Origin of the sequence: Foliimonas ilicis, from assembly GCF_039939195.1 — a bacterium.
Classification (GTDB): Bacteria; Pseudomonadota; Alphaproteobacteria; order Rhizobiales; family Rhizobiaceae; genus Foliimonas; species Foliimonas ilicis.
The window spans coordinates 113,389-170,528 of record NZ_JBDUUH010000010.1; the positions used below are offsets into that span (position 1 = coordinate 113,389).

General features: G+C 58.4%; 57 protein-coding genes (2 of these 57 only partly in view). 20 read left to right on the forward strand and 37 right to left on the reverse strand.

Annotated features, from left to right (window positions below; translation table 11 throughout):
* From phnD to ABFT80_RS20170, 4 genes are all read left to right on the forward strand, one after another.
* A protein-coding gene (gene phnD / locus ABFT80_RS20155; protein ID WP_347973739.1) for a phosphonate ABC transporter substrate-binding protein crosses the window boundary here: on the forward strand, positions 1-841 show its 3' portion. Its footprint begins 149 nt before the window's first position; the window shows 841 of its 990 coding nt (coding positions 150-990); its start codon lies off the left edge, out of view; the stop codon is at positions 839-841.
* 83 nt (positions 842-924) lie between these two features.
* Entirely contained in the window at positions 925-1,791 is an 867-nt protein-coding gene (gene phnE / locus ABFT80_RS20160; protein ID WP_347973740.1) for a phosphonate ABC transporter, permease protein PhnE, read from the forward strand.
* 1 nt (position 1,792) lies between these two features.
* Complete coding sequence (locus tag ABFT80_RS20165; protein WP_347973741.1) at positions 1,793-2,473, forward strand: DUF1045 domain-containing protein; 681 nt, start codon at positions 1,793-1,795, stop codon at positions 2,471-2,473.
* A gap of 4 nt (positions 2,474-2,477) precedes the next feature.
* Complete coding sequence (locus ABFT80_RS20170) at positions 2,478-3,617, forward strand: alpha-D-ribose 1-methylphosphonate 5-triphosphate diphosphatase (protein ID WP_347973742.1); 1,140 nt, start codon at positions 2,478-2,480, stop codon at positions 3,615-3,617.
* 128 nt (positions 3,618-3,745) lie between these two features.
* Here the strand turns inward: ABFT80_RS20170 and ABFT80_RS20175 are convergent, their stop codons facing one another.
* Positions 3,746-5,158 (reverse strand): DUF7256 domain-containing protein, encoded by a 1,413-nt coding sequence (locus ABFT80_RS20175; RefSeq protein WP_455189973.1) that lies wholly within the window; start codon positions 5,156-5,158, stop codon positions 3,746-3,748.
* 153 nt (positions 5,159-5,311) lie between these two features.
* Complete coding sequence (locus ABFT80_RS20180) at positions 5,312-6,637, reverse strand: NAD(P)/FAD-dependent oxidoreductase (RefSeq protein WP_347973744.1); 1,326 nt, start codon at positions 6,635-6,637, stop codon at positions 5,312-5,314.
* A gap of 228 nt (positions 6,638-6,865) precedes the next feature.
* Here ABFT80_RS20180 and ABFT80_RS20185 point away from each other — a divergent pair, with 228 nt between their 5' ends.
* Positions 6,866-7,342, forward strand: coding sequence for an Lrp/AsnC family transcriptional regulator (locus ABFT80_RS20185; protein ID WP_347973745.1), 477 nt, complete (start codon positions 6,866-6,868; stop codon positions 7,340-7,342).
* 13 nt (positions 7,343-7,355) lie between these two features.
* Here the strand turns inward: ABFT80_RS20185 and ABFT80_RS20190 are convergent, their stop codons facing one another.
* From ABFT80_RS20190 to ABFT80_RS20220, 7 genes are all read right to left on the reverse strand, one after another.
* Positions 7,356-9,020 carry an ABC transporter ATP-binding protein gene (locus ABFT80_RS20190; protein ID WP_347973746.1) on the reverse strand — a complete coding sequence of 555 codons (1,665 nt, stop codon included), beginning with the start codon at positions 9,018-9,020 and terminating at the stop codon, positions 7,356-7,358.
* The gene (locus ABFT80_RS20195) at positions 9,021-9,884 is read right to left on the reverse strand and encodes an ABC transporter permease (protein ID WP_455189976.1); all 864 of its coding nucleotides are present in this window, start codon (positions 9,882-9,884) and stop codon (positions 9,021-9,023) included.
* Entirely contained in the window at positions 9,881-10,831 is a 951-nt protein-coding gene (locus ABFT80_RS20200; protein WP_347973748.1) for an ABC transporter permease, read from the reverse strand. The genes ABFT80_RS20195 and ABFT80_RS20200 overlap by 4 nt, the downstream gene beginning before the upstream one ends.
* Positions 10,832-10,918: 87 nt before the next feature.
* Entirely contained in the window at positions 10,919-12,529 is a 1,611-nt protein-coding gene (locus ABFT80_RS20205; protein WP_347973749.1) for an ABC transporter substrate-binding protein, read from the reverse strand.
* Positions 12,530-12,605: 76 nt separating this feature from the next.
* The gene (locus tag ABFT80_RS20210; RefSeq protein ID WP_347973750.1) at positions 12,606-13,322 is read right to left on the reverse strand and encodes an HAD-IA family hydrolase; all 717 of its coding nucleotides are present in this window, start codon (positions 13,320-13,322) and stop codon (positions 12,606-12,608) included.
* A 179-nt stretch (positions 13,323-13,501) separates the two neighbouring features.
* Positions 13,502-14,878 (reverse strand): aspartate aminotransferase family protein, encoded by a 1,377-nt coding sequence (locus ABFT80_RS20215; protein WP_347973751.1) that lies wholly within the window; start codon positions 14,876-14,878, stop codon positions 13,502-13,504.
* A 13-nt stretch (positions 14,879-14,891) separates the two neighbouring features.
* The gene (locus tag ABFT80_RS20220) at positions 14,892-15,734 is read right to left on the reverse strand and encodes a GNAT family N-acetyltransferase (RefSeq protein WP_347973752.1); all 843 of its coding nucleotides are present in this window, start codon (positions 15,732-15,734) and stop codon (positions 14,892-14,894) included.
* Between the two features lie 319 nt (positions 15,735-16,053).
* Between ABFT80_RS20220 and ABFT80_RS20225 the strand changes: the two genes are divergently transcribed.
* Together ABFT80_RS20225 and ABFT80_RS20230 are read left to right on the forward strand one after the other, a co-directional pair.
* Complete coding sequence (locus ABFT80_RS20225; RefSeq protein ID WP_347973753.1) at positions 16,054-16,722, forward strand: haloacid dehalogenase type II; 669 nt, start codon at positions 16,054-16,056, stop codon at positions 16,720-16,722.
* Between the two features lie 15 nt (positions 16,723-16,737).
* Positions 16,738-18,015, forward strand: coding sequence for an NAD(P)/FAD-dependent oxidoreductase (locus tag ABFT80_RS20230; RefSeq protein ID WP_347973754.1), 1,278 nt, complete (start codon positions 16,738-16,740; stop codon positions 18,013-18,015).
* A gap of 38 nt (positions 18,016-18,053) precedes the next feature.
* On the opposite strand, the gene ABFT80_RS20235 is transcribed toward ABFT80_RS20230, so the two are convergent.
* The 6 genes from ABFT80_RS20235 to argE are packed head-to-tail and all read right to left on the reverse strand — an operon-like array spanning position 18,054 to position 24,515.
* On the reverse strand, positions 18,054-19,511 hold the full coding sequence (locus tag ABFT80_RS20235) for an NAD-dependent succinate-semialdehyde dehydrogenase (protein WP_347973755.1): 1,458 nt from the start codon (positions 19,509-19,511) through the stop codon (positions 18,054-18,056).
* A gap of 20 nt (positions 19,512-19,531) precedes the next feature.
* Positions 19,532-20,575 carry a tartrate dehydrogenase gene (locus ABFT80_RS20240; RefSeq protein WP_347973756.1) on the reverse strand — a complete coding sequence of 348 codons (1,044 nt, stop codon included), beginning with the start codon at positions 20,573-20,575 and terminating at the stop codon, positions 19,532-19,534.
* 12 nt (positions 20,576-20,587) lie between these two features.
* Positions 20,588-22,051 (reverse strand): aldehyde dehydrogenase family protein, encoded by a 1,464-nt coding sequence (locus tag ABFT80_RS20245; RefSeq protein ID WP_347973757.1) that lies wholly within the window; start codon positions 22,049-22,051, stop codon positions 20,588-20,590.
* An 18-nt stretch (positions 22,052-22,069) separates the two neighbouring features.
* Positions 22,070-22,426, reverse strand: coding sequence for a cupin domain-containing protein (locus ABFT80_RS20250; RefSeq protein WP_347973758.1), 357 nt, complete (start codon positions 22,424-22,426; stop codon positions 22,070-22,072).
* A gap of 17 nt (positions 22,427-22,443) precedes the next feature.
* Complete coding sequence (locus ABFT80_RS20255) at positions 22,444-23,364, reverse strand: 2-hydroxyacid dehydrogenase (protein ID WP_347973759.1); 921 nt, start codon at positions 23,362-23,364, stop codon at positions 22,444-22,446.
* Between the two features lie 26 nt (positions 23,365-23,390).
* On the reverse strand, positions 23,391-24,515 hold the full coding sequence (gene argE / locus ABFT80_RS20260; protein WP_347973860.1) for an acetylornithine deacetylase: 1,125 nt from the start codon (positions 24,513-24,515) through the stop codon (positions 23,391-23,393).
* 244 nt (positions 24,516-24,759) lie between these two features.
* Between argE and ABFT80_RS20265 the strand changes: the two genes are divergently transcribed.
* Positions 24,760-25,638, forward strand: coding sequence for a GNAT family N-acetyltransferase (locus tag ABFT80_RS20265; RefSeq protein WP_347973760.1), 879 nt, complete (start codon positions 24,760-24,762; stop codon positions 25,636-25,638).
* Between the two features lie 131 nt (positions 25,639-25,769).
* Here the strand turns inward: ABFT80_RS20265 and ABFT80_RS20270 are convergent, their stop codons facing one another.
* Together ABFT80_RS20270 and rsgA are read right to left on the reverse strand one after the other, a co-directional pair.
* Entirely contained in the window at positions 25,770-25,979 is a 210-nt protein-coding gene (locus tag ABFT80_RS20270) for a cold-shock protein (RefSeq protein WP_347973761.1), read from the reverse strand.
* 228 nt (positions 25,980-26,207) lie between these two features.
* Entirely contained in the window at positions 26,208-27,236 is a 1,029-nt protein-coding gene (rsgA, locus tag ABFT80_RS20275; RefSeq protein WP_347973762.1) for a ribosome small subunit-dependent GTPase A, read from the reverse strand.
* 226 nt (positions 27,237-27,462) lie between these two features.
* On the opposite strand from rsgA, the gene ABFT80_RS20280 reads away from it, so the two are divergent.
* The 8 genes from ABFT80_RS20280 to ABFT80_RS20315 all read left to right on the forward strand — a co-directional run bounded on the left by ABFT80_RS20280 (position 27,463) and on the right by ABFT80_RS20315 (position 35,476).
* The gene (locus ABFT80_RS20280) at positions 27,463-28,929 is read left to right on the forward strand and encodes a protein adenylyltransferase SelO (RefSeq protein WP_347973763.1); all 1,467 of its coding nucleotides are present in this window, start codon (positions 27,463-27,465) and stop codon (positions 28,927-28,929) included.
* Positions 28,930-29,178: 249 nt separating this feature from the next.
* Entirely contained in the window at positions 29,179-30,378 is a 1,200-nt protein-coding gene (locus tag ABFT80_RS20285; RefSeq protein ID WP_347973764.1) for an ABC transporter substrate-binding protein, read from the forward strand.
* Positions 30,379-30,453: 75 nt separating this feature from the next.
* Complete coding sequence (locus tag ABFT80_RS20290) at positions 30,454-31,320, forward strand: branched-chain amino acid ABC transporter permease (protein ID WP_347973765.1); 867 nt, start codon at positions 30,454-30,456, stop codon at positions 31,318-31,320.
* 4 nt (positions 31,321-31,324) lie between these two features.
* Positions 31,325-32,296: a branched-chain amino acid ABC transporter permease gene (locus ABFT80_RS20295; protein ID WP_347973766.1), complete on the forward strand. Its 972-nt coding sequence runs from the start codon at positions 31,325-31,327 to the stop codon at positions 32,294-32,296.
* 4 nt (positions 32,297-32,300) lie between these two features.
* Complete coding sequence (locus ABFT80_RS20300; RefSeq protein ID WP_347973767.1) at positions 32,301-33,080, forward strand: ABC transporter ATP-binding protein; 780 nt, start codon at positions 32,301-32,303, stop codon at positions 33,078-33,080.
* A gap of 2 nt (positions 33,081-33,082) precedes the next feature.
* Positions 33,083-33,805: an ABC transporter ATP-binding protein gene (locus tag ABFT80_RS20305; RefSeq protein WP_347973768.1), complete on the forward strand. Its 723-nt coding sequence runs from the start codon at positions 33,083-33,085 to the stop codon at positions 33,803-33,805.
* A gap of 71 nt (positions 33,806-33,876) precedes the next feature.
* Positions 33,877-34,635 carry an aspartate/glutamate racemase family protein gene (locus tag ABFT80_RS20310; protein WP_347973861.1) on the forward strand — a complete coding sequence of 253 codons (759 nt, stop codon included), beginning with the start codon at positions 33,877-33,879 and terminating at the stop codon, positions 34,633-34,635.
* A gap of 136 nt (positions 34,636-34,771) precedes the next feature.
* On the forward strand, positions 34,772-35,476 hold the full coding sequence (locus ABFT80_RS20315) for a GntR family transcriptional regulator (RefSeq protein ID WP_347973769.1): 705 nt from the start codon (positions 34,772-34,774) through the stop codon (positions 35,474-35,476).
* 12 nt (positions 35,477-35,488) lie between these two features.
* Here ABFT80_RS20315 and ABFT80_RS20320 read toward each other — a convergent pair whose 3' ends face one another.
* From ABFT80_RS20320 to ABFT80_RS20340, 5 genes are all read right to left on the reverse strand, one after another.
* On the reverse strand, positions 35,489-37,021 hold the full coding sequence (locus ABFT80_RS20320; RefSeq protein WP_347973770.1) for a tripartite tricarboxylate transporter permease: 1,533 nt from the start codon (positions 37,019-37,021) through the stop codon (positions 35,489-35,491).
* A complete protein-coding gene (locus ABFT80_RS20325) occupies positions 37,021-37,470 on the reverse strand; it encodes a tripartite tricarboxylate transporter TctB family protein (protein WP_347973771.1) in 450 nt (149 codons plus the stop codon). The genes ABFT80_RS20320 and ABFT80_RS20325 overlap by 1 nt, the downstream gene beginning before the upstream one ends.
* A gap of 77 nt (positions 37,471-37,547) precedes the next feature.
* Positions 37,548-38,516, reverse strand: a complete 969-nt coding sequence (locus tag ABFT80_RS20330; protein WP_347973772.1) for a tripartite tricarboxylate transporter substrate-binding protein — start codon at positions 38,514-38,516, stop codon at positions 37,548-37,550.
* A gap of 275 nt (positions 38,517-38,791) precedes the next feature.
* Complete coding sequence (locus ABFT80_RS20335; RefSeq protein ID WP_347973773.1) at positions 38,792-40,144, reverse strand: sigma-54-dependent transcriptional regulator; 1,353 nt, start codon at positions 40,142-40,144, stop codon at positions 38,792-38,794.
* Positions 40,141-41,988, reverse strand: a complete 1,848-nt coding sequence (locus ABFT80_RS20340; RefSeq protein WP_347973774.1) for a sensor histidine kinase — start codon at positions 41,986-41,988, stop codon at positions 40,141-40,143. The genes ABFT80_RS20335 and ABFT80_RS20340 overlap by 4 nt, the downstream gene beginning before the upstream one ends.
* A gap of 207 nt (positions 41,989-42,195) precedes the next feature.
* Here ABFT80_RS20340 and ABFT80_RS20345 point away from each other — a divergent pair, with 207 nt between their 5' ends.
* Genes ABFT80_RS20345 through ABFT80_RS20355 form a run of 3 tightly spaced genes read left to right on the forward strand, consistent with a single transcriptional unit; the run spans position 42,196 to position 43,918 of the window.
* The gene (locus tag ABFT80_RS20345) at positions 42,196-42,792 is read left to right on the forward strand and encodes a hypothetical protein (protein WP_347973775.1); all 597 of its coding nucleotides are present in this window, start codon (positions 42,196-42,198) and stop codon (positions 42,790-42,792) included.
* On the forward strand, positions 42,789-43,379 hold the full coding sequence (locus ABFT80_RS20350) for a hypothetical protein (protein ID WP_347973776.1): 591 nt from the start codon (positions 42,789-42,791) through the stop codon (positions 43,377-43,379). Before ABFT80_RS20345 ends, ABFT80_RS20350 begins: the two co-directional genes overlap by 4 nt.
* Positions 43,376-43,918 carry a hypothetical protein gene (locus ABFT80_RS20355; RefSeq protein ID WP_347973777.1) on the forward strand — a complete coding sequence of 181 codons (543 nt, stop codon included), beginning with the start codon at positions 43,376-43,378 and terminating at the stop codon, positions 43,916-43,918. The genes ABFT80_RS20350 and ABFT80_RS20355 overlap by 4 nt, the downstream gene beginning before the upstream one ends.
* On the opposite strand, the gene ABFT80_RS20360 is transcribed toward ABFT80_RS20355, so the two are convergent.
* From ABFT80_RS20360 to ABFT80_RS20405, 10 genes are all read right to left on the reverse strand, one after another.
* Entirely contained in the window at positions 43,911-45,185 is a 1,275-nt protein-coding gene (locus tag ABFT80_RS20360; protein WP_347973778.1) for a hypothetical protein, read from the reverse strand. The genes ABFT80_RS20355 and ABFT80_RS20360 overlap by 8 nt on opposite strands.
* A 48-nt stretch (positions 45,186-45,233) precedes the next feature.
* Positions 45,234-46,346, reverse strand: a complete 1,113-nt coding sequence (locus ABFT80_RS20365; RefSeq protein ID WP_347973779.1) for a mandelate racemase/muconate lactonizing enzyme family protein — start codon at positions 46,344-46,346, stop codon at positions 45,234-45,236.
* Between the two features lie 27 nt (positions 46,347-46,373).
* Positions 46,374-47,057: a GntR family transcriptional regulator gene (locus ABFT80_RS20370; protein ID WP_347973780.1), complete on the reverse strand. Its 684-nt coding sequence runs from the start codon at positions 47,055-47,057 to the stop codon at positions 46,374-46,376.
* 13 nt (positions 47,058-47,070) lie between these two features.
* Complete coding sequence (locus ABFT80_RS20375; protein ID WP_347973781.1) at positions 47,071-48,585, reverse strand: tripartite tricarboxylate transporter permease; 1,515 nt, start codon at positions 48,583-48,585, stop codon at positions 47,071-47,073.
* Between the two features lie 14 nt (positions 48,586-48,599).
* Complete coding sequence (locus ABFT80_RS20380; protein ID WP_347973782.1) at positions 48,600-49,061, reverse strand: tripartite tricarboxylate transporter TctB family protein; 462 nt, start codon at positions 49,059-49,061, stop codon at positions 48,600-48,602.
* A gap of 50 nt (positions 49,062-49,111) precedes the next feature.
* Complete coding sequence (locus ABFT80_RS20385) at positions 49,112-50,077, reverse strand: Bug family tripartite tricarboxylate transporter substrate binding protein (protein WP_347973783.1); 966 nt, start codon at positions 50,075-50,077, stop codon at positions 49,112-49,114.
* A gap of 243 nt (positions 50,078-50,320) precedes the next feature.
* Positions 50,321-51,247, reverse strand: a complete 927-nt coding sequence (locus ABFT80_RS20390) for a dihydrodipicolinate synthase family protein (protein ID WP_347973784.1) — start codon at positions 51,245-51,247, stop codon at positions 50,321-50,323.
* Complete coding sequence (locus ABFT80_RS20395; RefSeq protein WP_347973785.1) at positions 51,244-51,948, reverse strand: ribonuclease activity regulator RraA; 705 nt, start codon at positions 51,946-51,948, stop codon at positions 51,244-51,246. Before ABFT80_RS20395 ends, ABFT80_RS20390 begins: the two co-directional genes overlap by 4 nt.
* A gap of 17 nt (positions 51,949-51,965) precedes the next feature.
* Positions 51,966-52,751 (reverse strand): SDR family oxidoreductase, encoded by a 786-nt coding sequence (locus tag ABFT80_RS20400; RefSeq protein ID WP_347973786.1) that lies wholly within the window; start codon positions 52,749-52,751, stop codon positions 51,966-51,968.
* 134 nt (positions 52,752-52,885) lie between these two features.
* Positions 52,886-53,074 (reverse strand): hypothetical protein, encoded by a 189-nt coding sequence (locus ABFT80_RS20405; RefSeq protein WP_347973787.1) that lies wholly within the window; start codon positions 53,072-53,074, stop codon positions 52,886-52,888.
* Positions 53,075-53,116: 42 nt separating this feature from the next.
* Between ABFT80_RS20405 and ABFT80_RS20410 the strand changes: the two genes are divergently transcribed.
* Positions 53,117-53,335: a hypothetical protein gene (locus tag ABFT80_RS20410; protein WP_347973788.1), complete on the forward strand. Its 219-nt coding sequence runs from the start codon at positions 53,117-53,119 to the stop codon at positions 53,333-53,335.
* Between the two features lie 15 nt (positions 53,336-53,350).
* Here ABFT80_RS20410 and otnC read toward each other — a convergent pair whose 3' ends face one another.
* The 5 genes in view from otnC to ABFT80_RS20435 are tightly spaced (at most 18 nt apart) and all read right to left on the reverse strand, a layout consistent with a single transcriptional unit that may run on beyond the window.
* Entirely contained in the window at positions 53,351-53,992 is a 642-nt protein-coding gene (gene otnC, locus ABFT80_RS20415) for a 3-oxo-tetronate 4-phosphate decarboxylase (RefSeq protein WP_347973789.1), read from the reverse strand.
* Entirely contained in the window at positions 53,989-55,245 is a 1,257-nt protein-coding gene (gene otnK / locus ABFT80_RS20420) for a 3-oxo-tetronate kinase (RefSeq protein WP_347973790.1), read from the reverse strand. The genes otnC and otnK overlap by 4 nt, the downstream gene beginning before the upstream one ends.
* Positions 55,246-55,263: 18 nt before the next feature.
* Complete coding sequence (locus ABFT80_RS20425) at positions 55,264-56,541, reverse strand: TRAP transporter large permease (protein WP_347973862.1); 1,278 nt, start codon at positions 56,539-56,541, stop codon at positions 55,264-55,266.
* Positions 56,541-57,059, reverse strand: coding sequence for a TRAP transporter small permease (locus tag ABFT80_RS20430; protein ID WP_347973791.1), 519 nt, complete (start codon positions 57,057-57,059; stop codon positions 56,541-56,543). The genes ABFT80_RS20425 and ABFT80_RS20430 overlap by 1 nt, the downstream gene beginning before the upstream one ends.
* Positions 57,056-57,140, reverse strand: partial view of a cyclase family protein gene (locus ABFT80_RS20435; protein ID WP_347973792.1) — the 3' portion only. It continues 587 nt past the right edge of the window; the window shows 85 of its 672 coding nt (coding positions 588-672); its start codon lies off the right edge, out of view; its stop codon occupies positions 57,056-57,058. Before ABFT80_RS20435 ends, ABFT80_RS20430 begins: the two co-directional genes overlap by 4 nt.

Consider the following 57,140-nt stretch of genomic DNA (forward strand, 5'->3'; position numbering starts at 1 on the left):
CATGGCTGAGAAAACCGGCCTTGAAGTGAAGCCTTTCTTCGCCTCCGACTATGCAGGCATTGTCGAGGGCATGCGCTTTGGCAAGGTGCAGATGGCTTGGTACGGAAACAAATCGGCCATGGAAGCCGTTGACCGCGCCGATGGCGAGGTCTTCATCCAGAGCGTGCCGGTTGGCGGCGAGCCCGGTTATTGGTCGGTGATCATCGTACCTAAGGATTCACCGATCCAGTCGGTCGATGAAGTCCTGAAATGCGACAAGTCCCTGAATTTCGGCCTCGGCGATCCGAACTCCACTTCCGGTTACCTCGTGCCGATGACCTTCGTGTTCAGCGCCCGGAATATTGACCCGAAAAACTGCTTCAAGAACATCACCAACGCCAATCACGAAACAAACGCGATGGCGGTTGCCAACAAGCAGGTCGATGCGGCGGCGAACAACACCGAAAACATGGCGCTGATCAAGCAGAACCAGCCGAAAGCCTTCGAGAAAATCCGTGAAGTCTGGCGCTCCCCGCTCATCCCGTCGGACCCGATCGTCTGGCGCAAGGATTTGCCGGAAGAAACAAAGACAAAGATCCGCGACTTCTTCCTGACCTACGGCACCGACAAATCGACGGGTGATGTGCCGGAAGAAAAGAAGATCCTCGCCGCACTCAAATGGGCGCCGTTCCGCACCTCATCGGACAAGCAACTCCTGCCTATCCGCGTCATGGAACTCACGAAGTCGATCTCGCAGACCGAGGCGGATGCTTCGCTTGCTGACGATGCCAAGGCTGCAAAACTGAGAGAACTGAACGAGCAGAAAGCCAAATACGAGGCCGAACTCGCTACTTCGGGCTGATCACGCCCGCGCGGAGGAGCGGCCGGCAGAGCCGCTCCTTTCTCTTTCCAAGTTTTAGCCTGCCACGACGCGAGTGCACGGAAATGGACCACACGGCATCGACCAACGGCCGCTCACAAGACGGAGTGCCGCATTCGAATTCCCTCAATGCCCCGTCTCAGGCACCGGCACCGGCACCCGAAAGCGCACGCGCCAAAGGGGGACTGCGCAATCTGTTCATGCTGGCCGCGCTCTTCATCGTTTTGGGAGTGAGTTGGGGACCGGCTGAAATGAGCCGCTGGACCTATCTGTTCACCGATTCCGGCAATATGGCCGAATATGCCAGCGGGTTCCTGCGTCCCGACTTCACGGACTGGCGTTTCTATCTCGAAGAGATAGTGGTGACGATCCAGATCGCCGTCTGGGGAACGTTTCTAGCGGTCATTCTGTCAATTCCCTTTGGCATCCTGTCGGCTCACAACATGGTGCCATGGTGGGTTCTGCAGCCGGTCCGAAGGCTGATGGATTTGTTTCGCGCCATCCACGAAGTGGTGTTCGCGGTGCTGTTCGTGGTGGCCGTGGGACTCGGCCCTTTCGCGGGTGTCATGGCGCTGTTCATTCACACGACGGGCATATTGGCCAAGCTTTTTTCGGAAGCGGTGGAGGCCATCGATCCGAGACCGGTGGAGGCCATACGCACAACCGGCGCCTCCCGCATCCAGCAGGTTATATACGGCGTCATCCCGCAGGTACTGCCGCTTTGGATTTCCTATTCGCTCTACCGGCTGGAATCGAATATCCGCTCGGCAACCGTGCTTGGCATCATCGGCGCAGGCGGCATAGGGCAGGTGCTCTTTGAATCGATCCGCGCATTCTATTATCCGGAATCGGCCGCGATCCTGTTGATCATCGTGCTGACCGTAACCGCGATGGACCTGATCTCGCAGCAGCTTCGCAGGCTGGTGATCTGAGATGCGTGTCGCGATTTACTTCACACCGGCGCAGGACGATCCCCTGACCCAAAATGCGGCACACTGGCTCGGCCGTGACGCATTCGACGGTAAGCCGACGCGTGGTGACGATCCAGAAAGCGATGCGATCGTGGCTGATCCCGCCAGATACGGATTCCATGCAACGCTCAAAGCGCCGTTTCACCTTGCAGCGGGCAAGACACTGGCCGAGTTGAACACGGCCCTTGCCAGCTTTTCAAGCACCCGCGCAGGCATATCGCTCGGCCCTCTTTCCCTGACGCGTATCGGGAGCTTTCTCGCTCTGACGCCGCACGAAAAATCTGATGCCCTCGCGGCGTTGGAGGCAGATGTCCGCACCGCCTTCGAACCATTTCGCGCATCGCTTACTGAAGCTGAAATCGCCCGTCGGCGACCGGATAAACTATCGACCCGGCAACGGCAAAACCTCGAACATTGGGGCTATCCGCATGTCGGCCCTGATTTTCGCTTCCACATGACGCTGACCGGCCCGATCGATGAGACGGCGCTGGGCTTGGCGGAAAATCGGCTCCGTGCCCAATTCGGCGATTTGCTGGATCGCGCGGTCGTCGTCGACGCCCTGTCCCTGTTCGTCGAACCCGAACCCCGTTCCCCATTCCTTATTCACACACGCCACAAATTGCGCGTGCCTGCCTACGGTTGAAACAATGACCCATGAACACATCTTCACCAACGCCCGCATCATCCTTGCCGACGAGATCGTGCATGGCACGCTTGTCGTTCGCGACGGGAAAATTTCAGACATAGCTTCGGGAGCTACTCGCGCCGGTGAAGATTTTGATGGCGACACGCTGATCCCCGGCTGCGTGGAATTGCACACCGACCATCTCGAAACCCATCTCCAGCCCCGCCCGAAGGTTCGGTGGAATCTCGACGCCGCGCTGCAGGCGCATGATGGCCAGATCGCAACCTCAGGCATCACCACAGTCTTCGATGCGCTTCGCGTCGGCCTGGAAGGCGACACGGAATTTGGCGCAGCCGATATGTCGGCGATGGCCGAGACGATTGCCGCAGCAAGCGCCGACGGGCGGCTGCGTGCCGATCACTTCATCCATCTGCGTTGCGAAGTATCCGTGCCGGATGTCGTCGAGCATTTCGATTTGATCAGCAGCAACGACCGCGTCCGGCTTGCCTCTTTGATGGACCACGCGCCTGGCCAGCGTCAGTTCGTCAGCCTCGAAGCCTATCGCATCTACTACCAGGGCAAGAAGAAACTCTCCGACATCGAATTCCAGGCCTATAGCGACAGACGTATCGCCGAATCCGAAGCCAATTCGGACCGTAACCGCCGGCTCATCGCGGAGCGCTGCGCTGCATCGAAAATAGCGATGGCCTCGCATGACGACGCGACCGCCGCGCATGTCGAGGAAAGTGTGACGCTCGGCATCTCGTTGGCTGAATTCCCAACGACTATTGAAGCCGCAACACTGTCGCGGACTTCCGGCCTGCATGTTCTGATGGGTGCGCCAAATGTCGTTCGCGGCGGTTCACATTCCGGCAATGTCTCGGCCTTAGACCTCCTGCAGGCCGATGCGCTCGACATCCTGTCATCGGACTACGTGCCGTTCAGCCTCGTTCAGGCCGCCTTTCTGCTCACTGAACGCGCCGATATCGACCTTCCGCACGCCATCCGGTTGATTTCCGCCAATCCGGCCGATGCGGCCGGGCTGACCGATCGCGGACGCATCGAGATCGGTCGTCGCGCCGACCTCGCACGCGTCAACAGCATGAAAGACCGCCCGCCCCGCGTTTCAGCCGTCTGGCGAGAAGGCAAGCGCGTTGCATGAGGGGCCTTTGTAATGGTGACTGGAGTAGCGACCTCCTGCAGCACCATTTGGATTTCTCAATGCCGCTTTTGGTGGGGCCTAGCTCAGCGCAAAACGGGGCGCGAAAAGCGCTACCGGACCCGCTTTACCTACTGCGCCCAGTCGATTTGCATGGAAATCAGATCGAGTTGACCATTACCTCCACCAAAATTGAGCATTCCCAGTCTTTCCTCGAATTCGATATAGAACGGGCTAAGGTCGGGCATGGCCTGCATGGGACTGGCGGTTCCGCCAAAATGCAAATCGTCATATGAGACATCGATGTTCAGCGCGTCCCATTCCTCGCTGTATTTAGGCACGTAGCCATCCTTGTTCGAAGACATGTCAAATCGGTCGACAGGCATACGCCCGGTGTTTGGGTCGCCTTCGAATTTTGACGTTTTAAGAAGCAGCAGCTCCCATTTATCCAACGGCTTTCGCCCGGCCAGACGATGCAGAGCATAATTCTCATTGAACTCTTCCCTACCATCCCATCCGAAGAGACGTTCAGCAGAACTGGCTTCCAACCAGTCCGGCAGCCGGCACATTGCGTTCGCGGACGTCTGTACTGGCGTTGGCGGCTCGCATTCGGCCCCTGTGAACTCTTCCTCCGTCAGCCAGATTGCGGCGAATGTGGAGTAGAGAATGTCCTTGCTGCGGAATTCCATCGGGTGCCGATTGCGAAGGTGGTCGAGAAATGGCTGCAAATCCGGCTCAATGGTTTCGGGCAATTCCCGACCGTCGAAAACCATGTTCATCAGATCGGAAACCGCGTCGGAGCTCTTGGTTTCGCTGCTGGAGTCGCTGAACAGTGCAAGCGCCATATATTGTGGTCCCTTGACCCTGTAAGGCTCCGGCACCCGAACTGTGAAATGATGTTCGAGTGGAAAGCCGCACTTGCTCGATAGCGGCCATTGCAGCGAAGAAATGCCGCGAGGCAAGCCACAGCACCAACCGTTGGGTGCGACGCTACCGCGAGGCCGCAGAGCAGGCACAATGCTAACGTCAAATGTTTGGGACGGCTTCGCCAGCGGTATCGGCCCCCTGTCCGGGTAGACAGCCAGGGGATTGTCGATCGACATACGAGTTATACGCCCGTGACCAACCTCGACGAACAGCTCGGCGCCGTTTTTCAATTTCGACGTGCCGAAACGGTAGGGATAATTGGGGGGAGCAGCACTGAGCTTGAGCTGAGGATGCGTCTGCAGGACATCAGCTTCGGGCATCAGCATGTGCAAGCCTTCCACTCCCGCGCCGGAATCGAAATTATATAGAAACTTCGTCTGACCGACATTGCCGTCGCGGTCGAGGCGCGCGACGAACCGGAAATGCTCTTCGAGATATTTTATCCATCCGGCTTCCTCTGGACGAGGCTCACGCCAACGATCTCCCATCGCAGCGGCCAGTTTTTCCTTCGGGTCGCCCGGTCGAATGGCCGCGAGCGCCTTCGTATCGGTCTGTCCAGAGTTTGCAGCCATCACGAACCTTCCCGGCAAGATTGACCCGAAGAATGATGCAATCATAAAAAACCGTCGCCGGGTAAAAATCACTGCGGCCTCTTGTCGTCCTTTGGTCCCTGCGATTTCTATATATGTTTGGCCGAGAAAACGAAAAACACCCAGCTCGCGCGGTTAACGGCGATCAAAGCCGGTCGTAAACCCGTCAAAAGCCTTCCCCTAAAAATCCGCGACTTTGCCCCATGCCGCCGCGTTCAAACGTTCCGGGCGGTATGGCACGGGGTCTACGATCGGTTCATGGCCGGTAATGATATCTGCGATCAGATGTCCGGCACCGGGGCCGATGCCGAAACCATGGCCGCTGAAGCCCGCTGCGAGGATGAAACCCGGTATGCCTCCCGCTTCACCGATCGCGGGCACGCCATCGGGCGTGCTGTCGATATAGCCGGCCCAAATATCAGAGACCGGAATCTGGTCGAGTTCGGGGAAAAGCTCGCAGGCTCTTCGATGTGTCAGGCGAATTTGCTTCATATCGGGCTTGGGGTCGAGGATGCGGTTTTCTTCCATCGGCGTCACCTCATCGAGCGACCACTTCTTCAGCGTTTCATGGCCCTGACACCATCCCTGAAATGCTCCCGGAGCAAGGCTGCGCCAGCGGCGCGCGAACATCGGTACGAATTCACGACTGAATCTCAATTGCTGGGGGGTCGGATCGACCCGCGCGCGACCGCTTATCGCCAGCGTATATCCGCCATTGCCGCGCCTCGTCAGCGATACTTGTGCCGTGTGCAGCGCATCCGGCAGGCCATTCGCGCCCGGCGCGACGGCAAGAATGGATGAGCGCACCGCAGCCTGCGGAAAACGGATACCGAGCTGATTACAGAATGAGGAAGCCCACGCGCCTCCAGCCATGACCACCGTTTTCGTGCGGATAGTGCCTGCTTCCGTGACCACTCCGCTGACTCGTCCGGCACTCAGTTCGATCCCGCGGGCAGCGCAATTCTGGTGCACGGTTCCACCGTTTGTCATGATCGCGCGCGCCACAGCCGGAACGGCCCTGGACGGATCGGCTGTGCCGTCGGATGGCGAAAACACGCCGCCTTTCCACTTGCGACCAGTCCCTCTACCGCGGTCGGAGGCTTCTTCCGTGCTCAACATATGAGTTGTGACGCCAACCGTTTTCGCGAAGTCACGCCACTTTGCCCATCCTGCAAGCTCGTTTTCGTCCTGCGAAAGGTAGAGAAGTCCGCAACGGCGGAATCCGATGTCTTCCCCGGTTTCTTCCGCCACTTTGTCCCAAAGATCGAGGCTTTTCGTCGCCATCGGCAGTTCGCGCGCGTCGCGATTCTGCTGGCGGCACCAGCCCCAATTGCGGCTCGATTGCTCGGCGGCTATGCGGCCCTTTTCGAGTAGGGCGACTTTAACGCCGCGTCTCGCCAGATAGTACGCTGTAAACACACCGACCACGCCGCCGCCAATCACGACGGCATCCGCCTCTGTAGGCAAGACGGGCGTCGTATCGATGTGCATGAGCGGCGCGGACATAGACGAGTCTCCAGAGTTTCGCACATCGTAATGCGCAAGCCGCCAACCCATAAGTCAGAGATTGCCTCTGCACAGAATATCCTACGGTTCGCGAAGCTTCAGACAGGTGATTATTGCGAAGATGGGTGCGCCGCTTCATGCCTCATCCGAAGTTGGAAAGCCGGTTTGCAGCCGCAGGTGAAAAGGGTAATAATCCGGCCTGAAATAGCAGGAATTCACGATTTGCCCATGAAACTCGACAGAATCGACCTCAAGATTCTCTACGAATTGCAAAAGAATGGGCGGATCACGAATGTCGAGCTGGCAGAACTCGTGCATCTTTCGCCAAGCCCCTGTCTCATGCGGGTTAAAAAGCTGCAGGCCGAAGGCTTTATTACGGGCTATTCCGCACAGATCGACGTTTCCAGGCTCGGCCAGACATTGACCGTTTTCACGGAAATTACCCTGAAGAACCACAGGCAAATCGATTTTGCGCGCTTCCTTGCCACGGTCGAAAAGATCGATTCAGTGATCGAATGTCATCTGGTATCGGGCGGCTACGATTACCTTATGAAGTTCGTCACCGCCGGTATCGTCGAATATCAGACGATCATGGAACGTCTGATCGACATGGATGTTGGCATCGACAAATATTTCAGTTTCGTCGTTCTGAAATCACCAATCGTCAAGACGCATCTGCCTCTCGACACGATGTTCGAGAAGTAGACGCCCTGTCCGATTAGCGGCTGGAGAATTCACGCACCAGTTCAGGGTCCTGCTCCAGACTGTCGAGCCAGCCCGTATCGAGCTTCGGCACCGAAGAGAAAAGCAACCGCGAATAAGGATGGCTCGCCTCGCTTCCCATCGCGTCCGGGCTCAATTGCTCGATCTTCTTTCCCGCATACATCACCGCAACCTCGTCGCAGATGGCGCGCACGGTCGAGATGTCGTGACTTATGAAGAGATAGGAAAGCGACAATTCACGCTGCAATTCCTTCAGAAGTTCGATGATTGCCGCTGCGACGACCGTGTCGAGTGCCGACGTGATCTCGTCGCACAGAATGAGCTTGGGGTCGGCAGCAAGCGCACGCGCCAGATTGACGCGTTGCTTCTGTCCACCCGAAAGCTCCCCCGGACGGCGGTAGCGCAGCGTGCGCGGCAAGCGCACCATGTCGAGCAGCGCATCGATGCGCGCTTCCCGCTCTTTACTGCTCATGCTCTGATAGAAGCTCAACGGGCGTGCCAGAATATCGGCAATCGACTTTGCCGGATTGAGGGCCGTATCGGCTGATTGAAAGACGATCTGGCACTCGCGCAGTTCGTCGCGGCTGCGGCTACGAAGATCGCTTGCAAGCTCCTTACCCTCGAAGAGAATTTTCCCGTGCGTGGCAGGCAGAATGCCCGCAATAACCCGGGCCAAAGTCGACTTTCCGCAACCGGACTCGCCCACAATGCCGAGATTCTTGCCGCGATGAAGCTCAAAGCTGACATTATCGACCGCAACAACGCTCGGATTACCCGATGCACCCACGACGCCGTAACCGGCAACGATATCCTTGACGACAAGCAGCGGTTTCTCGACGTCTGCCTCGGAAGACGCAACTGCGCTTGCATGGACTGCGGGCTCGAAGGCGTCTAGAAGTTCGCGCGTATAGGGATGCTGCGGATTTTCCAGCACATTCTTTGTTTGCCCGATTTCCTGCACCTCGCCATTCTTCAAAACGACGATCCGGTCGGCGATCTGCGCCACCACCGCAAGGTCGTGCGAGACGTAGACACCTGCGATGCCGCCCTTCTTCATTACCGACTTGAACGCGCGCAGCACCTCGATCTGCGTCGTGACATCGAGCGCCGTTGTCGGTTCGTCAAAAATGACAAGCTTCGGATCGCCAATCAGCGCCATCGCCGCCGACAGGCGTTGCAACTGTCCGCCTGAAACCTGATGCGGATAACGATCGCCTATGGTTTCGGGAGACGGCAGCGCCAGTGCCTTGAACAGCTCTACGGCCTTTTTGCGCGCCTGATCCATCGGCATCAGCCGGTGGATTTTCGTCACCTCGACGACCTGATCCATGATCGTGTGCGCCGGGTTGAAGGAAGCCGCCGCACTCTGGGGAACGTAAGATACTTCCGTGCCGCGCTTCCTGGCGCGCTTGCGCTCCGGGAGACTGGTCATTTCCTGTCCTGCCAGCGTAACGCTGCCACCGGCGATCCTGCATCCGGGACGCGTATATCCCATCAAGGTCAACGCGATCGTCGTCTTGCCTGAGCCGCTTTCGCCGATCAGTGCCACGATCTCACCTTCGGCAATGTCGAAGGTGACGCCGCGAATGATCTCTACTTTGCGGCCCGAATCCGTCCTCGCATCGACGCGCAGATCGCGAACTTCAACAAGATTGCTCATCTACTCGCTCCGATCGCGGATCTTCTGGGGCAGATTGTCGATCAGCAGGTTTACGCTGATCGTCAGGGTCGCGATCGCTATGCAGGGAAAGACGACCGCCGGTGCGGCGAAAGACAGGCCGCCGATATTCTCCTTCACCAGCGCGCCCCAATCCGCAAAGGGAGGCTGCACGCCAAGTCCGAGGAACGACATGCTGGAAAGCAGCAGAACGATGAACACAAAGCGCAAACCGAAATCGGCAAGCACCGGCCCGATGATGCCTGGCAGTATTTCGGAACGAATGAGATAGCCGATCTTCTCGCCGCGCGCGCGGGCGACCATGACGTAGTCCATCGTGTTGATGTTGACGGCAAGGGCGCGCGCGAAACGATAAGAACCCGGCGTATAGATGACGGCCAGCGTCGCGACGAGGATCGGGATAGAAGAGCCAACGGCCGCCACGATGACAAGCGCCAGGATCTTGCTTGGAATGGACGTCAGCGCATCGAGAAAACGGCTGAGTATGGCGTCGAACCAGCCGCCGATAACGGCAGCCATCATTCCAAGCGTGACGCCGCAGAAGCAGGCCACAAAAACCGCGGCCAGCGAGATGCCCACAGTGTAGCGTGCGCCAAAAAGAATACGTGAAAGCATGTCGCGACCGAGATAGTCGGTGCCGAGCGGATACTGCGCGCTCATGGGACCAAAGAAATCGAAATCGACGATTTCGCCTACCGGATGAGGAGCGATCCAGGGCGCGAAAATCGCCACGACTGCCCAAGCGAGAATGACTAGAAAAGATACCGCACCGACCGCATTGATCCGATATCCGAAACGGGGCGACTGTGCCTTTGGCGAATTTGAAGAAGAAAGGGTCATGATTATCGCAGCCTCGGATTCGATGCGATGGCCACGAGGTCGGCAATCGTGATGAGCAGGAGATAGGCCACACAGAAAATCATGGCGCAGGTCTGGATCAGGGGCAGATCGCGTGTGGCAACCGCGTCGAGCATCAATTTCGCAAGACCGGGATAATTGAAGATGGTTTCCACGATGATCACGCCGCCGAGCAGATAGGAGAGCGAAAGCGCAACGGCATTGACGATGGGGCCGAGCGCATTTGGCAGCGCATGACGCATTACCATACGGCGCCGCGAAGCGCCCTTGAGCAGAGCCATTTCGACATAGGGCGTGTCGAGCGTCTCGACCACCGCTGCCCGCGTCATGCGGATCATCTGCGCGGAAATCACGAAACTCAGCGTGATGACCGGCATGGCGAAAGCTTTCAAAAGTGCTCCGATCGATGTCACCTCATTGGCCATCGAGAGCGCCGGCAACCAGCCGAGATAAACCGCAAAGACGATCACCGCGATGGTCGCCACCATGAATTCGGGGACCGAAATCACCGAGATGGTGATTATCGACACGATGCGATCGTAGAGCGTGCCGCGCATGATGGCAGCAGTAATACCCAGCGCCAGCGCAATCGGAACCGAGATCGCAGCCGTTACGCCTGCGAGTTTCAGCGAATTGACGAGGCGTCCGCCGATCAGATCTGCGATTGGCATATTGTTGGCGTAAGAAACCCCGAAATCGCCCGTAAACAGATTTCCGAGCCAGTAGAGAAAGCGAAGGAACGCAGGTTGGTCGAGATTCATGGCCTCGCGCAAGCCTGCCACGGCTTCTGGTGTAGCAGCCTGCCCCAGCAGAATTTCCGCCACATCTCCGGGCAGCATTTCGGTCGCAAAGAAAATGGTAACCGCAACGATGAGGAGCGTTCCGAGGGCCACCAATACGCGCTTGGCGGCGAGTTTGAGTATGGTGGAGCTCATGAAAACGCCTTGCCCGCTGATGCGTGAAAACGAAACGGCCCGGACACGAAGGATCGCCCCTCGCAGCCGGGCCAGATTAAGCCCGAATTACGCTTCGAGCCAGGCATACTCGGGGAAGGTGTAACCCATCATGCCGCCGAGCGGATTGGCGACAAGGCCCTTCAGCTTGGGCGAGACGGCATCGACATTCGACATGAATACCGGGATAGCCGTGCCTGCCTCGTTCGAGACCATTGCCTGCATCTCGCCATAGATGTCCTTGCGCTTGCCCTCGTCCAGCAGGCCGCGCGCCTCAAGCAACATGCTGTCGAATTTCTCCGACTTGTAGCCGCTCTCGTTCCATGCCGCATCGGATTTGTAGAGCAGCGAGAAAAGAATGTCGGGTGTCGGACGCGCATTGATGTTGCCGAAGTGAACGGCATCCTTGATCCAGTGATTGGACCAGTAGCCATCGGAAGGAACGCGGTTGATCGCGACTTTGAGGCCGATTTCGGAAGCTGCCTGCTGAACCACCATCGCGTAATCGAGCGAGGAGGATGCGGCTTCGGCGGCGGTAATACGGATTTCCTGCCCAAGCACGCCCGCTTTTTCGAAAAGCGACTTGGCGCGCTCAGGGTCGAACTCGCGCTGCTTGAGCTCTGCATTGTGATATTTGTTCGTGTCAGGGACAGGATGATCGTTGGCGATCTCGGCAAGCCCGCGCAACACGGATTTCTGGATGACCTCACGGTTGATGAGGTATTTGAAACCCTCGGCCACGCCCTGCTTGTCGCCAGGCGCCATATCGAGGCGCACATTGAGGTTGGTGTAGGTGCCGAGCTTCGAGATGAAGAGACCGGCAGCCGGATTGTTTTCCAGCACGCGCAGCGAGCGCGGATTGAGATTTGCACCGAGCTGGATATCGCCGGAAAGAACGGCGTTCATGCGCGCGCTTTCATCTGAAATCGCGAAGAACTCGAAGGAGTCCAGATGCGGGCCCTGTTCCTTCCAAAAGTTCTCATTGCGCGCTGCAATCGACCGCACGCCGGGCTGGAATTCCTTGCACACAAACGGACCGGTGCCGTTGCCCTTCGAGAAATCGGTCGTTCCATCCGCAACGATCATGAAGTGATGCAGGGCGAGGATGGTCGGAAGGTCGGCATTCGGCGCTTCGAGCGTGATTTCAACCGTCGTGTCGTCGATCGCCTTGACGTCGGTGATCTGCTTGGCAAGCGCATTGACCTTGGAGCCGACGGCCGGGTCGAGGTGACGCTTGAGCGAGAAGATGACATCCGCCGAAGTCAGGCTCTTGCCATCATGGAACGTCACGCCCTTGCGCAGCTTGACGATCCACACTTCGGCCGTATCGCTTTCGATGCTTTCGGCCAATTCCATCGTCGTTTCGCCATTGCCGTCGATGAAGGTAAGGCGATTGTAGAAGGCGCTGCAACGCACATAGTCGGTCGCGTTGGAAGCCTTCGCCGGATCAAGCGTGTCGGCGGTTGAAGCGGAAAAGCCTGCAGCCTTGATGAAGCCGCCCTTCACCGGTTCGGCTGCGAGTGCTGACGTTGCGCGGCCGAGAATGGTGGAACCAGCAAGCGCTGCGACACCCCCCATCATCATCATCTGCAGCAATTCACGGCGATTTGCGCCGCGACGGATCGCGTTTTCGACCATCGCGTCGTCGGTGCGGGTCCAGTTGGTAATCTTGTCACTCATTGCAGTTCCCCTTTTTTATGATGGTTGAAGGTGCGCTGGTTTATTTTCACCAGTTCGACCCGTTCATTGACAGAATTCAGACGGTGGCTTTCTCTTCTGCGGCGGCGGCCAGGGCTGCCATGGATGTGAAGTGGTAATCCGGCTTGGTGAACGCACCCGGTTCGATGGTTCCGCCATAGCCCTTCTGGTCGTGCCGGCGCTCGATCCAGCAATTGGTCATGCCGAGCTGGCGCGAAATTCCGATGTCGTGATACTGGCTTTGCGCTACGTGCAGGATATCGTTCTTGCTGTTTCCTTCGCTTTCGACAAAGGCGAAGACCTTTTCGAAGAAAACCGGATCGGGCTTTTCAGTGCCGGTATCGTCTGCGGTAAAGCCTTTGTAAAAAGGATCACCCAACTCCCCTGCGAAAGCCTCGAATGCCCAGCGGCGTGCATTGGTCATCGCAATCAGCTTGTAGTGCTTGCCGAGATCGGCCAGCGCCTGAACGCTGTCGGGAAACGCCTTCCAGTTGCGGGCATCGTCGCGCAGCTTTTCGCCATACTTCTTTTCGGCCGGCAGGCCCAATTGAACAGCAATGGCCAGATAAACACGCACGAGATCGTCGGGAAAAAGGTCGGAATGCGGGGAATATCTGGCCTGTCGGTACAGAGAAAGCGCTTCCTCTCCATCGATAGCAACACCGTGTTCTTTGCCTATGTCCGCCAGAGACCGCTTGAGGCCGCCCTCGAAATCAATGAGCGTACCGACAACGTCGAAGGTCAGATATTTGAAATCTTTCAATTCTTTCGACACGCTCAATGCTCCTCTGAAGCCTCATTTTCCTTGTGCGTATGCTGTGCGTTCGTTCTCCACTGTCGTCATGGCAGTGTGACGCCTGCACCTCGCCGATTGCGCTGAATCGATGATGTTTCGCAGCACAAAATTGCGAATCTCGCGAATATCCAACATTCACGCACCGCCATTTCCGCACATTATTCTTTCATCGCGGCGCGCACGTCGGCATCTTCCAGCGTCTGGTCGAGCGTCTTGCGGGTCAGTTCTACGATCTCGTCGATGTCGTCATCCGTGCAGCAGAGCGGCGGCGCATAGCCCAAAACGCCATTGGCGAAGGCACGGATGACCAGCCCATTATCCCATGCCCGGTCGAAAATCCGGCGCGCAGGATCGGCTGCCGCAGGCAGAGGCGTCTTGCGTTCCTTATCCGTGACGAGTTCGACTGCCGCCAGCATGCCGCGGCCCCGGACATCGCCCACAAGAGGATGGTCGGAAAGCGATTGTAGTCCAGCCATCAGCCGCCTTCCGGCCCTGACACCGTTCTCCAGAAGGCCGTTTTCATAGAGGCGCAGGCATTCGAGACCGACCGCCGCACTGACCGGATGTGCCGAATAGGTATAGCCGTGGCCGATTGCGGCCTTGCCCGCACCATCGGCGATCGTGTCGTAGACATGGTCGGACATGAAGACCGCGCCGAGCGGCACATAGCCCGAAGTCAGGCCCTTGGCGGTCGTCATGAAGTCCGGCACGATATCCTCCTCCGAGCAGGCAAAGAGCGGGCCGGTGCGGCCAAAACCGGTGATGACCTCATCGGCGATGAAGAGTATGTCGAGTTCCTTGCAGGCATCGCGCATGGCCTTCATCCAGCCTTGCGGTGGAACCAGAACGCCGCCGGACCCCTGGATCGGCTCGACATAAAATGCTGCGACGCGTTCCGCGCCGAGTTCATCCACCTTGGCACGGAGCGCTGACACCGACGCATCGATGATGGCTTTGGGATCGGAACCGGCCGGATTGCGGTAGGCGTAGTGCGATGGAATCTTGTGCTGCCAGTCATATGGAACTCCAAATCCGGCATGGAATACCGATAGTGCCGTCAGCCCCGCACCTGCCGTGGAGGAACCGTGATAACCCTGCTCGACCGAAATGAACTGGTCTTTCTGCGGCGTACCCTTGGCATGGTAGAAGTAGCGGATGAAGCGGATCGTGCTGTCGATCGCATCCGAACCGCCCAGCGTGAAATAGATGTGGTTGAGATCGCCCGGCGCGCGTTCGGCAAGTTCCGCCGCAAGCCGGATCGCCGGTTCTGAACCGAGCCCGAAATAGCCGGTTGCATAAGGAAGCTCGCGCAATTGCTTGGTCGCGGCCTCGACGATGCTGTCCTGACCATAACCCGCATTGACGCACCAAAGGCCTGCGAAACCGTCCAGCATCGTATGCCCGGTGGAATCGGTCACTCTGGCGCCTTTAGCGGACTTGAGCACGCGGACGCCCGCCTTCTCATGTCCGCGATAGGACGCTACCGGGTGAACCAGATGTGCGCGATCAAGCTCGACCAGCGAATTACTCAGCATGTCATTCTCCAAATCAACCCAGCGCCTGATTGACGAGCGCGTATGTGCGCCACGGCGCTGTTTTTGTAATTTCTTGCGATGAGGGCGCGCGTCGCATGGCGATCCCGCCACCGACATGAACAAGCCCGCGCTCGACCAGCCAGCCGCCGAGAGCGCTTGAAATCTCCGTATCGACCCGGACAAACTTGCCCTGATTGTGGGCCAGCATGAAATCGATCAGCGCTTTTGCTTCATCGGCATTCCTCGCGACCACAGGTCCAACGACCAGACCGCGACCAAATTCGCGAATGGCTGCGAATGCCTCGACTTCGCCCTTCTCCCGGATGACGGCGAATTTCGCGAATGCGCTCAATTTCTGCATCAGCACGGAACGATCCATGCCAATGGCTGCGCGATCCATCGCGGCAAGGCGGTCGAAGTCGCCTGCTTCAGCCCAGGACACATTGCCGGGAAGATCGACTTTGACAGCTTCGCCCTGATGCTGGGCGATCTCGCCGGTCGCCACGAAACCCAGCTTTTCATAGAGGGGCAGCCCCTCCTGCGTCGCCACGAGCAGGCAGATGCGCGCTCCCGCCTCCAAGATCGCGCGCTCCATGATTTTCCGGCCAAGCCCGCGACCGCGCATTGCGGCGTCGACGATGACCATGTTGATGGTTGCGAAATCCGCGCCGTAAGGTGTCATCATAATGGTCGCCACCACACGACCCTCATCCAGAGCGACGATACCTTGGCTCACCGAAAGCACCATTTCCCAATCCTCGCGGCGATGCGGCCAGCCCGCCTGCCGGGAAAGGGAAACCGCCGCTTCCAGATGGTCCGGCGTCATCGCTTCGAACGCGATCTGTCGTTCAGCCATGGGTGTTTCCAGATGCCGTGTTTTCATTGCAGGGAGAGTAAATCGCTGTCGGCAGAACTTCCTCCCGACCGCAGCCGTTGCGCGATAAGTTTTAACTGTCCTTGATAACGGCTTCCGCATCTTATGCCGTCGCGGCCGCCACTTAACCTGTGACGGCCATGATAAGGCAGTGTCCCGGCGCAACTCTCTGCCAAAGGCCCGCTGCGATACGAAACATTCTGCTTCGTGCCGCCCCGAATGCAGTGATTAGTCCATTTGGCAATCATTATGATTTGTAAGGAGAGGCATGCATTGCCGACACGAAGGAAGGATTGACCCCATGACCCAGTTTCGACCGAAATACATCACCTTCGATTGCTACGGCACGCTGACGAACTTCCAGATGGCCGAAGCTGCGCGTGAGCTTTATGAGAGCCAACTGGATGAAGAGCGCATGCAGCTATTCATCAAGAATTTCTCCGCCTATCGTCTCGACGAGATACTTGGCGACTGGAAGCCTTATAATGAAGTTATTCACAATGCGGTGGAGCGCACCTGCAAGAAGAACGGCGTGACCTTCCGCGCGGAAGATGCCCGCAAGGTGTATGATGCGGTTCCCACCTGGGGTCCACATGCGGATGTCCCCGCCGGTCTCGCCAAGGTCGCCAAGGAAATCCCGCTCGTCATTCTATCCAATGCGATGGACGAGCAGATCATGTCTAATGTCGAGAAGCTCGGCGCGCCATTCCATGCAGTCTACACCGCCCAGCAGGCGCAGGCCTACAAGCCCCGCTTCAAGGCATTCGAATATATGCTCGACCGGCTCAATACCAATCCGGAAGACATTTTGCACGTCTCATCTTCCTTCCGCTACGATCTGATGTCCGCGCACGATCTCGGCATCAAGAACAAGGTATGGGTCAACCGGGGCCATGAGCCGGCAAACCCTTATTACGGCTACACCGAGATCAAGGACATCTCCGGCCTGGCCGGTGTGGTCGGCCTGTAATCGGAAAGATTCGAGATGCAGTTCACGCCCTATTGGCACGATACCACGCCGCTCTTTACGCAGGCGGCGACAGACGGCCCCGATGGTCACTATGATGTCGCCATCATCGGCGGCGGCTTTACGGGTCTGTCGGCCGCACTGCATCTCGTCAAGGCGGGCGTTCGCGTGGCCGTTCTGGAAAGCGGCCTCGTCGGTTCGGGCGCATCGGGCCGCAATGGCGGGCATTTGAACAATGGCATCGCCCACAGCTTCATTGCCGCAAAACAACAATTGGGGGCCGAGCGCGCCAAGGCTCTCTATCGCGCCTTCGACGAATCCATCGATTCCATCGAGCGTATCGTGCGCGAGGAAAACATCGATTGCGCGTTTCGAAGGGCAGGCAAACTGAAGCTCGCGTCGAAGCCCGGGCATTTCGATTCCCTTGCCCGGAATTTCGAGGCCGTGCATGCGGAAGTCGATGCCGACACCGCCCTCCTGCGCCGTGATGAGCTCGGCTCGGAAGTCGGATCGGACGCCTTCCACGGCGCGATGCTGTCGCGCAAAAGCGCCATGATGCATATGGGCCGCTACGTCACGGGTCTGGCCGCTGCAGCCGCGCGCCATGGCGCATCCATATTCGAGAACACAATTGTTACCGAACGCCGCAAACTCGACGGCAAGATGCAACTCGTCACCCCGCGCGGTACGATCGTTGCAGATTCCGTCATTCTGGCGACCGGCGCCTATACGACGGACATCTTCCCCTATTTCCGCAAGCGCATCATCCCCGTCGGCAGCTTCATCATCGCCACAAGGCCACTGAGCGGCAGCGAAATCGCAGCGACCATGCCGGGCAATCGCACCTATGTAACGTCGATGAATATCGGCAATTACTTTCGCCTCGCGCCCGACAAGCGCATGATTTTCGGCGGACGCGCCCGCTTTTCCGCTACGTCCGACCAACGATCGGACCACAAAAGCGGTGCCATTCTTCGTGCTGCTCTCGTCAGAATGTTCCCGCACCTTGCCAACGTCGAGATCGACTATTGCTGGGGCGGGCTGGTGGACATGACGCAGGACCGCTTCCCGCGCGCGGGCTTCGCGGATGGCGTCTGGTTTGCCATGGGCTACTCCGGTCATGGCGCCCAGATGTCAACGCAGATGGGCATCCTGCTTGCCGACGCGATTTTGGGGCGCGGCGACCGCAACCCTATCGCCGGACTGGAATGGCCGACAATCCCCGGCTACTCCGGCAAACCCTGGTTCCTGCCGATGGTCGGCCTCTACTACAAAATGCTCGACAAGATTCAGTGATCGATAAATGAAAAGGGGCGGTCATACCGCCCCTTTTCTTATTTCAAGCCGCCGACATGCAGCGTCTTAACTTCCAGATATTCATCGATGCCAAGCTGAGATCCTTCCCGTCCAAGCCCTGATTGCTTCACCCCGCCAAAGGGCGCGACTTCCGTGGAGATCGCGCCGGTGTTCAGGCCGACCATGCCGAACTCCAGCGCTTCGGCAACACGCCAGGACCGGTTCAGATTTTCCGTATAGAAATACGCGGCGAGACCGAATGGCGTACCATTGGCGATTTCGATCGCTTCTTCTTCCGTGTCGAAGCGGAAAAGCGGCGCGACAGGCCCGAAAGTCTCTTCCGAAGCCAGAAGCATATCCGTCGTCGCACCACCAAGCACCATCGGGCGGGCATATTGGCGGCCTTGCGCCGTCGCCGCGCTCTGCGAGAGAACGGTTGCACCTTTTTCCAGCGCATCCTTCACATGCCGTTCGATCTTTTCGACCGCCGCATTGTTGATCATCGGCCCGATGGCGACGCCTTCATCCGTACCCGCACCCACCTTCATGGTCTCGACGCGACGTGAAAGCTTAGCCGCGAAAGCATCATAAACACTGGATTGCACAAGAATGCGGTTTGAGCAGACACAGGTCTGGCCGCCATTGCGGAACTTCGAGACAATCGCACCCTCGACCGCCTGATCGATATCGGCATCTTCGAAGACGATAAACGGCGCATTGCCACCGAGTTCGAGACTGAGCCTCTTGATGCTGTCGGCGGCTCCCTTCATCAGAAGTGCGCCGACGCGGGTGGACCCTGTGAAGGAAATCTTGCGAACCGTCTCGTTCGCCATCAGCTCAGTACCGATCTCTCCCGGCATGCCGGTGACGATGTTGATGACACCCGCTGGAATGCCCGCGCGTTCGGCCAGAACGCCGAGCGCCAGTGCCGAAAACGGCGTGAATTCCGAAGGCTTGATTACCACTGTGCAGCCTGCGGCAAGTGCTGGCGCGACCTTGCGGGTGATCATCGCATTCGGGAAATTCCAGGGGGTGATGATGGCACAGGCCCCCACCGCTTCCTTCAGTACGAGAATGCGCCGGTCGGACGTCGGCGACGGAATCGTCGAGCCGCCGATCCGGCGCGCCTCTTGCGCAAACCATTTTACGAACGACGCGCCATAGCGGATTTCGCCGAGGGCTTCGGCCAGCGGCTTGCCCTGTTCCAGCGTCAGCAGTAGTGCCAGATCCTGCTCATGCGCGCAGGTCAGCTCGTACCATTTCTCAAGAAGCTCCGCGCGCTCGGCATGCGTCTTCTTCTTCCAGCTTTTGAACGCTTTCGCCGCCGCATCGATCGCAGATCTGGTTTCATCGGCGCCTATGTCGGGAATGGTGCCAAGAACGCTCTGGCTGGCCGGATCGATGACATCCACCGTCGCCTTCGAGTGCGCGTCCTGCCATTTTCCGCCGATAAGCGCCTGCTGGCGGAAAAGAGCTTTGTCTTTCAATGCATGCATCTTCGTATTTCTCCAGCCGTTCAAGCCAATGCCGCGAGCACTGCCTGCGTGATCGCGTCCGTGGTGTCCTTGCCGCCAACGATGCCGATCCCGCCCGCCGTCGCCGCCTCGATCGCCGACATCACATCCTTCGCGGCCTGCGCCTCGCCAAGATGTTCGAGCATCATCGCACCCGACCAGATCGCAGCGATCGGGTTGGCGATGCCCAGATGCGCGATGTCGGGTGCGGAGCCATGCACCGGTTCGAACATCGAAGGCGCACTGCGATCGGGATTGATGTTTGCGGACGCGGCAAAGCCAAGCCCGCCTTGGATCGCCGCGCCGAGATCGGTCAGGATATCGCCGAACAGATTGGATGCGACCACCACATCGAGACTTTCGGGAGCCATGACCATGCGCGCGGCCATTGCATCGATGTGATAGTGCGAGACCTCGACATCGGGGTAGCCCTTCGCGACCTCGCGCGTCACCTCATCCCAGAAGACCATCGAATATTTCTGCGCGTTCGATTTGGTCACGGAGGCAAGCTTTTTGCGGCGCGCCCTTGCCTGCTCGAAGCCGAAGCGGATGATACGCTCGACGCCTGTACGCGTGAAAATCGCCGTCTCGACAGCGACCTCGTCAGCCGTGCCTACATGAATGCGCCCGCCCGCCCCGGAATATTCGCCTTCGGTATTTTCGCGGATGCACAGAATGTCGAAGCCCTTTGAACGCAACGGTCCTTCCACGCCCGGCAGCAACCTGTGCGGCCGGATATTGGCGTATTGCACGAATGCCTTTCGAATGGGCAGAAGCAGACCGTGGAGAGAAACCGAATCCGGCACCTCCGCTGGCCAGCCGACAGCACCCAGATAAATCGCATCGAATTTCCGCAGCGTTTCGATGCCATCCTGCGGCATCATCGCGCCGGTTTCCCGATAATAGGCGCAGGACCAAGGCAGGCTCGTGCCGTCGAGGCCGAAGCCGCCACGTTTTGCGGCAGCCTGAAGCACCTGCCAGGCCGCCTCCGTCACACTCTTGCCAATGCCGTCGCCTGGAATGAGCGCTATGGAATATGTCTTCATGGCCTGTCTTTCCTAAAGGTCGATCAAAACGCTTTTGGATTTGCGGTTGGCAAGATAGGCTTCCCTGCCGAGATCCTTGCCGATGCCCGAATTCTTGTAGCCACCAGTCGGCAGAATGTGGTCCCGTGAGCGGCCGAAGCGATTTACCCAGACCGTTCCCGCCTGCAACGCTTTCGTTACCCGAAGAGCACGGGAGAGATCGCGTGTGAAAAGCCCTGCCGCCAGTCCATAGATCGGGTGATCGGCAAGCGCGAGCGCTTCTGCCTCGTCGCGGAAAGTCTGCACAGTCAGCACGGGTCCGAAGATTTCTTCAGTCACTGCAGGCGAACTGCCGGTAACGCCGCGCAGCAATGTCGGCTCGTAGAAATAACCCTCGCGCTCCATCGGCCTGCCGCCGACGACGCATTCCGCACCCTGATCGATCGCCGTTTTGACGATGCTGTCCATGCGGCCAAGCTGGCGTCCAGAAATGATGGGAGAGTATTGCGTCTCAGCATCCCAGGTTAGGCCCGGTTTTATATCAGTCATCTGGCGCGCGATTTTTTCCGACAGCGTATCGGCCACTTCTTCCGCCACAATGAGGCGCGAACCGGCAACACATGCCTGCCCGGCATTGGCCAGAATGCCGCGCGTGATGGCCGTTGCCGCAAGCTCCAGATCGGCATCTGCGAACACGACTTGCGGGCTCTTGCCTCCAAGTTCCAGCGTCATCGGCTTGATGCCGTTGCGGGCGATGTTTTGCATGATCGCAGCACCTGCCGCCGTCGAGCCTGTAAAGCTGACCTTCGAGATGCCGGGATGACCGGTAATGGCATTGCCGGTGGTCGGCCCGTCGCCAAGCACGATATTGATCAGACCGGCGGGAATGCCCGCCTGCACGGCGAGTTCGGCCATATAGAGTGTCGAGAACGGGGTCATTTCCGAGGGCTTGAGCACCACGGCATTGCCTGCGGCAAGTGCCGGTCCGAGCTTCCACCCCGCCATGGAGATCGGGAAATTCCAGGGCGTGATCGCGCCGACCACGCCATAGGGCTCGGTCAGCGTCATGCCGAAGGAATTGGTGCTGGTCGGAACGACGTCGCTTCCTTCCTTGTCGGCAAATTCGGCGAAAAACCGTATTTGCTCGGCTGTCACCGCGATGTCGCCGTCGATCAACTGCGCAATCGGACGCGTTGAAGAAACGGCCTCCAGCCTTGCCAGCGTCAAGGCTTCCTGCTCGATCAAATCGGCCCAGCGATGCAGCGCATTGAGACGTTCGCGGGGCCGCGCATCTGCCCAGCCGCTCGATTTCAGAGCCGACCGGGCCGCTTGCACAGCCCGATCGACCAAAGCTTCATCCGCAACGGGACATTCGCCATAGACCTTGCCGTCGGACGGCCTGCGCATTTCCAGCGCGCCTACCGCCTCCACACGCTCACCGCCGATTAAATGATAAAACGGAAATTCAACCGTCTCGGGATCGAAGCTCAAGGTCATGGCGCGGCTCACATTCGATCAGTCGTAAACACAAACGTAGATCTTGCGCACCGTCTCGATGGTACGCCACACGCCGACAAAACCCGGCTTCATCACGAAGCTGTCGCCTGCGCGATAAGTTTTCGTTTCACCGTCCTTTTCCTCGATTTCGACCAAACCCGACAGGATATGGCAGAATTCGTAGGTCGTTCCCTTGATCGAGTGCGTCTCGCCGGGCGTTGCTTCCCAAACACCGGTCAAAACCTTTTCCCCGCGGGAAGCGTCCTGCGCCCAGGTCTTGAAAGAAGGAGTGCCGGAGATCAGACGCTCAGGCGTCGGCAGAGCCTCTTTCGGCGCGAAGTCCGCATTGGGATCGATGGTGATTAGCAGCGACATGGCAAATTCCTTGTGGGTTAGTAACCGAGGGTCCGATCGACGAGGCCGATCAGGGGATCACCGGCGCGGTGGCGACGGATATTTTCTATGACGGAACGGGCAGCCGTTTCCGGCTGCGTCACCGAGGCGATGTGCGGCGTGATCGTCACCTTCGGATGCGTCCAGAGCGGACGACCTTTCGGCAATGGCTCAGGATCGGTGACATCAAGCATCGCGGCAGAAAGCTGTCCGCTGTCCAGCGCGTCGATCAGGGCCTGCTGGCCGAGCTGCGGTCCGCGCCCGGCATGCACCAGCCCGGCCCCGGCAGGCAGCATGGAAAAGAGGCGCGCATCGAGAATGCCGCGCGTTTCTGCAGTCAACGGCAGCAGGCAGACGAGAATGTCCGTGCGCGCCAGAAAATCTGCAAGCTGCTCTTCGCCGTGGAAGCAAGTGACGCCGTCGATCTCTTTTTTGCTGCGGCTCCATCCGGCGAGCGGAAACTGGAATGGCTTGAGGCGTTCCAGACAAGCCTGCGCCAGCATGCCAAGCCCCAGAAAGCCAACCCGGCGTTCGGTCGCCTGCACGGCAGGGCGCGCCTGCCATTCTTCTCTGGCTTGCTGCTGGCGATAGGCGGGAATGTCGCGGTGAAGGGAAAGAACGCCGAGCGCAACATATTCCTGCATCATGCGTATGATGCCGTCTTCCACCATGCGCACCAGCTTCACATTATCCGGTATGCTGCCTGGCGCGAACTGATCTACCCCCGCACCGATGGAGAACAGAACTTCCAGATTTCTGTAACGGGAAATGTCGCCCTGCGCTGCCCAGGTCAGGAGATAGCGAATTTTTTCCGGATCCGCGTTTTCGCTGCCATGCACGAATTCCACATCCGGCAATTCGCGTTCGAACGCAGCGCGAAACACTGCCGCACGCTCGGCGTCGGAATCGAAAACAAACATTTTTGGCTCCGCCTTTTGTTCGATTGTCATGCCGTCAGCCGCACCCCGAGATTCTCGATCATTTTCTGGCACGCAGCGAGTTCGCCAGTTTCGATAAATTCGTTCGCGCGGTGAGCACGGGCGATGTCGCCCGGCCCGCAGATGATGGCGTCGATTCCGGCCTGCTGATAAAGCCCCGCCTCCGTGCCGTAGCTCACGGCAGCGAGCGGCTCCTGCCCCGTCAGCTCGGCCATACGAATGGCCAGCTGGTTCTTTTCGGAAAGCGAAAGAGCCGGATAGGCGCTCAGCTCACGCCATGACACCTCGTAGCCCTTACTGCGCAATGCGAAAAGTTGCGCCTTCACTGGCTCCAGCAAGGATGAAGGGCACATTCCGGAAATCGCGCGGACTTCGATATCCGCCGTGCAGCGGTCGGGAATGATGTTGACAGCCTGGCCGCCCGCAACGACGCCGAACTGCAAGGACGAATAGGGCGGCACGAAATATTCATCGAACGGTCCAGCCACAAGCTCGTCCGCATAGTCCAAAGCCTGCGCAATCACACCAGCCATCGCATGAACGGCATTCAGTCCGAGATCGGGACGCGACGAATGCCCGGAGCGCCCGATCACCTCAAGACGCGCCGCGGCCTTTCCCTTATGCGCGCGAACCGCCTGCATCCGGCTTGGCTCGCCGATGATCGCGCCTGCAGGCTTCTCGCAAAGTTCGGGCAGAGCGGCCAGCAGATGCGGCACGCCCCGGCAGCCGATTTCCTCGTCGTAGGAAAACGCCAGATGAACCGGCTGCTGCAAACGCATCGAAGCAAGACACGGCAAGCTCGCAAGCGCGCAAGCCAGAAATCCCTTCATGTCGGAAGTGCCACGGCCGTAAAGCCTGTCGCCATCGCGGCGAAGCTCAAACGGATCGGACGTCCATTCGGGCTCCGCTGCCGGCACGACATCCATATGGCCAGAAAGCACATATCCTGATTGGTCGCACGGACCGATCGTCGCGAAGAGATTGGCGCGATCACCTTCCGGCCCCGGAAGGACCGAGACACTTGCTCCCAACGCTTCGCAATAGCTGCGAATCCAATCGACGATTTCGCCATTGGGTGCGCCCGCAACAGAGCGAAACGCTATCAGCTTCGCGAGAATTTCTTCGACATTCATGAGCCACCGCATTGCTTCTGCGACGGAAGTCTATCGGCTGCCGGTAGCTTTCCCTGCCGAATAGCGCTGTGCTTTAGGTGAAGATTTCAAATAGCGGCCGTGGGGAAGTGGAAACTGCTGCCGCCTTCATGCGAAACTTCGGCAAAGATATCCGCCGGCGCGCATTGCATTCGGCCGTTGGATTGAAAAGACTGCGAGAAAGATCAAAGGGAACGCATCCGATGAAGGGAGCGGGGGACCTGCAATGCAGAAATCTGTACGCCTGAAATCGTTCGAACTTGTCTCGCCCGATATTGCCGATACCGATGTCGATCTGCTTCATGCCCTGTCGCTCGGCGTTGGCTGGCCGCACAGGCCGAAGGATTGGGATGTGCTGCGCCGCGCCGGTCACGGTCTGGTCGCCGTCGATGGCATAGGCCGCGTATTCGGAACGGCAATGTGGTTTCCGCAGGGCGACGATTTCGCGACCATCGGCATGGTGATCACCTCACCCCGCACACAGGCGCAGGGCAATGGAAAGTGGCTCATGGACCAGATTCTGGAGCGTAGCGGCAAGCGACATCTGAGCCTGAACGCAACCCATGCCGCCTATAATCTTTATGTGTCGCTGGGCTTCGTAAAGGAGGCTACGGTCTACCAGCATCAGGGTGAGGTGATCTATCACCCGCCGTCTCTGCCTGCTTTCCATGGCGAATTGCGGCGGCTCTCGGCTGAGGATTTTCCGGAGATTGCCGCGCTCGATGCCAGTGCCTTCGGAACGAGCCGCACGGAGTTGCTCGAAATTCTCGCGCGGGATGCGACCATTTACGGCCTTCTGCGCAACGGTGAAATCACCGGTTACGCGCTCTGCCGCGAATTCGGACGCGGCCATGTTGTCGGCCCCATTGTCGCGTCGAACGACGAGGATGCAATTCGCCTCACGGCAGCACATCTTGAAAGTCTGTCGGGGCAGTTCGCCCGCGTCGATACGCGCGAAAAGGACGGTGCCTTTGCCGATTTCCTTGAACGAAACAGGTTCGGTATTTTCGGCACGGTCACCACGATGACCAAGGGTCGCCGCTTTCCCGTCCGCAAACCCGGTAAAGCCTGGATTTACGGTCTCGCTGGCCACGCTCTAGGCTGACAGGACACTATTTTCCTGAGCGTACCAGAGGGTGCCGGGCAAAAAAAAGGCCAGGCAAATTGCCTGACCTCTGTTGGTCTCATACTCTCGAAGTGCCAGTACATCCGTGGTCACACGAGAGCAGTTACCGATTAGACAGCCTGGAGATTACAGGCGGACATTTTGCCCGACTTGCTGTCGCGTTCCAGGTCGTAGCCGATCTTCTGGCCTTCGACGATTTCGCGCATACCAGCGCGCTCGACGGCAGAGATGTGAACGAAAGCGTCGTCGCCGCCGTTGTCAGGCTGAATGAAGCCGAAGCCTTTAGTGGAATTGAACCATTTAACTGTGCCAGTGGCCATGATGAACCCTTTCATAGCAATATTGAGTAACCGCCGCCAATAAGCGACGGATGATGATAGCGATGTTTTGAAGGGAGGGTTTGTTCAGGCGCACTGCTAATGCGCGGTAACCAAAGCTCAGCAAGAAAATATCGATCTACCCACGATAGAGGCAGCAGGCTTGATTGTCAACTTCTAGGTTTTGCCTCATCGAAACCGAGCAAAAGGACAGGAAAGGATTCTCTCCGTTCAACGCCTTTTCCCGCGGACGCTGCTGGTTTTGTTGCCGCGAGGCCCGGTTTGAACCGGCGTGTTGCTGCGGTTTTCGTCGGACAGTTTGCGCCAACGCGAAAAACGCTCGGAATCCAGCGTACCTGCGGTTAAAGCTGCCTTCACCGCGCAGCCAGGTTCGCGGGTATGTGTGCAATCGCGAAACCTGCAAAGCGGGGTAAGCTCGGTAATTTCGGCGAACAATGTGTCGATACCGTAAGCCGCATCGCTAACCTGCAGCGTCCGCATTCCCGGCGTATCAATCACCCAGCCACCACCTGCAATGGCGTGCAGCGAACGCGCTGTGGTGGTGTGGCGTCCTTTGGCATCGTGTTCACGAATGTCGCCGGTTTGTTGAGGCAATTGTTGCGCTGAACCTGCCAGCGTATTCACCAATGTCGATTTTCCGACGCCGGAGGAACCGATCACTGCAACCGTCTGCCCGGCACGGCACCATTCGGTCAAGGCAACTGCCGCATCGGCGTTGCGAGGGTTCACCACAACGACCCCCAGCCCACGCTGCAACGCAGCAGCTTGCTTTTCATATTCCTGAGCGTCCGCCACGGTATCGGCCTTGGTCAGCAGGATCACCGGAGTCGTTCCGGCTTCATTCGCCAGCGCCAGATAGCGCTCAAGCCGGGCAGGATTGAAATCGGCATTGCATGAGGTGACAATAAACAACGTGTCGACATTGGCTGCGGCAAGCTGCGGGAGCCTGCCGCCTTGGGTAAGGCGCTCCAAAACCGTTTTGCGGGTCAGACGGCGGTGCAGCAATTGGCCCTGAGGCTCGACAAGAACCCAGTCACCAACAGCGTAGTCGCCGGTGTTGGCGTGCACCGGCAGTGTCAGATCGATTTGCCCTTCCTGTGTTATGCCCGTCAGCCGGTCACGGTGGACCGTTGCGATACGCGCCGGGACAAGATCAGCCTCATCGGAAACAAGCTGATCGCTGAAAAAATCTGTCCATCCCAACGTTGCAAGGGACCAAGGGTACGGCGTCGCATGCATTGGATAGCATCCCAGATAAAATCAGGCGCGAACGCCTCTCACCGTTGTATGGGCTGCATGATGCGATTTAACAAGCTGAGGCATCGAATAGCGGGCTATTGTCAGCTTCTGCATTGGAAACCGCTGTGAACAAGCGCCCTGAGACCCTATATCCTGAATAACAGTTCACATCGGAAGCGGCTTGATCGGCATGTCGGAAACAACACCAGCCAGGAAATTTGAAACGTTGCAAGAGAAAGCGGCTGCGGCGCCATTGTTTGAAAACAGCTACGTGCAGCTTCCCGATCGGTTCTTTGCTCGAATGGAATCCAACCCCGTTTCGGCCCCCAGAATCATCCGTATCAATCGGCCTTTGGCATCAGAACTCAATCTGGACCCTGATTGGCTGGAAAGCCGCGCAGGGATCGAAATGCTGGCCGGAAACGAATTCCCGGATGGCGCGGCGCCGATCGCCCTTGCCTATGCCGGCCACCAATTCGGCGGCTTCGTCCCGCAACTCGGCGACGGACGTGCATTGCTGATCGGCGAGGTGATCGACGCTCAGGGAATTCGGCGCGATATCCAGCTCAAGGGATCCGGCCCGACCCGGTTTTCTCGTCACGCCGACGGGCGCGCAGCGCTCGGTCCGGTGCTTCGCGAATATATAGTCAGCGAAGCCATGGCAGCACTTGGCATACCCACAACCCGGACGCTCGCGGCGGTTCTGACCGGCGATCCGGTGTTTCGGGAAACGCGCTTGCCAGGCGCGATCCTGACGCGAGTGGCCGCAAGCCATGTGCGCATCGGCACATTTCAATATTTCGCGGCCCGCGGCGATACCGATGGCCTAAAAGCGCTTTCGGAATATGTAATCAACCGTCACTTCCCCAAGATCGCGAAGCACGATCAGCCTTATCTCGCACTGCTTGAGGCAGTCATTTCCGGCCAGGCCGAATTGGTGGCACGCTGGATGCTGGTCGGCTTCATTCATGGTGTCATGAATACCGACAACATGACCATTTCCGGCGAGACCATCGACTATGGGCCATGCGCCTTCATGGATGCATACGATCCGGCCACCGTGTTCAGCTCGATCGATAGTCAGGGCCGGTATTCCTATGCGAACCAGCCCCGTATTGCCGTCTGGAACCTGGCGCGGCTTGCCGAAACGCTTCTGCCGCTTCTTCATGAAGACGGGGATGAAGCGGTCAGGATTGCCGAGAGATCGCTCAAGAAATTCCAGTCCTTATATGAGGCAAATTTCCATCGTGGATTGCGCCGAAAGCTAGGGCTGTTCAGCGAAGAAGAGGGCGATATCGCGCTCATAGCCGATCTGTTCGAGATCATGGCGCGCAACAGGGCCGATTACACGCTGACCTTCAGAGGCCTGGCCGATAAGGACGATACGCGCCTGCTTTTCGCCGATCCGGAATCGTTCGACGACTGGCACGCGCGATGGCAGCAACGATTTGCACGGGAAACCGATCACGGCGCGAGCCGTCAGGTCATGTTGTCGACCAACCCAAAATACATTCCCCGAAACCATCGCGTCGAAGCGGTCATCAAGGCTGCGGTAGAAGCGTCGGATTTTCGATTGTTCGAAGAGCTGCTGACGGTGGTCGGCAGCCCCTTCGAAGAGCAGCCGGACATGGCCCGCTATTCGCTCCCGCCCGAAGGATATGAGCGCGTTCTTCAGACTTTTTGTGGAACGTAGACCAAGCGAAAACCACTGCATTTCTGTCATTTGATGGCCGGCGAACCCTAGGACGGCATCCATCAACTGCGCCCGGAATTTGTCCCGCACCCGCCAGCGGTGGGCGAGGTATAAATTCGGGCTCGCCATTATTGTATACAAAATGAAAGATAAATGTTGACATTATTGTATTTTCCCATTCCCCTAGCGTCATCCGCGCAGCCACAGAGCATGACCACACAAGCGCGATAACAAAAAAAGGGGAACGACATGATCACCAGACGCACGACCATCAAGACAATGGCGTTCAGCGCCGTTTCGGCCTTGGCCATCGCCGCATTCCTTTCACCTTCGGCAGCCCAGAACAAGGAATTGAAGATCGGCTTCGTCGGCGTTACCAGCGGCCCGGCGGCAGCCTGGGGCACCTCTAACGTTCGTTCGATGCAGGCACGCGCCGACTGGATCAATGAGACCGGTGGCGTTAAAATCGGTGACTCGACCTACAATATCAACATCGTCACTTTCGACGACCAGAAGGACCCCAAGCGCGCAATCGCCGGCATGGAAAAGATGGCGCAGGAGGGCATCCACTATGTCGTCGGCCCTAATGTCGATGACGGCGCGGCAGCGGTACGGCCAGTGGCCGAGTCCAAGGGCATCATCTATTTCCCCTACGCCTTCCCGAAGGAGCTGTATGTGGCGCCAGCCTCGAATGCAGTGCTCGGAATGATCGCCAATTATCAGTCGGGTCCGGCGATCTACAAATATCTGATGGAAAACAAGGGTGTTAAGACAATCGCCTTCGTCGCGGCGAACGAATCCGACCCGCTCAGCCAGCGTGATGGCGGTGTCGAAGCTGCAAAGGCGCTCGGACTGGAAATCCTTGCCGACAAAGACACCTATCAGAACGACACACGCGATTTCACGCCTGTCATGACGCCGATCGTCAAGCTGAAGCCCGACCTGCTGGTTCTCTCAGGCGTCGCGCCTGCCAACGCACCGCTGCTCATCCGCGCGGCGCGCGAACTCGGCTATGAAGGTCTGATCTCCACGGAAACTGCGCAAGACGCGACGGTTCTTCAGGAGGGTGCCGGTGAACTCGCAAACGGCTTCATCTCGGTCGGCGGCGCTTCGACGCCCGAAATTCGCTCCCCGTTGATGGACGAATTTATCGACCGCTACACGAAGATGTTCGGCGAATACAATGACGAGTCGAACACCAAGGTCTATGCGCTCGAATATATCCTCGAGACATTGAAGGCTAACCCGGCCGCAATCGACAATGTCGATGAATACAAGAAGACCATGGAAACGTTCTCCGCCCCCAATCCTTATCTCAAGGACGAGAGCACGCTGAAATATATCGGTGCGACCTCGTTCGGCCAGAAGCGGCAGATTTCAGTGCCTATGGTGGTGACCGAGTTCAAGGACGGTGCCTTCGAGACACTTTTCGTCGGCGAAGTCGACTAACAAAATAATCGGCTTTCACGCTTCAACGAGGCTTGGGTTTTGTGCCCAAGCCTCCCGCTGACCGGAATCTGTCCCATGGAACAGGTAATTGCCAACGGGCTCTATCTCGGAGCTCAATACGCCCTCATAGCACTCGGCCTGACGCTGATCTTCGCGCTGATGAACGTGCTCAACTTCGCTCATGGCCAGATGTATGTGATCGGCGGCTTCGTCACCTACACGATCTACGGCCAGCTCGGCCTGCCCTTCGCGGTGGCTCTTGTCTGTTCGGGTCTGACGCTGGCCGTGGTCGGGGCATTGATCGAAAAGTATCTTTTTCGAACCGTCATCAGACGCAGCGTGCGCGAGGAAAGTACGATGCTGCTGGCGGCAGCCATCGCCTTCTTCCTCGACGCGGTGATCCTGCTCCTGTTCGGTGAGAAGCAGCGCGGCGTGCCTAAAATCATCAACGGCGTCTTTGTCTCGGACGGTCTGGTCATGCCTTATGACCGCATGGTCGTTGGCGTTCTCGCGATCCTGATGATCGCCGGATTCGTGCTTTACATGCAATATAGCAAGCCCGGCCGCGCCATGCGGGCAATGGCGCAGGATCGCGTCGCAGCCCAGCTCATGGGTGTGAATGTCAATCGCTACTCGATGATCGGTTTTGCGCTTGGCGCGATGCTGGCAGGAATCGTCGGCGGGCTTCTGGTCACGATAACCGGCGTCAATTCCGGCATCGGCGGCCCGATCTCGATCAAGGCCTTCCTGATGGTGATGATCGGCGGCGCAGGTGTCGTCGGAGGTGCCATCGCTGGCGGCTTCATTCTCGGCATGATGGAATCGGTCGGACTGACCGTGCTGCGTGAATATGGCGACGTCACCTATCTCGTGATCTTCGCGCTCCTGATGATCTTCCTCAGCATCCGCCCCAACGGGCTGATGGGCAAGCCGTGGGGTTGAGATCATGACACGCACAATGCAAATCTCGGCTGTTGTCTTCCTGCTCAGCCTGCTCATCGTGGTACCCGCCCTGATCGGCGTGACCGGACGCAACGACCTCTACTACACGCTGACTTCGGTGGCGCTGCTCAGCATCATCAGCGCTGGCGTCTGGATCACCTTCTACATCGGCCGCATCAATATCGGCCAAGGCGCCTATGCGCTGACAGGTGGGTATGTTTCCGCCGTTCTCGTCAGCACCTATGGTGTCTCCTTCTGGCTGACACTGCCACTGGCCGGGCTTTTCTGCGCAGCGGCCAGCATTCTGATCGGCGTGCCTATCCTGAGACTGCGTGGCGTCTACTTCGCCATGGTTACGCTGACACTTACCGAAGTCGCACGGCTTCTTGCGCTTGCTTTGCCGATCACCAACGGCGCAAAGGGCATCGTCAGCATTCCGCTGCCAGGGGCAATCAGCATATTCGGCATTACGCTGGTGCCGGATTTCGCAACTCTGGAAAACCCGCGGCTTGCCTTCTACATCGTCGCCGTCCTGCTCATGGCACTGTGTTTTGCCAGTCTCTACCGGCTGAAGAATTCGCGCATCGGGCAATTGTGCCAATCCTTGCAGCAAAATGAGGAGTTGGCGTCGTCGATCGGCGTGAACATTGCCCATCTGCGGGTCATCGCCTATGCGCTGTCCTCTTTCCTTGGCGGTGTCGGCGGTGCGATGTTCGCCTCGATCTCGCAGTCGATCTATCCGTCGAGCTTCACGGTCGCCGATTCAGTCAACTTCATGCTGAACTGCTTCCTCGGCGGTCTGAGCTATGTGATAGGACCGCTTCTGGGAACATTTACGCTTTATTTCGGCTGGGACCTTCTCTTCCAGACCGGCCGGTTCCAGCTTCTCATCTTCTCATCGATCCTGATCTTGCTGATGCTGGTCTTGCCCAATGGCATATTGAGCCTCGCCGTGCCTTCGCGAAAGAAGGTGTGAGGCGATGAACAATATTCTCGAAGTATCGGGCGTATCCAAGCGCTTCGGCGGGCTGGTCGCGGTCAACAATGTAAGCTTCTCCGTCGGCGACCGGGAAATCTTGTCGGTCATCGGTCCGAACGGTGCCGGTAAATCGACACTGTTCAAGCTGATCTCCTCTTTCCTCACGCCAAGTGAAGGCGAGGTGCGGTTCAAGGGCGAGCGCATTTCGGGCCTCGCGCCCCATATCGCGGCACGCAAAGGCGTGGTGCGGACATTCCAGGAAACCACGATCTTCAAGGGGATGACGGTGCGTGACAACATCATCACCGCCCACCATCTGCGATCGCGCGCCAGCCTTGCCGGCTTCTATTTCGGCACGGCGACAGCCCGCAAGGACCAGGAGGAATTCAGCCGCTCGGCTGATGAAATCCTCGACTTTCTCGGGCTGGGTTCGCTTGGCAACGAGATCGCCAGTAACCTGCCGCATGGCCATTTGCGCGCGCTCGGCATCGCCATCGGATTGGCCACAAACCCGGCGATCCTGCTGCTGGACGAGCCTTTCGCAGGCATGAACCACGACGAAACCAGGCGAGCCGTCGAAATCGTTCGGAAGGTGCGGGAGCGCGGTGTCACCGTGCTTCTGGTGGAACACGACATGCCGGCGGTCATGAACATTTCCGACCGGATCGTCGTGCTCAATTTCGGCCAGAAGATCGCCGAAGGCACGCCTGCCGAAATTCAGGAGAACCCCAAAGTCATCGAGGCCTATCTCGGTGCCGAAGACGAATCGATCGGATTGTAGCCATGGAACCCCTGCTCAAATTCGACGATGTCGAGCTCTACTATGACCATGTCTACGCGCTGAAGGGCGTGTCCCTGGAGGTGAACGAAGGCGAGACCGTCGCTCTTATCGGCGCCAATGGCGCGGGAAAGTCCTCTATTCTGCGTGCTATCACCGGCTTGCGGAAGGTCAAGAAGGGGGAGATCCACTTTCGCGGCAAGCGCATCGATGGCACTGCACCCGACGAGATCGTGCGGATGGGCATCTCAATGGTGCCGGAAGGCCGGCGGGTCTTCCCTTATATGACGGTGAAGGACAATCTCCTGATGGGCGCGTTCACGCGCACCGACAAAGCGGAGATCAGCCGAAGCATCGACATGATACTCACCCGCTTTCCGCGTCTGAAAGAACGTTACACCCAACAGGCCGGTACGATGAGCGGCGGCGAGCAGCAGATGCTGGTGATTGGACGCGCGCTGATGGCACGGCCGCGACTGCTTCTGCTGGACGAGCCCTCGCTCGGTGTGGCGCCCAAGCTCGTCCAGGACATCGCCCGCTCTATCGTTGCCATCAACCGCGACGAAAAGGTCAGCGTACTGCTCGTGGAGCAGAACTCGCGGATGGCGCTGCGCATCTCGCAACGCGCCTACGCGCTGACCACGGGCAAGGTGGCTTTAAACGGTGATTCCGCAGCGCTTCTGACCGACGAACGGGTCAAGCGCCTATATCTCGGCGGCGAGGTTTAGCCGCCGCCATCGACTTCGAAGGAGAAAGGGTAATGCCTGATCCCTTCTCAGAAAGAGACGTCAGGAAAACTATGCGCATTCTGGTCATAAACCCAAACACCACGGAATCCATGACCGCCAAGATCGGCCGCGCAGCGGCTCTCGTCGCTGCCCCCGGCACTGAAATCGTCGCCGTGAATCCGCAGGATGGTCCGCCAAGCATCGAGGGCTATTTCGATGAGGTATTCGCGATACCGGGCATAATCGGCGAAATGCAACGCGCACCGGCTATGGATGCTTATATCATCGCCTGTTTCGACGACACCGGTCTGGACGCCGCGCGCTGTGCGACCGACGCACCCGTGATCGGGATTGGCGAGGCTGCCTTCCACCTGGCAACCTTGCTTGCCGGAAAGTTCAGTGTCGTCACCACTCTCGCCCGCTCGGTTCCGGCGATAGAACACAATCTCGCGAAATACGGACTCGGCTCCCGCTGCGCCCGCGTCAGGGCATCGGATGTCGCGGTGCTTGATCTCGAACGGCCGGAATCCGACGCCCGCCACAAGATCTCACAGGAGATCGCTCGCGCCATTCTTCATGACAGGGCAGAGGCCATCGTGCTCGGCTGCGCCGGCATGGCGGACCTCGCCGCCGATCTTTCGCGCGAACACGGCGTCCCTGTTCTGGACGGGGTGGCCTGTGCGGTAAAACTGGCTGAAGCCATGTCGGGAATCGGACTGCGAACCTCCAAGGTCGGTGGCTATGCCTCGCCGCTTCCCAAGCGTTTCGCTGGCCACTATGGACCACTTTCACCCACCGGCGGCGCGACGATTGAGGTTCCGGCCGTTTGAAGGCGGCAATCGCGCCATCGCGCGGGATTGACCGCAGCGCAAACGATGTGAGATTTCATGGGAACTCGGTGCGAAACGCTGCAAGCACCCGAGTTCGATGAACCGACAGGCGAAAGGTTCGCCAGGAACGATGTTTATGTTGTCCGCACTTCGGCTGGAAGATGACGATGAAAGGCCGACCGCCCGCTGGTCTCCGGTGTTCGAGAGCCTGAGGGATGCAATCGTCGGCCATAAGCTGGCACCGGGCACGAAACTGCCCGAAGACGAACTCGCGTCCATTTATTCGGTCAGCCGCACCGTCATCCGCGCCGCATTGCAGGCACTGGCACATGACCGTCTGGTCCGGCTTGAACCCAACCGTGGCGCTTTCGTCGCCCAACCGTCCAAAAAAGAAGCACGAGAGGTTTTCGAGGCGCGGGCGCTGATCGAGCCGAAGGTGGCCGCCCTTGCCGCCAATGCTGCCAAGCCCGAAGACATCGCGCTGTTGAGACGTCACCTCGAAAAGGAACATGAGGCGCTGCATGCGGGACGCGACAGCGAAGCAATCCTTCTATCGGCCCGCTTTCATGTCGGCATCGCAGAGATCGCCGACCATTCCATCCTGACCGATTTCGTTCGCGATCTCGTTTCGCATTCCTCGCTCATCATCGCGCTTTACTGGAAGCGACGCGACACGACATGCGAGAGTCATGCCCATCATGCGCTCATCGATGCGATCGAAGCCGGCCGCGCTGCAGAAGCGGCCGAACTGATGAAGAGTCATATGGTCGATCTTCTCTCCGGCCTCGATCTTTCACGCGGTGAAAATGTGCCCGAAAAGCTCGCAGACATCCTCCGTTAGACAAGCGCTCGGTTATAAAGCCGTCTCCGTAGCCACCTCGGATTCCTCTGCTCGTCCCTTTTTGCGCTGCTTCATTGCCGACCAGAAGCCCCAGATCAGCAGGATGGCGGTCAGCCCCATCACCGTCGCACTGATCGGACGATCGATGAAAGTTGCGAAGTCACCACGCGACAGTAGCATTGCCCGCCGGAAATGCTCCTCCATCAACGGCCCCAGAACGAAGCCCAGAAGCAGCGGTGCCGCCGGAAAGTCGAAGATACGCATCGCATAGCCGACAAACCCGAAGAAAACGACGAGCCAGACTTCGAAGGCACTGTTGTTGACCGAATAGGTTCCGATGCAGATGAACATAAGGACCGCCGGAAACAGCAGGTGATAGGGGATCATCAGCAGCCGGACCCACACGCCGATCAGCGGCACATTCAGGATCACCAGCATCAGATTGCCGATCCAGAAGCTCATGATCAGTCCCCAGAACAGCGACGGCTGATCCGTGATGAGTGTAGGTCCCGGCGCAATGCCGTGGATCATCAACGCACCGAGCATCAGCGCCATAGTGGGGCTGCCCGGAATACCCAGTGACAGTGTGGGAATGAACGATGTCTGGTCGGCGGAATTATTGGCCGATTCCGGCCCCATAATCCCCTCGATTGCACCTTTTCCGAAGCGTTTCGGCTCTTTTGCGACGCGTTTTTCGACGGCATAAGCCATGAAAGCCGCAACTGACGGTCCCGTACCCGGCAGCGTTCCGAAGAACGCGCCGATCGAAGAGCCGCGCAGCATGGGAAACCACGAGCGCTTCACGTCGTCCTTCGTCGGCTTCATCGCCTTGAACTTGACGCTTTCGGGATCGATATCGCCGACATTGACGTTGCGCACCGAGGCAATAACCTCCGACACGCCGAATACGCCCATGGCCAGCGCCACGAGGTTGATGGCGTCGGTCAACTCCAGAACGCCGAAAGAGAAACGCGGCGTTCCGGTGTAGATGTCCGAGCCGACCGTGCCGAACATGATGCCAAGCACGACCATGGCCAGGCCCTTGATTGCCGAGCCGTCCGAAATGGTCGATGCGGCGACGAGGCCGAGCACCATCAGTGCGAAATACTCCGCCGAGCCGAAGCTCAGCGCATAATTGGCGATGACCGGCGAAAAGAGCATCAAAAGGACGATGCCGATGGAGCCGCCGACGAAAGAGGCGACCGTCGTCATCAAAAGTGCGACGCCGCCGCGCCCTTGCCGCGCCATGGGGTAGCCGTCGAGACACGTCACCGCATTGGCAGGCGTTCCGGGAATGTTGAGCAGGATCGAGGCGGTGTTGCCGCCATAGGATGTGCCGTACCAGATACCGGCCAGCATGATCAGCGCTGTCGTCGGATCGAGATAGAAAGTCAGCGGAAACAGCATCGATATCGCCGACAAAACGCCAATACCGGGAATGACACCGATCAGCGTGCCGAGAAACACGCCAAGGAAGCAGTAGAACAGATTGTTCAGCGAAAGCGCCGTATCGAGGCCGATCGCGATATTGGAGAAAATATCCATCAGAATGGCCACCTGAACATTGCGATCGGCAGTCCGAGGCCGACACGGAAAACCAGCCAGGCTATAACGCAAAGGCTGACGCTGAGAATGGCGAGGCTTATCGGACGTACCTTCAATTCGGCAAAGGAAGAGATGACGACGACCGCCAGCACGGCGGGCATGAGTCCAAATGGCCGGATAAGCATCGCGAATCCAGCAACGCCGATGAGCACGAAGATCGGCGTCCATATCCTGACGACAGGCATGTCACCGCGCCGGAAAAAAGCAGGGACGGCCATGATCGCGCCGAAGCAGGCGAGCACCAGGCCAAGCGCGGTCGGGAACATGCCGGGACCCATCCGCCGTGGCGTGCCAAGCTCATAATATGTCGATGCGTACCATGAGAAGAAAAGCCCGACGATCACAAGCAGCAAGCCGCCGACGATATCCTTGTAGTCCCGAGAAAGCATCGGCGACCCCACTCCGTTTCAGATCAACGACGATGCCGCCCGCATCCTTTGACGTAGGCGGCAGGTGTGACTGTTCGTCAGTTGGCGTAGACGCCTGCTTCCTCAATGATCGGACGCCAGAGCGCGATCTCGCCTTCGACCTTTGCCTTCAGCGCCGCAGGCGTTGCATCCTCACTCGGAGAAGGTGCCGTGCCCAGATCGGCAAAGCGTTCGGCAACCATCTCGTCCTTCAGTGCCACCTGCAATGACTGGCTCAGCCGCTCGACCACTTCGTCCGGTGTTCCGGAAGGCGCATAAAGTCCATGCCAGATGCTGACGTTGAAATCGTTCAGACCGGCTTCCGAAGCCGTGGGCAGATCGGGCAGGCTCGCGATACGCTCAGGCACGGTCACGGCATAGGCTTTCACCGAGCCGTCGCGGATCTGGTTGGTCGTATTGGTCGTCTGGTCGCAGAGAAGATCGACCTGCCCGCCCATCAGATCCGTCATCGCCGGGCCGGTTCCCTGATAGGGAATGGTCGTCATCTGCGTTTGCAGCGCATTCATGAAAAGTAGACCGCACAGATGCGAAGCCGCGCCGATACCGGCATTGGCATACATGACATCTTCGCCATTTTCGCGAACATAGGCCAGCAAATCCTGGAACGTATCGACTTCCAGATCAGCGCGCCCGACGATCGCCATCGGCACTTCCGTTACCAGGCCGACATAGGAAAAATCCTCCAACGGATTGTAGGGAAGCTGGCGATAGAGCGTCGCAGATGTCGCCATGCCGATATGATGCAGCAGCAGGGTGTAACCGTCCTTGTCAGCCTTCGCGACGCGTCCCGCGCCGAGCGTGCCGCCAGCACCACCGACATTTTCGACCACGATCTGCTGGCCGAGATCCTTGCTCATGGCCTGCGCGACAAGGCGCGTCACAGTGTCGGTCGGGCCGCCTGCGGTAAAAGGAACGATGATGGTGATGGGCTGTGTCGGGTAGGATTGCGCCGACGCCGTGCCTACCATGGCCGCGAATGCAGCCGCCATAATCATTGTCTTTTTCATATGCTGTTCCTCCCGAAAAATATTCATTACCGCCCGGTTTGAGGCCGGGGCTTGCGTCAGGTTCTGGTATCGGGAGGAGAAGACGCGCGGCGAAACCGCAAAGCCGGGTTCCTCCCAAAACCGACATGACGCGCGCAGTCAGGCAGCCGGTCAGAGGAAGATGCAACCCGGGCCAGGTCGATTGTTTTGGGATTGATCGAGTTTCAGGTCGCTGGATGGGTGGATTCGGTAACATAAGCTTGTAAGCGCGGGTGGAAATCCACCCATCCGCTTGCTCAGTCGTCATCGGCGAGGGCGAAATGCTGACGGTCCAATCCGTATTTCTGCATTTTTTCGTAGAGCGATTTCCGCGACAGCCCCAGCGACTCATAGACTGGTTTAAGGCTTCCGCGCTGCGCGGCAAGTTCGTTGACGATCACTCTTTTTTCGAATTCAGCGACGCGCTCGGCAAGGCGCGTCGGCTGCGGTGAAGTCGTACGCGCATCATCGAACTGTAATCCCAGACCAAGCCCGAAACGATCCGCCGCATTGCGCAATTCGCGCACATTGCCGGGCCAGTCGCGTTCCGCGATAGCCGAAATCACCTGCGGCGGCACCGGAACGGGCTCGCGGCGGTGACGCACCGCGGCCTCGTTCACCAGCTTCAAAAACAGAAGCGGGATATCCTCGCGCCGGGCAGACAGCGGCAGAACGTTGAGGGTCACGACATTCAGCCGATAAAGCAGATCGGCCCGGAAGCGACCGGCGGCCACCTCATCTTCCAGATTGACCTTGCTGGTGGCCATGAACCGCACATCGAGTGGATAAGCTTCGTTGGAGCCCAGCCTGGTGATCGTTCGTTCCTGAATGACCCGTAGCAATTTGGCCTGAACATCCAGCGGCATGGTACCGATCTCGTCCAGCAGGATGGTGCCGCCCTGCGCCAGTTCGAACTTTCCAAAACGCGCGCGCATAGCGCCGGGAAACGCTCCGGCCTCATGCCCGAAAAGCTCGCTTTCAATCAGATTGCTGGGCAATGCCGCGCAGTTGATCGCGATGAATGGCTTGTCGGCGCGAGTGCTGAGATCGTGAAGCGCGCGCGCCGTCACCTCCTTGCCGGTCCCGGTTTCGCCAACGATCAGAACGTCCGCATCTGTCGGTCCCACAGCGCGGACGCGGTAGCGCAAATCGATCATCGCGCCGGTTCGGCCGATGAGGCGTTGTTCGAGATCGTCGCGCTGACCCGCCGCCGCGCGAAGCAGCCGGTTCTCCAGAACAAGTTGCCGCCGATCCAGTGCCCTTGCCGCAATGTCGGCTACATGGCTGACCGAGAATGGCTTCTCGATGAAATCATATGCACCTTCGCGCATGGTTCTCACCGCGAGCTGTACGTCGCCATGGCCGGTAATCAGGATGACGGGAATGTCGGCATCCAGCTCATGAATGCGCGACATCAGCGTCACGCCGTCCATTCCCGGCATGCGTATATCGGTAATGACGATGCCATTGAATCCGAAGCCTACCAGATCAAGCGCACGTTCCGCGCCGGTGAACTGGCGAACCCGATAACCGGCAAGATCGAGCCCAAGCGCGGTCGCCTCGCGCATTTCCTCCTCGTCGTCGATCAGCAGAATTTCGCCCGGGCTCATGACGTCGTTTCCAAGTTCACATCTTTTATCACCGCATCTTTAGCGGCAGCATTCAGCTCGATCAGGAATTCCGCACCACCCTCGGCAAGGTTGGAAACCGTCAGGCTGCCATCGAAATCCTTGATGATGTTATAGGAGATCGACAGGCCCAAGCCCAAGCCCTTACCGATGCCTTTGGTGGTGAAGAAAGGGTCGAATATTCGCGCCGCGATCGCCTTCGGTATACCTGGTCCATTGTCGCGTACGGCAATTATCACGTGTTCCCCCTCTCTTCGCCCGCTAATGCCGATGAAACGCTCGGCCTGGCCCTCGACGGCGTCTGCTGCATTCGCGACAATATTGACCAGAACCTGCTGCAAGCGCACCGGACCGGCCATCAGCCAGATAGGTTCGGTGCCGAGATCGACCGTCAATTCCACATCCGCTGCCAGCAGCCGAACCCCGACGATCTCCTGCATATCCCGCACGATTTCATCGAGCCGCACCGCCTGCAGTTTTGCGTTGGGCTTGCGAGCGAAATTACGCAGATGGCGGCTGATCGATGCCATGCGTTCGACCAGTCCGGTTATCCGTCCGATATAGACGCCCGCATCTGCGATACGGCCGCGCTCGATCAGAACTGCCGCATTGTCCGCATGCGCACGGACGGTGGCCAGCGGCTGATTGAACTCGTGAGACAATGCCGCCGACATCTGCCCCAGCGCCGCGAGCTTGCCTGCCTGCACCAGATCGGCCTGTGTCTTGCGCAATTGACGTTCCGTTGCGCGGCGTTCCTCGACTTCCTGTCCCAGTCGCTGGTTGACGGCGGCGAGATCCGCCGTCCGCTCTACGACCCGTCGCTCGAGCTGTTCCTTCGCCTCGCGCTGTGCCGCCAGTCGCGCTCTGCTTTGCAGATAAACAGCAGTGGCCATCGCAGCCAGCCCGACGAGCAAAAGCAGAGCGACAATGGTCATCATCGCCTGTGAGCGTGCCGACGCGGTGTCGAGCAGAACCCTCACCGTCCAACCTGCCTCCGGCATCGGTTCCACAACGGTCAGATACTCCGCGTTGTCTCCCCCATTCTGGATCGCGAGCAAATCGTAGCGCTCCGCCGTAACGGTCAGCTTGACGGGCAGCTCGCGAAGTTCGGTTTCGGCATAGCGCCGCGTTTCGGCTGTTCTTGCCAAGCGATCTTCCGTCAGCGGCTCGACACTGGTGAACAGCCAATCCGCTCGGCCCGACATGAAAACGATGCCTTCAGGATCGGTCACGAGTATCTCGTAATCCGTCCCGTGCCATGTCTGTTCAATGGCATCGACATCGACCTTGAAAGCTACCACACCCGAAATGCCGGCACTTGTCCGGATCGGGGCGCTAAAATAATAGCCGCGCTTGAAGGAGGTGGTGCCAAGCGCGAAAAAGCGCCCCTCGCCGCCGGTGATCGCATCCTGAAAATATGGCCTGTAGCTGAAATTCTCGCCGATGAAAGGCGTCTTCTCATCGAAGTTGGAAGCGGCGATCGTGTTTCCGTCCGGCGTCATGATGTAGATGTCGGAGGATTTCAGAAGCACGTTTATCCACTTCAAATACTGGTTGGCAGCGTCGACGCGTGTCTGATCGCCGGGATTGCTGACGAGATCTTTGATCTGCTCATGATCGGCGATCAGCTCCGGTAGGTTTTCATAACGCGCAAGCTGGCCGCGCAAAGCCGAAACCGCCAGACCGAGCGTATTGTCGCCCCGTCCCGCCGCCTGTTCCATATAGATCGCCGTCATGTGGCTCGTGCCGAAATAAGCAATCGCTCCCGAAAGCGTCGCCGCAACGACACCAAGAATGATCCAGTAACGGCGCGAGACGGATTTCATATTGCGAGCTTCCCCTCCCAAGGACCACCGGACAGGTGCCTGTTTAAAGTGACAACCCGTATTCAATCAATTTCATGAATCGCCGCATCGGGACAGGTTCGCAGCGACGTCTCAGCGCGTGTTTCACACTATAACAAAATTTGACTGCAACAATCAGGCGTTGAATTCAGCTTACGTTATTGTGTGATGCCGGAGCATACAGGACTCATGACCGACGCTCGACAAACCACATTGCGACAGCGCTTCTTCGCTCTTGCCATTGCCGGTATTGGCGCTACAGCCGCCTTGGCGCTTTCCTTTGTCATGGCTGTTTACGAAGCAGCCAACCCTGAAACCGTTCCCGTCATTGCGGCCGGCGAGCCGATAGACACCGGTCGCTGGATCGTCACGGTTCATGGCGCACGGGCTGGAAACACCTTACCCACAGGTATCGCAACTCGTGAGCCGAAGACATTCATTACCGTCGAATTCGATCTCAACAACCAATCGGCTGCGACCAGCAATGTGTTCCCGAAATTTCTCTCCATCGATCCGCCGATCCCCGATTCCGGAAACCCGACGGTCTATCTGGCGCGGGATGGATCGATCGGAAGCGGCCTTAACCCGGACATGCCGGAGCGCATGATCGCCGCATGGGAGTGGCCATCCGATCTCGATCCGCCGCGCGAATTGCGGTTTCTGGTTGGCGGTCAGCTCTACAAGCGTCGTGACAATCTGTATGGCGCGTCGGGCTGGTTCGATCGTGATCCGGTTGCAGCGGTAGAGATCGTCGTCTCCCGGGAGGTAGGGGAGGCTGTCAGATGAGCAGTATGAAGAGACTTGCCGGGCTCATCATTACCGCAGCTCTGCTCTATGCAATGCAAATCACGACGCCTCTCTATAGTGAGATCACCGCGCCCGTTCCGATTCCGGGCAAACGCGGTACAAAAGTAGATACGAGTTCCTTCACCATCGGAATCGCCAAAGTTCATTTAACACGGTCGATCGTCACGACATCTTTCGGTCGCAACCACACGCACACGACCTCCGGCGTATGGGTAATCGTTGAGGGTGCTGCGGTCGCAAAGTTTGAGAGCCTCAGCCTGACCTCCGCCCAATGGTTGGGACATAACGGCATACGATATGCACTTAGCCAACGCTTGCACACCATACCGGGCATGCTGGGAACGGAGCGATTGGAGCCTGGTATTCCCAGGCCGGTTCTGATGGCATTCGAAATCCCGGAGAGCCAGCTCATCGACGGAAAACTGCTGATCGCACGTTCTGCCCTGACGCCACTCGGCGACGAAGCCCGGATCGAGATGACGGATATACAGGCGGACGATATTCGGCCTGCCATCGCGCTGGGCAGAGGCAATCGGGTGCTGCCATGGGTGCTGGAGGCAGAATGATGGCGGCAATCGCTTTTTCAGGCGAGCGTAGACGTTATTGGCTCAGTCTGGCAGCATTGATAATCATCCTGCCGTCGGCGATCCTAATACATTCCGGTGGCAATCTTCTGGAATGGTGGCGACAAAGCACGCACGAACCCATAGTTGTCGAAAGAGGCGCCGCACAAAATTTCGCCGGAGCAAACTGGCGGCTTACAGCGCTGACGCGCCTGCCCGGCGGAATCCCCGGCACGGCCGTGATCCTTGCTGAGTTCGAAGCAACAGTCGATGACCCGGCGCAGTTGCAAAGCGTCGGCATCTGCGAAGTCGGTCTCGTCGATAATCAGGACCGGCGTTGGGAGCCGTTGTTCCTCACGGAACAGGTGGTACGCAGAACGAAACCGGAAGCAGCGGACAAGCCTCGCTGCGGTAGTTTCGAGAACACCGACAGGAATACCGTGAGGATGGCCGAGAGCTTTGTCGTGCCGGAAGACGCCAAGGAGCTTTCGCTATCAGCGACTTTTCAAGGAACACTCCCAAAGTACCTGCTGTTCAGGTAGCTGGCGCGTTTTCCTGTTCGCGCGCTTTTCGCGAAGTCCTCATGGCCACCGCATATTCGAGAATCGCCGCCAGCAGCGCAATGCGTACGGCGCCGAAAAGAAGGCCGCCATCCAGATCGCTTGGACTGCCGATAAGGATATCCAAAATCCCAGCGATCGCTTGCCAGGTCGTGAGATCGTAAGGACCGAGCAGGCGGGTAGTGCCATACCAAAGCCAGGCGCTCAGCCAGTTGAGCGCACGGTAGACGACGACAAAAGTAAGCAATGTCGCAAGCCCGGTGCCGAGCGTCAGCGTGAGGCAGTCCCAGACGGGCCTGTAGCGGGCACGATAACCGCCCAGGAAATGTGCGATGAAATCACGCAACCATTTCCGCCAGGTCACCGCGCCTGAGGTCATCGCGGGTCCGCGTGCAGACGTCGCCGACAGCTCGTAGCCATTGATGATCGCAGCGATGACCAGCCACACGAGAGGCAGCAGCGCATAGAAGAAGAATCTCTGCACCTGCCCGAACAGTTCTGGCTGACGGAACTCGACAGGAATGAAGCCTTCTGCCGCAAAAGCCGCCATCGACAGTGACGCGCCTATTCCGGCATCGATATCGCCAGTGAACAAAGTCTCCCCGAGCCAGACAATCAATTCGTCCTTCCACGCACTGAGTGCGTAAAGGCCGATGAAGATCCAACTTGTATCCGCCGCCACGATCAAAAATCGCCAGCCAGGCCCGTGCGAACGGTCGTTCATACGTTTGGCGATCCAGCGAACAGCCCAGCAGAGAAGAATGGAAGCAACCAGGCCGCGTGAATTCAGGAGTTCGAATATTTGAAGTCTCTCGCCCAGTTGCACGCGGTCAAGCGCCAGGCGTGAATATTCCCGCACCGTATCACCGAGAAAACCCCACGCCGCGTAGTAGGCGAAAAAGGGCAGGATCACCGCCGCCGTAACGGCAAGCATCCGGTCGCCATCCCTGCGCCAGCCGCCGCCTGTCGTGGAACCGGGCGCTTCATGACGTAAAGAAGCCAGCGCTGGCAAGCCAGAACGAAGCGCTGCGAACATCATCACGACAACCAGCAGTTTCGACAGCACCACCAGCGAAAGCACGACCATGCCTCCAAGTGGATGTTGCAATCCTACGGTGACCGCCGCGATCAAGAGCAGATCGCGCGCGATGTATCCGACGCAGCCTATGAGCAAGAGCTGAGGCCAGAAGCGTCCCAGAAGACCGGCCATCAATCCGAGCGGCCGGACGATATCCTGGATCGTGTTCATGGCTGAATATTAGGCCATAGACTCACAGGCACGCAACCATAGCCATACCTAGATATTGACTTTGAACTCGGCGATCAGCCCATCTTTCGGTTTAAGTCCGGTGCCGGGTTTCGAGGACGGCGCGAGAAAACCGTCTATCGGCTGCGGCACTTCCTCGAATATGGCATTGTAAGCCATCCATTTGTGGAAATGATATTCGACGATTGTTCCGTTCATCAGCCCTGCCTGAAGGGCTACATTGTGCGGGCCAGCGCCATTGCCGTGGCCTATCGGCTTGTTGAAAGCTTTCGCAAGCGCCGCGATGCGAAGGGCGCCCGTATAGCCGCCATCGTTGTTTACATTGGGTTGCACCACGTCGATGCAATCGGCAATCAGAAGATCACGCATCGAATATTTGTGATTTTCCGCAGCGCCGATCGGTATGATCGTGTGCGCTTTGAGATCCTGCATGATCCGCGGATCGTTATCGATGGCAGGCTCTTCGAAAAGACTGATGTCGAGTTCTTCGACCATTTCGCAAAGCCGCTTGCACTGAACAGCGTTCATCCGTGCGTTGGCGTCCATTGCCAGTTTCACATTGGGACCAACAGCTTCGCGCATCGCTGCCATGCGATGGTAATCGTCATCCGGGTCCGGGATTTCCTGACGGCCAACCGTATTCTTCAGATAGTTGTTGCCAAGGCTGACAAGATGCGCGGCCTCCGCCGCCAGTTCCTCACGACTGTAGACCGGAGCCCCTCCATAAGCAGCGCCGTGGGTGATGTAGACCGGAATCTTTTCGAACGCGCCACCCAGAAGCCTGTGAACCGACTGTCCGCAAGCCTGCCCTTTGATATCCCACAAGGCGATATCGACGGCGGACACAGCGGCCACCATACTGCGACCGAGGTCGCGCTGGGCGAAGATGAATTTCTTCCAGAGCTTGTAGGCGATTTTCTCGATGCAGATCGGGTCCTCGCCGATCAGCTCAGGCGCCAAGTACCGATTGATGAAAGTCGTGGTCGATGGATGCAGGTAACCGCCCATCCCCCATCCGACGATCCCGTCATCCGTCTCGATTTCGATCAGGATCGTTTGCTCTACATTTGGCAGGTCCCGGAATGGTGGCGGGGTGATCGGAATGTTTGCGACAAAATGGGCTTCGATCCGGGCAATCTTCATTACAGTTCAATCTCCCTAAAAATGATGTCAGGCCGAACCGGCGGACACGTGCAAGACGGTCGCGAGGTGCTGGCGATAGAGTTCAAGCGCACTGCGATTGTGGTCAGTCATCGCAGCTTCTGCGCGGACCGGATCACCGGATTCGATGGCATCGAGAATTGCGAGGTGTTCGGCTACGCGTTGCTCGGCGCGCTCGGCGATTTCGGCCAGCATGTAGCGATAGCGGTCCATTGCGAGATAGAGATCGCGCAAGATTGCCTGCACATGCTCAAGACCGCTTAACTGTGCGATCTCCATATGAAAATTGAGACCAAGAGAATGAATATCCTCCGGACTGACCAGACCCCGCGGATCAAGTTGAGCGGCAATAAGCCGGGCACGCCGCGTGTCGATTTCTCCCTTTGCCACGCGTTCCGCGGCGCGCGCCGCTACAAGGCCTTCCAATCTCTGGCGGATCGCCGTCAGCTCTTCAATTTCGTCGAAGCGCAAAGGCGAAACATAGATCGAGCGATTGCGGCTCTTTGTTACGAGCCGTGCTGTCTCCAGTCTTTGGAGGGCGGAACGCAGCGGTGTGCGGCTGACGCCAAGGTCGGCGGCAAGCTGCTCTTCCGTTATCCTGCTTCCGGCCGGAAGCTCGCCCGTTACGATCCGGCGCACCAACTGATTGAACACCCAATCAGGAACGGACGATCTGGTATTTTCTGATGTCATCGAACGACTTTCTTCAAAGAGGTTTGGGCGCGCCGGGACGCAAGCGATTCAATACCAGCTTGTTGAAGAGCGGCAGAAACACAAGTGATGCGGTAGCCAGCAGCAGGAACAGTGCAATTGGCCTTTCGATGAAAATCATCGGATTGCCATCCGACGCTATCAGCGCGCGGCGTACGCCCTGTTCGAGAATTGGCCCCAAAACGAGGCCCAGAACTGTAGGCACTGCCGGATATTTAAGCTTTGCGAAAACGAACCCAAGCACGCCAAATGTCAGCGCAACCCAAATGTCGAAGATGCTGTAATTAATGGAGTAGACGCCATACAGAACGATGCCCGAAACTATGGGAAACAACACCGCCATAGGCACGTAGACGATCGTCGCAAGGACAGGGGTCAGCACGATCGTCAGGATGACGAGCATGAGATTCCCGGTATAGAAGGTTCCGATAACCGGCCAGATGAAGTCGGCATGTTCCTGAAACAGCAGCGGACCTGGCTGCAGCCCGAGCATCAAAAGGCCGCCGAGCATGACCGCCGTGGTGCCGGAACCGGGGATGCCCAAGGTGAACAGCGGGATCATCGCGGCATAGGAAGCCGCGTTGTTGGCTGCCTCCGGCGAGGCCACGCCTTCGATCGCTCCCTTCCCGAATTTCTCCGGCTCCTTTGAAAGCTTCTTGGATGCGGCGTAGGAAAAGATCGTTGCCGCCGTTGCCCCTGCCCCTGGCAGAACACCGATAACAAACCCGATCACCGAGCCCAGCAAGAGATCCTTCCAACACACGATCATGTCGTAGAGCCGGGGGAACAGAGACCTGAACGTATAGGTCGGGACGAAATTACCTTTTTGCTGGCGTTCTCCGATGGCTGCAAAAATCTCCCCGAGCCCATAGAGCCCGATCGCGACGACGGAAAATTCGATACCGTCCATCATTGCAAAACTGTCGAAGGTAAAGCGGGGCGCACCCGTTACCATGTCGAGGCCGATCATTCCCAGCCAAAGGCCGATGGCGAGCGCCGCAAAGCTTTTCCAAACGTCATCACCGCCCAAGACCGTGGAGAAGGTCAGCGCCATGATCATGAGAGCCGTCATTTCGGCAGGCCCGAATTCCACAGCAAACCGTGCAAACGGTGCAGCAAGTGCCGTGAACATGACAATTGCGAACAGACCGCCGACGAACGAGGCAAAGACGCTCATCCCCAATGCTCGGCCGGCCTCTCCCTTGCGCGCCATAGGATATCCGTCGAGCGTCGTCATCATGGATGCGCTTTCGCCCGGAATTCCCAGCAGGATCGAGGTGACGGCACCACCATACATCGCGCCGTAATAGACGCCCGCGAGGCCTGCCATCGCGACCGTAGGTTCGAACTTGATGACGACTGGCAGCAATATAGCTACGGCTGCGGCTGGACCGAGCGCAGGAAGAACACCGACGGCAAGTCCCAGAAGAACGCCGATCAATGTCGCCAGCAATGCCTGATAGCTGAGCGCTACAGAAAGACCATGACCGAGAAGAGTTAGAGTTTCCATATTTGCAGCTCCAGTCAGAAAATACCACGGGGCAAAGGAATCCGAAGCGCGTAGTCAAAAAGCAGCCAGGCGAAGAAGGTGAACCCAAAGGCAACGGACAGAAGAACAAGCCAACCTGCCGTCTTGCGCGGACGCTCGATCACGAAGGCAACCGCGCCCACATAGATCGGGGTAAGCACGAGCATTCCGACATTTTCGACGACAATCAGAAAAACGACTGTCAGCGCGACGATGGCAGCAACCGGTGCCAGCGGCGCCAGCTCCAGTACATCAGTGGTGGTGCGGTTGCCTCGAATGAACCCGCCAAGAATTCCACCGGAGGAGACGACGAGAAGCGCTCCGCTGAGTGCAGGGAAAAAACCTGTTCCGGTCACGGCGGGGCCGAATATTCCGTACTGAATTGCGCGGATGACGATGAACAGGCCGAAACCAAAGAGCAGGGCGGCGAAGCCGGTCTCCAGACGATTGATACGCATGATACCTCCAGGGATGCAGAGGCGCCGCTCTTGAAGCGGCGCGCCGTTGCTCATTTGATGGCCTGAACGGTCTTCATGTAGGCTTCATACATGGCACTCTGTTCCGGCATCCGGGCCGCGAATGCAGCACTGTCGAGGAACAGCGGCAGCGAACCGTTACGTTCGATATAGTCCTTCTTCCAGCCGTCGCTTTCGGCCACTTTTTTCATGATCTCTTCCCAGAAGGCCACCGCTTCCTTTGGAACATCGAGCGGCATCACCATGCCGCGAAGCTGCGTCACCACGATATCCTGACCAAGCTCGGTGAAAGTAGGAACGTCCGGCAATGTCGGCAGTCTCTCGGCAGAGCTGACGGCGATCGCACGCAACGACCCCGCCTGTACCTGACTGAGAACCTCCGACGGATTACCGAACTGGACATCGATGTGCCCGCCCAGAAGCGCGGCAAGCACCTCGCCGTCGCCACCAAAGGGCACAGCGCGCACTTCGATGCCAAGGGCATCGCGGAGCTGCGCACCGATAAGGCCCGGATCGGTTACCACGCCCGTCGTGCCGATCCTGATTGAAGCTGCTTCCTTGATGTCATCGAGCGACTTGAAAGGCGATTCAGCCTTGACCGTCATGACGTAAGGATCTTCGGCAATCGCGGCAATCGGCGTGAAATCCTTGTAGCTGACGGGCGACTGACCCAGCAGCGGCGTCGTAAAGAAGCTCGATCCGATCGTGCCAACGAAATACGGATCGCCTTTTCGCTGCGCGACGAAATTATAGCCGACGGCACCGCCGCCGCCTGGACGATTCTCGACCAGAATTCTGTTCGGCAGAAGATTTTCCTGCTGAATGATGTTCGCGATTGTCCGCGCGATGATATCGCTGCCGCCGCCCGCCGATCCCTGCACAATCAACGTTACTTCACGCTCAGGATATGGTTGAGCGGCAACCGGCGATGCCGCCAGTAGAACTGCAATTGGAGCAACAGCACATATGCGGGAAAACCCGCTCGAAAAGATTCCCATGATTTCCTCCCAATCCAATGGATTTGCCATTTGGATAATTGTATCCAAGTATCCATTGAAGGTTTTTGCAAGCGTTTTTTTCTCGTCGACCTTACTTTTTTGCTGAAATAATTCCGGATTTTGCACACCATGGGCATGTGAGCTTTGGCAAAGCGCCAGTGATCCCCCTGAAAGATACCAAATGCAGAAAGCCCGGAGTGGGCGCTCCGGGCTTCTATTTAGATGGGCAAGTAGCAGCTTCGCTTAGAGTGCGGCGCGCTTGTCGTGCCTTGCTATACGAGAAAGCAGATAATCGACCTCCGACCTGGCAACAGGTGTGAGCATCCCGGCTGGCTTGCGCTGAAAATCCGACCTTATCACGCCGCGTCTCAGCAGAACGTGTTTGCGAATCGCAAGCCCTATACCGAGTTGTTGCTCATAACGTATCAGTGGCAGATGCGCGTCGAAGAGATCATGAGCCTCGTCTCTCTTTCCGGCTTCAAAAAGCCCGATCAGTTCCACCAGCATATCGGGGAAGCCATAGCCGGTCATGGCACCATCGGCCCCCCGCTCCGGCTCGAAATCGAGGAACAGCGCACCATTGCCGCAAAGAATCGAGAACGGCCGCAGTTCGCCCGCTTTCTGCATGGCGCGCAACTTCGATACTTTTTCCAATCCCGGCCAGTCCTCATGCTTCAGCATCAGGCAGGAGGGATGATCGGATATGATCTTCGCGATGACACTTGCCGAAATAACGACGTTAAGCGTCAGAGGATAATCCTGCAGAACCCACGGCACATCCTCGCCCACCGCCTCCACGGCCTGCGCGAAATAGTTGACGATCTGCTCGTCCGTCCGCAGCGCCGGCGTCGGTGCAATCATGACACCTGCAGCGCCCATATCCATCGCATCGCGAGCCAGTGACCGCATAGCCGCGAAGCCCGGCGCGGAAACGCCGACGATGACCGGCACTTTCGCCCGCGAAACGACCTGCCTGATTATGGCTCGCGATTCAGTTGGTTCGAGCTTCGGCGCCTCTCCCATAATTCCAAGGATCGTGATGCCGGTACAGCCGCTGTCCTGATAAAAATCAGTCAGCCTGTCTATTGATGGGGAGTCCAGTGAACCGTCCGGCATGAAAGGCGTCGTTGCGATCGCATAGACACCCTTCGAAGCACTGCTGAATGTCATTGAGAGTCCTTCCATGCCTGATAGCGCGCCTTCGTTTCGGCATTCATCGGATAAAGACCCGGCAGCGGCACGCCACGATCGACCTCTGTCATGATCCACGCTTCCATCCGCTCCTGTTCCGGCGCTTCGGCCAGAACTGAATCGAGAAGCTTAGCCGGGATCAATACAGCGCCATCCTCATCCACCACCACGATGTCGTCCGGGAAAACGGCGACGCCGCCGCAGTCGATCGGCTCTTGCCAACCCACGAAAGTCAGTCCCGCCACCGATGGCGGCGCGGCCACGCCATTGCACCAGACATCCATACCGGTGCCAAGCACACCTTCGGCATCGCGTATCACGCCATCCGTAACCAGTGCGGCAACGCCCCGCTTGACCATACGTGCGCAGAGTATGTCACCGAAAATCCCGGCATCGCTCACCCCCATGGCGCCGGCGACAGCAATGCAACCTTCCGGCATCGCCTCGATCGCGGCACGCGTCGAGATAGGCGACGCCCAGCTTTCCGGCGTTGCAAGATCTTCGCGCGCAGGCACAAAACGCAGCGTGAAAGCCTGGCCGACCACGCGCCCCTGCCCTGGCTTCAAAGGCTTGGTGCCGCGCAGCCAGACATTGCGCAATCCCTTCTTTAAAAGCACCGTCGTCAGCGTTGCGGTGGAAACGCCCTTCAGCGTTGAAACGATCTTCGGGTCAAGCGACATGGAATACCTCTGAATTTTCAAATGCTGTTGATAAGCCCGCCATCGATGCGGATGACAGAACCGGTTATGTAAGAAGCGCGTGGGCTGGCAAGGAAAGTGACAGCGTCGCCATATTCCCTCGGTTCTCCGTAGCGTCCAACAGGAATGGAACCGGTGCTTTCGGCAGTCACATCGGCTACCGGCCGATTTTCGCGTTTGGCCTTCTGCTCGTCGAGAAAGACAATGCGGCCTGTTGCTATTCGTCCTGGCAGAACGATGTTTGCCGTGATGCCGTCCCGGCCTATTTCTCTCGAAAGCGTTTTCGACCAGCCGACAAGCGCCAGCCGTAGGCTGTTGGAAATGCCGAGATTGGCGATCGGCGCCACCACGCCTGACGATGTCGACGTAATGATGCGCCCCCAGCCGCGCTCGCGCATGCCGGGCAATACGGCATCCGTAACTGCGATGACCGAGCGCACCATGCTGTCGAAATATTTCGACCAGTCGGCAGGCGATTGCCCGGCTGCTGGAGTAGGCGGCGGGCCACCGGTATTGTTGACCAGCACATCGACCTGGCCGAACTTGTCTGAAATCGTTGCCAGTCGTTCCTCTATAACGCCAAGGTCCGCAATGTCCCAGGCGAGAGCCGTGGCACGGCCGCCTTCGGAAGATATGGTATCGGCAGTGGCCTGTGCGGCTTTCTCATCTATATCGGCAGCCACCACCGACGCGCCTTCTGCGGCCAGCGAACGGGCAATTGCGCCGCCCAACCCGCCACCGGCGCCGAATACGAGCGCCGTCTTTCCGTTCAATTGAAGATCCACGACTTTCCTCCGTTTTCGGAAGTGAATATGCCGTGACAGGGAGGAAGGGAAAACCTGCCCTTTCCTCCTTTAAAACAATAGAAAAACTATCGATTGATATTCGAACGCGGAAATTCCGAGCTTCTCGCTGGCGCTCAGAACTTCCACGTCAGGTCACCCCTGACGCCCTGATTGACCGAACCTTTCGCGAGCTGGCACGTATAGGAAAGGCTGGCGCTGATATTGGCAGTCGCGGCGATGCTCAACCCCGCGTCGAGGACGAATGCATCCTTGGCAAACGGCGCGCCTTCAACGGTGAAAGGAGTGCCACCGGCGAAAGCCAAAGTCGTTTCCGGCGAAACGTCACTGACGGTCCTGTCGAGTTGATGATCGTGGATTACCGGCTTGAAGATAATGTCGTCGGCCCCGAAGCCGTCCGCGACCTGTCACTTTACCTGAAACACTCGGTCCCGGTCATCATCCTGACCGGCGACACATCCCCCTCACGCCTGAAAGAAGCAGCCGCAAGCGGCTATCGGTTGCTGCATAAGCCAATCGATGGCGACAGGCTGCTGGAAGCGATCAACGAGATTTTCAATGGGTGACGATCAAGACCGCTATCAGGTTTTCCGCAGCCCAGCTGCCTGCTCGGTCGTCAGCGGGCGAATGTCGCGGCCATGCAGCATCAGGAAAATACGCGCCGTTTCCTCGAGTTCCTCGGTCGCATATTGCGCTTCGCGCAACGTAGCGCCCGCCACGACGGGTCCGTGATTGGCCAGCAGCACGGCATGGTTATCCGTAGCCAGCTCCTTCACCGCAAGCGCCAGCTTTTCTTCTCCCGGAGCAAAATAGGGTACGAGCGGGAGCCGCCCGACGCGCATCACATAATAGGCCGTCAATGGCGGCAGCACATCGCGTGAGTCCACATCCGACAGAATGCTTACCGCAACCGAATGGGTAGAATGGAGATGCACCACTGCTCCCGCCGTCTTGCGCTGGCAATACATGCAGGAGTGCAGAAACGCCTCCTTGGTCGGCTTGTCGCCATCCAGGAACACGCCCTCCGCCGTGAAGCGCGAAAGGCGCTCCGGCAACAGGGAGCCGAGCGAGGCGTTGGTCGGCGTCATCAGCATTGTGCCATCGCTCAGGCGGGCGCTGATATTGCCGGTCGATCCGAAGGTCAGCCCGCGATCGAAGATGGATTTTCCAACTGCGCAGATTTCATCACGCAATCGCGTCTCTTCGGAGAGGATAGAAGTCATCGAACCATATCCCAGGCTTTGAGAAAGAAGTCATCGCCTCCGAAATTACCGGATTTGAGAGCGAGGGAAACTGGCGCATCGCCTTTCGAAACAACCCAGGGAACGCCGGGATCGATTTCGGGACCGATAGCGACGGCCTTGGCGCCAAGCGCATTAACGACCGCGCCCGAGGTTTCGCCGCCGGCAACGATAAAGCGTGTGTAGCCGCGCCCCGCAAGTGCCGTCGCGACGGAGGCCAGCAAATCCTCGACCACCGCACCGGCCTCCAGACGCCCAAGCTTTTCCTGCGCAGTGGCCACCACTTCCGGGTCAGCGCTGGAATAGACGAGCGGTGGATAGGCGGCCTGACTGTTGTTCGTCACAAATTCGATAACCGCATCGCTGCCGACACGCCCCGCAGCAATGTCCAGTGCATCCAACTGCATCGCCGGCACACCGGCTGCCTTGGCGGCCGCGATCTGGCGCCGGGTCGCTGCCGAACACGAGCCTGCCAGAATAACACCATCACCGGCCGTCGGATTGAACCCAGCGCTTGCAGCCGCCGGGCCGAGCAGGCCCTGCCTGCGGAAATTTTCGGGCAAGCCGAGCGCAACGGCGGAGCCTCCGGTAACGAGTTTCATCTCGCTGACCGCGGTTCCGATGATGCGCAGATCGTCTTCGGTGATAGCATCGACAATCAGAATGCCTTCGCGCGCAGCAAACTTCTCCGCGAGCGCATCGCTTCCTGCACGCACTGTTTCATGATCGACCAATGATACGGGACGGCTGGTCTGTCTTTGCAGGACGCGGACGAGATTGGCATCCCGCATCGGGGTTAGCGGATGATCGCACATCGGGCTGTCGGACAAAAGCGCGTCACCGACAAAGAGATGCCCCTTGTAGACCGTGCGGCCATTGGCGGGAAAGGCCGGACAGGCGATGCTGCGTGTCTCGCCGGTCAGTTTCATCAACGCATCCGCCACCGGACCGATATTGCCTTCATCGGTGGAATCGAAGGTCGAGCAGTATTTGAAGAACAACTGGCGCGCGCCAGCGGCCAGCAGAACCCGCGCGGCGGCCAGCGATTGCTCGACCGCCTCGTTTGCCGGGATCGTGCGGGATTTGAGCGCCACGACGACAGCGTCTGCGTCGCCGAACTGCGCCGGATCGGAAGGCACGCCGATAACCTGGATCGTCCGCATGCCCTCCCGCGAGAGGATCAGGGCAAGGTCGGTGGCTCCCGTCAGATCGTCCGCAATCGCACCAAGCAGCATTTCGTGCCTTCCTATTTCTTAGTAGAGCCATCTCGCAGGCGTGATCACGATCTGCGGGAACAATATAAGCAGAGCGAGAAGCACCAACTGGATCAGGATAAAGGGAGCTGCCCCTTTCACAACCTCGATGTATCTGATCTTGGCGATAACGCACACGACATTCAAAACCGCACCGACCGGAGGCGTGATCAGCCCAATGGCTGCCGTCATGATGAAAATCACGCCGAAATAGACAGGATCGATGCCAGCCTGCTTGACGATCGGCAGCAATACCGGCGTCAAGATGAGGATCGTAGGGATGAAGTCGAGCGCCGTTCCCACCGCTATCACCAGAAGGGTGATGACGATCATCAACAGCAGCGGACTTTCCCGCAAAGGTCCGAGCCAGGCAGCGATCTCGCCTGGCACATTGGCGATGGCGATCATGTAGGCCGTGATGCTTGCCGCAGCAACGAGGAACATAACTGCCGCCGTGGTGCGAACGGTGGCGACGAAGCAATCATAGAGGCGTTGAAGCGAAAGCTCCCGATACACGAAGAAGCCGGTGAAGATCGCATAGACGCAGGCAACCACGCCAGCCTCGGTGGGGGTGAACACACCAAACTTCAGACCACCGACGATGATCAGGGGAAGGATGAAGGCGAAACCCGCGTCGAGTGCGGCCTTGCCGATCTCTCTGGCGGAACGGCGCGGGAATACCGAAGTCTCCTCCTTGCGGCTCAGCCACCACCAGGCGATTGCCAGCGCGAGCCCCATGAGAATACCGGGGACGATACCGGCCATAAACAGCCGCGTGATCGAAACGCCGCCAGCAACGCCAAAGACGATATAGCCGATCGAAGGCGGCAGGACCGGCGCGATGATGCCACCTGCGCCGATCAGCCCGCCCGAGCGGCCCATGTGATAACCGGCGTCGCGCATGATCGGCATCAGCATGCCCGCAAGCACGGCGGTATCGGCAATCGCCGAACCCGAAAGGCTGGCCAGCAAAATCGCAGTGACGATGGCGACATAGCCAAGGCCGCCGCGCAGATGCCCCACCAGCGCCAGCCCGAAATTGACGAGACGGCGCGACAGCCCGCCCGCATTCATCGCTTCGCCTGCAAGCAGGAAGAAGGGAATGGCGAGCAGCGGGAAGCTATCGGCTCCATTCGTCATCTGCAGCGCGATCGACTGCCAGTCGAGCGCACCGAGATACCACATCATGGCAACCCCGCTCAGCAGCAGGCCGAAGGCGATGGGCACACCGATCAGAATCGTGGCCAGCAAAACCCCGATGAAAATGAGAAGTACGATCATGAATGATCATCCGTTTCGGTCGCACCGGACGAAAGCAAAGCACCCAGCATATCGATGAAAGCGATCACGCTAATCGCAACTCCGGCAAGGAATGGCGCGGCATAGGTAAGGCCGGTCGGGAGCCCCGATACCGGTGCGATATTGGACATGTTGGCCACTGTCTGGCTGAAGGCGCCATGAGCGAGGATGCCGCTGCACACGACGATGCCGATATCGGCAAGGATGCGGCAGACGCGCTTGCCCGCGGGCGACAGGGTGGCGGTGAGCAGATCAACGCCCAGATGTTCGCTGCGGCGGGCAACCAAAATCGCGCCCATGAAGGAAATCCAGACGAACATCATTCGCGATATTTCGTCGGTGACGGTGATACCACTGTCGAATGCATAGCGCATAACCACATTGGCGAAAACCAAGGCCACCATTCCCGCCAGCACAGCCACCAGAGCGGCCTCAAGGGCGCGAAAGCCGAAATCGGCGATCTTGAGCAGCGTGGTGCCTACATGACCGGTTGTCACAGCACATTCCCCTCTATGGCGAACACCCGCGCAGGCGCGCCATCAGCATTCACGATCTTGAGGGGGGCTGCGCACAGAAGC

Coding starts and splice junctions, on each gene's coding strand:
- ABFT80_RS20365 (WP_347973779.1), bottom strand. CDS start 46,346: ATGAAGATTGCCCGGATCGAAGCCCATTTTGTCGCAAACATTCCGATC.
- ABFT80_RS20340 (WP_347973774.1), bottom strand. CDS start 41,988: ATGAAATCCGTCTCGCGCCGTTACTGGATCATTCTTGGTGTCGTTGCG.
- ABFT80_RS20370 (WP_347973780.1), bottom strand. CDS start 47,057: ATGACATCAGAAAATACCAGATCGTCCGTTCCTGATTGGGTGTTCAAT.
- ABFT80_RS20395 (WP_347973785.1), bottom strand. CDS start 51,948: ATGTCGCTTGACCCGAAGATCGTTTCAACGCTGAAGGGCGTTTCCACC.
- ABFT80_RS20250 (WP_347973758.1), bottom strand. CDS start 22,426: ATGTCGCTGCTAATCACCATCGATCCCAATGCGGACTTCGCGCCGAAA.
- ABFT80_RS20295 (WP_347973766.1), top strand. CDS start 31,325: ATGACACGCACAATGCAAATCTCGGCTGTTGTCTTCCTGCTCAGCCTG.
- otnK (WP_347973790.1), bottom strand. CDS start 55,245: ATGCTGCTTGGTGCGATTGCGGACGATCTGACGGGAGCCACCGACCTT.
- otnC (WP_347973789.1), bottom strand. CDS start 53,992: ATGACTTCTATCCTCTCCGAAGAGACGCGATTGCGTGATGAAATCTGC.
- ABFT80_RS20185 (WP_347973745.1), top strand. CDS start 6,866: ATGAAACTCGACAGAATCGACCTCAAGATTCTCTACGAATTGCAAAAG.
- ABFT80_RS20385 (WP_347973783.1), bottom strand. CDS start 50,077: ATGGGAATCTTTTCGAGCGGGTTTTCCCGCATATGTGCTGTTGCTCCA.
- ABFT80_RS20220 (WP_347973752.1), bottom strand. CDS start 15,734: ATGGCTGAACGACAGATCGCGTTCGAAGCGATGACGCCGGACCATCTG.
- ABFT80_RS20310 (WP_347973861.1), top strand. CDS start 33,877: ATGCGCATTCTGGTCATAAACCCAAACACCACGGAATCCATGACCGCC.
- ABFT80_RS20165 (WP_347973741.1), top strand. CDS start 1,793: ATGCGTGTCGCGATTTACTTCACACCGGCGCAGGACGATCCCCTGACC.
- ABFT80_RS20245 (WP_347973757.1), bottom strand. CDS start 22,051: ATGACCTTGAGCTTCGATCCCGAGACGGTTGAATTTCCGTTTTATCAT.
- ABFT80_RS20390 (WP_347973784.1), bottom strand. CDS start 51,247: ATGACATTCAGCAGTGCTTCGAAGGGTGTCTATGCGATCGCAACGACG.
- ABFT80_RS20235 (WP_347973755.1), bottom strand. CDS start 19,511: ATGCATGCATTGAAAGACAAAGCTCTTTTCCGCCAGCAGGCGCTTATC.
- ABFT80_RS20305 (WP_347973768.1), top strand. CDS start 33,083: ATGGAACCCCTGCTCAAATTCGACGATGTCGAGCTCTACTATGACCAT.
- ABFT80_RS20360 (WP_347973778.1), bottom strand. CDS start 45,185: ATGAACACGATCCAGGATATCGTCCGGCCGCTCGGATTGATGGCCGGT.
- ABFT80_RS20285 (WP_347973764.1), top strand. CDS start 29,179: ATGATCACCAGACGCACGACCATCAAGACAATGGCGTTCAGCGCCGTT.
- ABFT80_RS20230 (WP_347973754.1), top strand. CDS start 16,738: ATGCAGTTCACGCCCTATTGGCACGATACCACGCCGCTCTTTACGCAG.
- ABFT80_RS20215 (WP_347973751.1), bottom strand. CDS start 14,878: ATGCTGAGTAATTCGCTGGTCGAGCTTGATCGCGCACATCTGGTTCAC.
- ABFT80_RS20180 (WP_347973744.1), bottom strand. CDS start 6,637: ATGTCCGCGCCGCTCATGCACATCGATACGACGCCCGTCTTGCCTACA.
- ABFT80_RS20300 (WP_347973767.1), top strand. CDS start 32,301: ATGAACAATATTCTCGAAGTATCGGGCGTATCCAAGCGCTTCGGCGGG.
- ABFT80_RS20350 (WP_347973776.1), top strand. CDS start 42,789: ATGAGCAGTATGAAGAGACTTGCCGGGCTCATCATTACCGCAGCTCTG.
- ABFT80_RS20200 (WP_347973748.1), bottom strand. CDS start 10,831: ATGAGCTCCACCATACTCAAACTCGCCGCCAAGCGCGTATTGGTGGCC.
- argE (WP_347973860.1), bottom strand. CDS start 24,515: ATGAATGTCGAAGAAATTCTCGCGAAGCTGATAGCGTTTCGCTCTGTT.
- ABFT80_RS20265 (WP_347973760.1), top strand. CDS start 24,760: ATGCAGAAATCTGTACGCCTGAAATCGTTCGAACTTGTCTCGCCCGAT.
- ABFT80_RS20320 (WP_347973770.1), bottom strand. CDS start 37,021: ATGGATATTTTCTCCAATATCGCGATCGGCCTCGATACGGCGCTTTCG.
- ABFT80_RS20325 (WP_347973771.1), bottom strand. CDS start 37,470: ATGCTTTCTCGGGACTACAAGGATATCGTCGGCGGCTTGCTGCTTGTG.
- ABFT80_RS20335 (WP_347973773.1), bottom strand. CDS start 40,144: ATGAGCCCGGGCGAAATTCTGCTGATCGACGACGAGGAGGAAATGCGC.
- ABFT80_RS20345 (WP_347973775.1), top strand. CDS start 42,196: ATGACCGACGCTCGACAAACCACATTGCGACAGCGCTTCTTCGCTCTT.
- ABFT80_RS20205 (WP_347973749.1), bottom strand. CDS start 12,529: ATGAGTGACAAGATTACCAACTGGACCCGCACCGACGACGCGATGGTC.
- ABFT80_RS20290 (WP_347973765.1), top strand. CDS start 30,454: ATGGAACAGGTAATTGCCAACGGGCTCTATCTCGGAGCTCAATACGCC.
- ABFT80_RS20270 (WP_347973761.1), bottom strand. CDS start 25,979: ATGGCCACTGGCACAGTTAAATGGTTCAATTCCACTAAAGGCTTCGGC.
- ABFT80_RS20330 (WP_347973772.1), bottom strand. CDS start 38,516: ATGAAAAAGACAATGATTATGGCGGCTGCATTCGCGGCCATGGTAGGC.
- ABFT80_RS20380 (WP_347973782.1), bottom strand. CDS start 49,061: ATGCGTATCAATCGTCTGGAGACCGGCTTCGCCGCCCTGCTCTTTGGT.
- ABFT80_RS20255 (WP_347973759.1), bottom strand. CDS start 23,364: ATGTTTGTTTTCGATTCCGACGCCGAGCGTGCGGCAGTGTTTCGCGCT.
- ABFT80_RS20240 (WP_347973756.1), bottom strand. CDS start 20,575: ATGAAGACATATTCCATAGCGCTCATTCCAGGCGACGGCATTGGCAAG.
- ABFT80_RS20315 (WP_347973769.1), top strand. CDS start 34,772: ATGTTGTCCGCACTTCGGCTGGAAGATGACGATGAAAGGCCGACCGCC.
- ABFT80_RS20190 (WP_347973746.1), bottom strand. CDS start 9,020: ATGAGCAATCTTGTTGAAGTTCGCGATCTGCGCGTCGATGCGAGGACG.
- phnE (WP_347973740.1), top strand. CDS start 925: ATGGACCACACGGCATCGACCAACGGCCGCTCACAAGACGGAGTGCCG.
- ABFT80_RS20410 (WP_347973788.1), top strand. CDS start 53,117: ATGATCGTGGATTACCGGCTTGAAGATAATGTCGTCGGCCCCGAAGCC.
- ABFT80_RS20355 (WP_347973777.1), top strand. CDS start 43,376: ATGATGGCGGCAATCGCTTTTTCAGGCGAGCGTAGACGTTATTGGCTC.
- ABFT80_RS20225 (WP_347973753.1), top strand. CDS start 16,054: ATGACCCAGTTTCGACCGAAATACATCACCTTCGATTGCTACGGCACG.
- rsgA (WP_347973762.1), bottom strand. CDS start 27,236: ATGCATGCGACGCCGTACCCTTGGTCCCTTGCAACGTTGGGATGGACA.
- ABFT80_RS20375 (WP_347973781.1), bottom strand. CDS start 48,585: ATGGAAACTCTAACTCTTCTCGGTCATGGTCTTTCTGTAGCGCTCAGC.
- ABFT80_RS20170 (WP_347973742.1), top strand. CDS start 2,478: ATGACCCATGAACACATCTTCACCAACGCCCGCATCATCCTTGCCGAC.
- ABFT80_RS20175 (WP_455189973.1), bottom strand. CDS start 5,158: ATGATTGCATCATTCTTCGGGTCAATCTTGCCGGGAAGGTTCGTGATG.